The following is a 56,151-nucleotide window of genomic DNA, read 5'->3' as shown; positions in this document are numbered from 1 at the left end:
CGGCAGATTGTGCAACCACGAATTGTTGCTCCGCAGATGCCGCCGCCCGATCAACCGCAGATCGAACCCGTCCGCCGGCGCCGTCACCGCCGCACCCCGCCCCGCCTCCGCGATCAACTCCCGCACACCATCCAGCAGCATCTCCGGCGCCAGATGCACCTTCCGATCCTTCGTCGCGATCAACTCCCGCAACCGCGGCCGCAACGGCCCCAGATCGATCCCGCCCGCCGTCTTCCGCAGCTTCGACACCGTCACCCCGCCCAGCCCCTTGCGCAGCACCCCGTACGGACCGACCGCGATCCCCGCCGACGCCAGCCGCAACGGACTCAGCCGATCCAGCACCGCCGTCACCGCGCGCCCGGTCACCCGCCGCACCGGCAGCGGCAGAATCTCCACCGCCAGCCGCGCCATGATCTCCCAATCCTCCAGACCACCCGCGGGCGGCTCGAACACCCGCGGATTGAACCGCAGATTGTTCCGCACACTGAACACCGACAACACGATGTCCATGTCCTCGCGCTCCAGCGGCGAGATCGGCGGCAGGATCAAATCCGCATGCCGGGTCGTCTCCGTGATGTACATATCCACCGCGACATAGAAATCCAGCCCCGCCAGCGCCTCGTCCAACCGCCCGCCCTGCGGCGTCGACAGCACCGGATTCCCGGCATAGGTCACCATCGCCCGGATCTGCCCCGGCCCCTCGTCCAGCATCTCGTCCGCCAGCACCCCCACCGGCAACTCCGCCCGGAACGACTTGAACCGCCCCGACCGATCCGTCCACCTCCCGTACCCCGCCAGCGGAACCCGGCGCGCCATCCGCGCCGCATCCACCGCGGGCGTGGCGAACATCTGCCCACCCGCCCGATCCAGATTCCCCGTCACCGCGTTGATCACATTGATCAGCCAGTGCGTCAGCGTGCCCGTCACCTGATGGCACACCCCGATCCGCCCGTACATCACCGCCGACGGCGCCGCCGCGTGCTCCCGGGCCAACCGCCGGATCACCTCGGCCTCCACCCCCGCCAGGGGAGCCGCCCACTCCGGCGTCGCCTCGGCCACCAGCACCCGCAGCTCCTCGAACCCGGTGGTCCGCGACCGCACCGCGGCCCCGTCCACCAGCCCCTCGGCCACCAGCACGTGCAACATCCCCAGCAGCAGGTACGCGTCACCGCCCGGCGCCACCGCCACGTGCTCGTCCGCCAGCTTCACCGTCTCCGTACGCCGCGGATCGATCACCACCACCGTGCCGCCCCGCTTACGGACCGCCTTGATCCGATCCCGCGCGCCCGGCATCGTCGTGATCGACCCGTTCGACACCGCCGGATTCGCACCGAGGATCACCAGCCGATGCGTCCGATCGATATCGGCCACCGGCATCAGCACATTCGACCCGAACATCTGCCACGCCGCGAACTCCTGCGGGAACTGATCGATCGACGACGCCGTGAAGAAATTGTTCGTTCCCAGCGCCGCCCGCAGCATCCCGCCGTAGATCACCGACGAACTGTGCGCCGCCGGATTCCCCAGGTACATGCCGACCGCGTGCGCGCCGTGCTCCGCGCGCACCTGCCGCAGCCTGCGCCCCGCCTCGGCGATCGCCTCGTCCCAGCCGATCGGCACGAACTCCGTGCCGACCCGCTTCATCGGCGTCCGCAGCCGATCCGGATCGTGGTGCAGCCCGCCCATGGCCGTCGCCTTCGGGCAGATGTAGCCCTTCGACAGGACATCGTCGGGATTACCCTCGATCCGGGTCACCTGCAGATCCTCGACGGTCACCAGGATTCCACAATGGGCCTCGCACAGCGTGCACTGCCGGGCAATGGTGGTCGCGTTCATCAAGCTCCGTCACCTTCTGCCGAACTTTTCGACCAGGTTACCCGCGTCACACCCCGCAGCCGAAGCGCAATGAACGGTCAGGGCCGCACGAACATGCCGAGCCCCTCCTGCTCGTAGTACGACAGGATCAGCCGATTCCCCTCGAACCGCGCCACCGACACCGATCCCGGATTCGCCCCCTCGCCCTGCGGCGAGAACACGAACTTGTCCCCGTCCCAGTGCCGCATCGGCATCCGCACCGCCGCGGGCCCCATCGTCAACACCAGCGCGCCGTTGTCCACCGACACCACCGCGGGCCCGAAATAGGCATTGTCATAGCTGCCCGCATACTCCTGCAGCGGCCGCGCCGGCTTCGCGTTCGACGGCGGCTCCTTACCCGCCAGATCCCCGGACGGCGCGTTCAACTGCTCGAACGCCCCCGCATACAGCTCCCGCCAGTCCTCCCGCACCGATCCGAACTGCACCAGATCCGCGAACTCCGCGTTCAGCGTCTCCGGAATCCCGATCGGCGCCGCGTTCGTCAGCGTCACGATCCCCACATCCGCCGACGGGATCAGCGTGAACGCCGTCCCCGCACCCCGGTTGAACGCCCCCGAATGCCCCAGCGTCACCCGCCCGGCCGGCGAGGTCCCCACATTGAAACCGAACCCGTAGAACCCCGCCCGCGAATCCGGCGACGCCGGGGGAGCCGACATCGCCTGCGGCGACACCGCGGGCAGCAGCGCGCCCGGCGGCACGATCTCCTTGCCCTCGAACGTCCCGTCCGCCAGCAGCATCGTCATCCAGCGCGCCATGTCGTCCACCGACGAGCTCACCCCGCCCGCGGGCGCCTGCGGGTCCGGCTGCCTGGGGGGATCGGCGGGCTTGTACGCCCCGTCCACCAGCACGTGCCCCACCGCGCGATCAGGGCGGCTCACGAAATCGCTGTACCGCGAGCTGGTCGACGCCATCCCGAGCGGTTCGTAGATCTCCCGCTGCGACAGCTCCTCCCACGAGGTGCCCGCCGCCTCGGCCACCGCCACCGCGGCCGCAGTCAGCCCGTAATTGGTGTAGGCGTAGGAATCACGGAACGTGTCCAGCGGCAGCTGCCGCAGCCGCTCCAGCACCTGCCCGCGGTCGTATCCCAGATCCTCCAGCAGATCACCCGCGTGATCCGGCAACCCCGACCGGTGCGAGTACAGATCACCGATCGTCACGTTCTCCGTCACGTACGGATCGTTCAGCGCGAACCCCGGCGACAACCGCTTCACCGGCGTATCCCAGGCCACCCGGCCCGCCGCCACCTCGCGCGCCACCACCGTCGAACCGAGCGGCTTCGACACCGACGCCAGCTGGAACACCGTCGCCGCGTCCACCGGCTGCCCCGTCGTCACATCCCGCACCCCGAAACCCTTGCTGTACACGACCTTGCCGCCGTGCACCACCGCGATCGCCATGCCCGGAATCCTCGACGAGGCCATCAGCTCCTCGGCGATCCGATCCAGCTGGCCGACCGCGCGATCGACCTGCCCGTCCGGGATGGCCACCCCGGCCACCTGGCCCGGCGACTCCTGCGCCGTGCCGCTCGGCGGAGCCGGGCTCGAGGAGGCCGCCCCTCCGCCGGAGTCCTCCTGCGCGCAGGACCCGATGACGAGCACCGCCGCCACCGCCAGCCCGATCACCACTCGGCTCCGATCCCGCACGGCCACCACCTCCTTGGTGTGATGCACAGCACAACGCGATGAGCCTAGCGCTCAGCAATCGACCGGCAACGGGTTTTGCCGCGTTCCCGCGTGGCGCGGACAAAACGTCACTGTGACGGAAAAGGGGTGATGCGTCGCCGTCACTGTGACACATTGGAGGAGGGCGGTCGGCCGCGGGGCAAGCCGGCGGCAATCGCGGCACCCGAGGCTTTACCGCCGACGGAGGAGCGACGTGCAGCATGTGCGATCCGCGCGCTGAGCAGATGCACAGCGAACGCCGATGAAGCGCTCGAACGCCAGGTCGTAAAAACGCCGATAATCTACATTATGTCAATTAGCCGCCCTCTCCCCGGTGAACCGCACGTGAACCAAGATCGATAACGTGGACGGGTGCTCGGACATTCTCACGCGACCAGCGGCGCGCTCGGCTGGTCGGCGGCCGCGGCGGCCCTCCCGGTGTCGGTACTGACGTACCCCGTGATCGACGTCGTCGGCGACCACCACCTCGGAACCGTCGATCTGCTGCTCGGCGTCTTCCTCACCGCGGGCGCCGCGCTGCTGCCCGACATGGACCACCCCGACGGTACGATCGCCAACACCCTCGGCCCGGTCTCCGAGCTCTTCTGCAGGATCGTCTCCTGGATCGCGGGCGGCCACCGCAAAGCCACGCATTCGTTCTTCTTCGTCGCCCTCGCCGGCGTCGGCACCTGGGCAGGCATGACCTACCTCGGCAGGCCTTTCACCCTCGGCCTGGTCTTCGTCCTGCTTGCCCTCGCGGTCCGCGCCCTGCACCTCTGCCCGCCCGGCAAGGGCATCCGCGCCTGGGGCACGGTCCTGGCGCTCGCCCTCGGCGGCACCTTCGCCATGACCCACTGGATCTCCGACGCTCCCCCGTGGCTGCCGTTCTGCGTCGCGCTCGGCTGCCTGGTACACATCCTCGGCGACTGCCTCACCGACCGCGGATGTCCCCTGCTCTGGCCGTACCGGAGACGGCTCGGGATCGAGATCATCAGCCGGACCGGCAACAAGGTCGAGACCTGGGTGCTCGCGCCCCTCTTCATGGCGGGAACGCTTGCGCTGCTGTGGTACACGATCACCCAACTTCCCTGAGCACCCCCCTCGTCCTTGCTTGTTGTTTCCTCAGGCGAGTTGGAACTGATTTGTTTGATGCGCATAGTCGCATACATGCAATACAGATACCATAGCCAGCTGGTGCACACCTGTACACTGAGCCGCATGAACGAGGACCAGCGACGCGCGGAGGTCCGCGCCCTCGCCCGCCTCGCCGGTGACGAGCTCGGCGGTGCCGTCGCAGGCATCGCCACTGTCCACCGGGCTGTTGCCGACCGCGTCTTCACGGTGGTGCGCTGGGGCGTCGGCCCTGCCGCCGTCCCCGTCCAGGTCGCCCACGATGCCATCGCCGACGGCGTCTACGCGATCGTCGGCACCGTCGCCGAGACCGCGGGCCGGGTCGCCGAGCGCACCGCTGACCTGCCGAACCGCGAGCCACCCTCCCGCACGGTCTTCGGCGCGGCGCTGCTCGGCGTGCTGTCCGGGTTGATCGGCGACCGGCTGGCCGAGCAGAACCCCGTCCTGGCCGGCCCCATGTCCTTCCGCGTCGACGGGCAGCCGGTGGCCCCGGAGGAGCTCGGTTCGCCGCACGACACCCTCGTGGTCTTCGTGCACGGCCTGGTCGAGACCGAGCACTCCTGGCGCCGCGGCGGCACCCCCTGCTATGCCGAGCGGCTGGCCGAGGAGCTGCCCTGCGCGACGGCGGAGGTACGGTTCAACAGCGGGCTGCACATCTCGGAGAACGCGCGCGAACTCGCCGATCTGCTGGAGCGGACGCAGCGCGCCTGGCCGGTGCCGCTACGCCGGATCGCGCTGGTCGGGCACTCGATGGGCGGGCTGGTTGCCCGTTCGGCCTGCCATCTCGCGGCCGCGGAGGGCGCCGAGTGGGCGAAGCTGGTCCGGCAGATCGTCTGCCTGGGTTCGCCGCACCTGGGCGCGCCGCTCGAGCAGTTCGTGCACGTGGTGTCGGCGGGGCTGGTGAAGCTGCCGGAGACCAGGCCCTTCGGGCGGCTGCTGCGCAGGCGCAGCGCGGGGATCCGCGACCTGCGGCAGGGCTCGCTGGTGGACGAGGACTGGACCGATCTCGATATCGACGCGCTGACCCGCCGGGTACAGCAGGAGGTGCCGCTGCTGCCCGGTGTGGAGCACTATTTCGTGACGGCATCGATCATGCGCAATCCGAAGAACCCGATCGGCCGCATCGTCGGCGACGGCCTCGTGCTCACGCCGAGCGGCTCCGGGCGCGGCCGTGCCCGCCGGATCGCGTTCGAACCGGAGAACGGCCTGCACCTGCCGGGCGCGAATCACTTCACGCTGCTCAACGACGAGGCGGTGCACGAGGCGCTGCGCCGCTGGCTCGCCGTCGCCCCTCCCCTCCCCCGGGCCTGAAACGCCGAACCGCCCGCGAGCCGGGGCTCGCGGGCGGTTCGATCGGCCGGGTCAGGCGTCGGCGACCTGGGCCTGCCACATCCAGTGCATCTGCTCCAGCCGCCCGGCGATCTCGATGATGAGATCCTGGGTGACCGGATCGGCCTTCTCGGTGGCGTCGATGCGCTCGCGGAGGCCACGGATGACGGAGGTCAGGTTGGTGACGACGCCGTTGATGACGTCGGTGTCCTTCTGCCAGCCGTCCGGGAAGCCTTCCGTCACGCTGTCGCGGGCGACCGTGGAGGCGCGGCCGTCCGGGCTGACCCCGATGGCGGTGGCGCGCTCGGCGGCGGCGTCGGTGAACTCGCGGGCGGCGACCACCAGCTCGTCGAGGGCGAGGTGCACCGATCGGAAGTTGCGGCCAACGACGTTCCAGTGCGCCTGCTTGGCGATCAGGGACAGGTCGATGAGGTCGACGACGGTGGCGCGCAGGGCCTCACCGGCGATGCGCTGCTGCTCGGCCTCGAGGGTGCTGGTGATGGGTTGCGACATTGCTGTACCTCTCTCTCGTCGTCGGTCCCGATGTTCCTTCGGTTGGCTACCCGGGATCGACCCGTTCACGCAGCCGAACTGCGTGAACGTCGTCTCAGTCCTCCGGCCAGGTGCCGGTGACAGCCTGGAATCCGGTGGCTCCGGCCCGGTCGATGGCGGTTTTCACCAGGCCGAAGACGGCGCCCTGGATGGCGGCGGCGAGCAGTACTTCGCGCCAGCCGTAGTCCTCGGAGGTGGCGTGCGGCGCTTCGTCCTCGCCGCTGACGGCCTGCCAGATCTTGCCGAACACGAGGTTGGCGAGCAGGCCGCCGATGACGCTGACGGCGAGGCCGAGCGGTTTGTAGGCGAGCTTCATCGCCTGCCCCGCTTCCGCAGCGCCTGCCAGAGCACGACGCCGCTCACGATGCCGATGGCGACCGGGACCGGGTTGGCGCGGACGAAGTCGACGGCCTGACGTCCGCCGCGGGCGACCGGCTCTGGCGTCGCCTCGGCGACCTTGGCCGTGGCGGCCGCGGTGCTCTCCTTGGCCTTGGTGGCCACGTCCTGCGTGCGCTCCCTGGCCACGGCGGCGGTCGCGGCCGCCTTCTCCTTGGCCACGGCGGCGGTCTCCGCGGTGCGCTCCCTGGCTGCGGTCGCGGAGTCGGTGGCGCGCTCCTTGGCGACGGCGGCCGTCTCGACGGCGCGTTCCTTCGCCTGCTGGGCGCTGTCGGCGACCTTGTCCTTCGCGCCTGCCGCGGCGGCCGCGGCGTTCTCCTTGACCTCCTGCGCCTTCTCCGAGGCGCGGGCGGGGACGTCGAGCTTGTGGGTCAGCTCCTCGACGGCCTGGCCGAGCTCCTCGCGGGCGCGGTCGCGGTCTGCGGCGACGAGTTCCTTCTCGGTCTCCGGGCTGAGTTCTGGGTCCGGGCTCACTGCCTGCGGCTCCTTTCCTTGATGGTGGCCACGTCCTCCTGCACGCCGTGGACGGCGGCTTCGGGAAGCGGCGGGGTTGCGCTCTGGACGTTCTTCTTGCCCGCGAGGGCGAGGATGCCTGCGACGACGAGCAGGACGACGCCGACGATGAGCGCGGCGGCCCAGGCGGGCAGCGGCTCGGCGAGGCCGATGATCGCGGCGGCGACGAGCGCGCCGACGCCGTAGAGCGCGAGGACGGTGCCCGCGCCCGCCAGCCCGGCGCCCTTGCCGATCCGTTTGCCCTTCTCCTGCATCTCCAGGGTGGCGAGCCGGATCTCGTCGCGGACGAGGCGGCTGAGCTGTTCGCTGGCGGTACCGACGAGTTCGGAGACCGTGCGGGCGTCGGCGGGCCCGTCCCGGTCGTGTGCGGCGTGCGTCATGGTTCGCATCCCTCCTCCGGTCGGGAGGCGGGTACCCGGCGCCTCGTGGGGCAAACGCCGGGCTCGGGGGGCCGGAATCGGGGTGAGCGCAACGGTGTTCGGGGGTGGTGGCAAGCCCTTGCCGTCGGGGTGTCGAGCGGGCGGGAGCGGACCGATGGGTGATGTCCGGCAGACCGAGACGGATGTTCTCGTGATCGGCGGTGGCCCGGCCGCGGCGTGGGCGGCGGGGGCCGGAGTACATGCGGCGGGGGCGGATTCTGGATCACTCCCCCGCGCTGGAATTGCTCGTCGGCGCGGACAGCATGGTTCGCGGGGCGGCGGGTTTGCAGCGGCAGCCGGGCCGGGATTATCGAATTGCGGCGGGGGCGATGGTGTTGACGATGGCCGCGGAGGTGCGTGCGCGGTTCTCCGGGATGGAATTCTCGAATGCGCACGCGACCGTGGCGAAGGGGTCGACGATCACGAAGACTGCCTATTACGGGTATGCCACGTTCTTCCATGAGGACGGGTCGGTGCCGGCGGGTGCGGGGTCGCGGCCGTGGCGTCCGGTGATCGTTCGGGCGCTGCGCTCGGAGCGGGTTTCCGCGCAGCTGGATCGGGCGGACGCGGCGGTGGCGGGAGCGGATCTGCGGGGGTTTCACCGGTGGTGCTGGAAGCGGCGCGGGCGGAGCTGATTCCGTTCGAGAAGAACTGTCCGCGCCGGAGTGATCGGGTGCGCCCCGTGCTGGCGGCGCCGGACGGGGCGCGGCAGCGGGATTGCCGGACCTGTTTCGTGTGTGCGGCGTACTGCCCGGCGGATGCGCTGACCGTACACCCGGATTCGGTGTCGCGGCCGGTGGGTGCGGCGAGGCTCGCGGACGCACGCCGGGCGGCCGGGTCGCGGTGGGGCCGGAGTTGCCGTGCGGCAGGCCGCCGCCGAGATTGCCATGAAGGGTTCGCCGAATTCCGGGTGTACTCCCCTGGCGCTACAGTGTGTTTCTGTCGCGTTTTCGGTGCACTGGAAGAGGGAGAGCTTCATGGCACGCAAAGTCGTTGTCACGGTTGTGGACGATTACGACGGCATTTCGGCCGCCGATGAAATGGTGGCTTTCGGGGTGGACGGCGTGTCCTACGAGATCGACCTCTCCGCGGAGAATGCGCGTTCGCTGCGGAAATTCCTGGAGCAGTGGACGCCGTACGCGCGCCGGACCGGGAAGGCGGCGCGCAGCAAGAACGCCGGGGGCGGGCGTTCGTCGGCAAGCCGGGAGGATGTGGCGGCGATCCGGGCGTGGGCGAAGGAGAACGGGCACGAGATCTCCAGCCGGGGCCGGATTCCGTCGGAGATCGTGGCGGCGTACCGGGAGGCGCAGCCTTCCTGAGCCGCCTCAGTCCTTGCCCGGCTGGACGCGTTCGTGGCCGGTCAGCAGCAGGTGGTCGAAGACGGTGAGGACGTCCGGCCGGGGCGGCGGCACCTGGGGCAGGTCGGCGATGAGCTGGGCGGCGATGGCGCGCAGTTTGGTGTTGGTCTCCTGGGAGCGCCAGGAGAGCACCTTGAAGGCCTGCTCGGCGCTGATCCCGTACATCCGCATGAGGATGCCCTTGGCCTGTTCGATGACGGCGCGGGCTTCGACGATCTCGGGGACGACCTCGCTGACGGCGGCCTGGCCCGCGGCGTCGATGGTGTCGGTGAGGTCGATGTAGCAGCCGCTGGTGCCGACGGGTTCGCCGTCGGCGTCGAGGATGCGGTTGGCGACGACGAGCACGGTGTGCTCGCAGCCGTCGGTGTCGACGATGCGGTGCCTGCCGGAGAAGGGTTCGCGGTCGGTGAGGGCGCGTTCGATCAGCTGGGCGACCAGGTCGCGGTCGTCGGGGTGGTTGTGCGCGAGGACCAGTTCGGTGCTCGGTTCGACGGCGCCGGGTTCATATCCGTGCAGCCGGTACACCTGCGGGGACCATTCCCAGCGGCGGTCGGCGAACCACAGCGTGAAGCCGCCTGCCACCTGGGGGTCGACCGACTCGGGCAGATCGGCGAGCGGGTCTTCCCGGCACTCGGGCACAGCGGACTCTGACACCCTGGAACAATAGCGCGACCTGCGGGGACGACACGCCGGTCACGGGTGTGGCCGGGGCAACTTCACCACCCGGACGAAGAAGCCGTCGATCTGCTGGATGGCGGCCATGAAGGCGTCGAGGTCGACGGGTTTGGTGACGAAGGCGTTGGCGCGGGCGCGGTAGCTGCTCTCCACGTCCTCGGTGGCCGACGAGGTGGTGAGCACGACGACGGGGATGGCGGCCAGTTCGGGGTCGGCCTTGATCTGCTCGAGGACCTGGCGGCCGTCGTAGCGGGGCAGGTTGAGGTCGAGCAGGATGAGGTCGGGGCGCACGGCGTCGGCGTGCGGGCCGCGGCGGTATAGGAAGTCGAGTGCCTCTTCGCCGTCGCGGACGACGTGCAGGGTGTTGCCGAGGGTGTAGGTGTCGAAGGCTTCGCGGGTGATGAGCTCGTCGCCGGGGTCGTCCTCGACCAGCAGGACGTCGATCGGGTGCGAGGAGTCGGGCACGGCGGCCTCCCAGGATTCACAGCTGCCCCGGCGCGGTGGCGGCCGGGGTGGGCTCGAGTCAACCAGATGCCGTGCGGCGCGGCCGGGTCAGGGCAGTACGCGGCCGAGGTGGGCGCCCTTGCGCGGGTTCTTGCTCCCGGTCTTGCAGGCGGCGATCTGCACGGTGCCGCTGCCCGGGTTGTAGTAGGCCATGCCGACGAGCGGGCCGTTGGTGGAGCCGGGCAGCCAGCTCCAGCCGGGTTCGTCGCCGGTGTAGGCGTCGAAGCGGTGGTCGCCGTTGGCATCGAAGGATTGCCGCTGCAGGACCAGGTATTCCGGGACGGTCAGCCCGGACCAGCCGTGTTCGGTGAGGGCCCGGCGCAGCCCGGGGGCGGTGTGGCCGCGGGTCCATGGCTGGATCCGGTCGGCGGGCAGGACGAGGAGGTAGGGGTGGTCGGGGCGGTCGATGCCGCCCTCGAGCAGGTCGCTCGCGACCTCGGCCGGGTGGTCGTAGGCGGCGAGGCCGAGCAGCGCGGGCAGGTGCGCGCGCTGCTCGGCAGCGGGCGGGAAGGCGAAGCCGATGGCGGCGTCGGCGGGCAGCGGCAGGTCGGGGGCGGGGCCGATGGCGGCGCCGAGCGGGGTGTGCTCGCGCCACCATGCCGCCGAGTGCCGCCAGATGTCGGCCGTGCTGTGTGCCTCCGGTCCGCCGATGCCCGCTCGCATGCGGCGGACTCTACTGCGCGGGGCCGACACCCTCGGCGGTGAGCCATTCGAGGGCGGATTCGGCGATCTCGGTCCAGCCGCTGTCCAGGGCGAGCGAGTGGCCGCGGTCGGGGAACCGGCGCAGGTCGGTGCAGGCGGGTGAGTTGCTGTAGAGCTTGTGCGCGGCGCGGGTGACGACGTCGGGGACGGTGTGGTCCTTGCCGCCGGAGATGAAGAGCAGCGGGCCGCGGGTGGGGTTGGCGGTGTCGACGGCGGCCGGGGAGTTGCCGGTGAAGTTGGCGAAGGCGGCTTCGAAGAGCGGGCGACCCGGGGAGGGGATGGTCCAGGCGTCGAAGAGCGTGTCGGATTCGTCGGCGGGGATGGCGTTGCCGAAGCCGTAGCGGAACTGGCTCTTGGTGAGCGCGACGGAGCGTTTGCGGTTGGCGGGGTTGCCGAGCACGGGGAAGCCGGAGCGCAGCTGCGCGAAGGGTAGCGGTTTGACGCCCTTGATCTGGGCGGGGTCGATGGCCACACCGGCGCTGCCGAGTCCGGCGGCGAGGAGCTTCTGCACGAACAGCCCGCCGAAGGAGTGGCCGACGAGCACCGGCGGGGTGTCCAGGGCGCGGATGATCGCGGTGTAGTGCGCGGTGACGTCGTCGATGCCGATTCCGGCGACGGCTTCGGGATGTCGGCGGGCGGCGGCGACGGTATCCGGCTCGCCGGGCCAGCCCGGGGTGTGCGGTTCGTAGCCGCGGGCGGCGAAGAGCTCCGCCCATGCCTGCCACGAGGTGGCGTGCAGCCACAGCCCGTGGATGAAGACGACGGGGGTGCGGGTGGCTGCCATGGTGATCTCTCCTCGGGTGCGCGGAACGCTCGGAACTGTAGACCGATCCGGCCTCGCGCGCCTGCCGAGCTGCGCGTTTCCGGTCGGGTCGCTCGGGTAGGCCCGGAATATTCGCTGATTCCCCGACGGTGAGGAGCCGCGCATGAGCGACGACGACACGTTCCGCAAGGGCGACAAGGTGGAGTGGAAGAGCCACGGCAGCACGGCCGAGGGCAGGGTCGAGGAGAAGATCACCGCCGATACCGAGGCGGCCGGGCGCACGGTCCGGGCATCGGAGGAGGATCCGCAGTACCGGGTGCGCAGCGAGAAGAGCGGCCGGGACGCGGTGCACAAGCCGTCGGCGCTGAAGCCGGCGAGCGATGACTGACGACGACGCGACCAGGAAGGAGTTCGGCGAGGCGGTCAATATGACCGGCGCCGAGCTGCGCCGCTGGCTCGACACCGACGAGTCGAAGGCGGTGGGTCAGAAGCCGGACGGCGGCGGTGAGTCCACCGGCCACCACAGCGGCCGCCGGATCCTGGACATCCTCGCCGCCGACGAGCTCACCGACGCCGATTACGCGCACATGCGCAAGGTGGTCGGCTACGTGCACCGGCACGCGAAGCAGCGCCCCTCCGGGGATGTCGAGGACACGAAGTGGCGCTACTCGCTGATGAACTGGGGGCACGACCCGCTGAAGCGGGGCTAGTAGCCCACGCGGGCCACCTTCTCCGGGTGCAGGACGAGCCGGACCAGTTCGCCCGCGCGCATGGCGGCGAGGTCGGCGGCGCGGCCCGGGTCGTCGAGGTCCCAGTAGCGGGCGGCGAGCCGGTCGCAGAGCTCGCGGGCGCCGTCGGGTTCGACGGTGACCGGGCCGGCGACCGAGATCCAGCGTTCGCGCTCCCCCACCGGTGCGGCGACGACGAGCGAGGCGCGCGGGTCCTTCGCGAGCCGCCGGAGCTTGGCGGCGCCGAGTTCGGTGAAGACCTGGACGGTTCCGTCGTCGGCGAGTTCGAACCAGACGGGGCGTGGCTGCGGCGGCACGGGGCCTGCGGCGACGGTGAGGAAGCCGTGCAGCGGGCGGCGCAGGAAGGCGATGTCGTCGGGGGTGAGGGTGCTCATGCCCGTCCTTTCTGCCAGATGCCGGTGACGGCGGTGCGGGCGACGTAGTCCTCGAAGGGGCGTGGCGCGCGGCCGAGCAGGGTGGCGACGTCGTCGGTGGGGGTGGCGAAGAGGCCGCGGGCCATGAGCGCGAACATGGCGGTCACGTGCTCGGCGTCGCCGGGGTGCCAGCCCTGTTCGACCAGGGTGGTCACGTAGTCGGCGGGGGTGAGCTCGCGGTAGGTGATGGGCTGTCCGGCGGCGCGGGCGATGAGCTCGACGGCTTCGGCGAAGGTGAGGGCGCGCGGGCCGGTCAGCTCGTAGACGCGGCCCTCGTGCCTGCCCGGTTGGTTCAGGACGGTGGCCGCGGCGTCGGCGACGTCCTCGGCGTCGAGGAACGGTTCGGGGACCGCGCCGGCGGGGAGGGCGAGTTCGCCCGCGGTGAGCGGGGCGTGGAAGAGGTCCTCGTCGAAGTTCTGGTCGAAGTTGCTCGCCCGCAGGATCGTCCATTCCAGCGTGGAGCCGCGGACGGCGTCCTCGGCGGAGCGCATGTCGAGTCCGAAGTCGGAGTCGCCCCAGGTGTCGGCGCCGCGGCCGGAGAGCAGCACCACCCGCCGGACCCCGGCCGCGGCGGCCCTGGTGACGAAGTCGTGGACGGGGCCTGGCACCGGCGGGGCGATGAGGTAGACGGCGGTGGCGCCGGTGAGGGCGGCGTCCCAGCCGTCGGGGCGCGCCCAGTCGAAGGGGGTGGGGCTGGAGCGGGATGCGGTCCGGATCGGGGTGCCGCGCAGGCGCAGGCGGGCGGCGACCCGGCGGCCGGTCTTGCCGGTCGCGCCGAGGACGAGGGTGGTGTCGGTGCTCATGTGCATTGATTCAAGGGTGTCGAGCCGGACAGAGCCATAGGTGAGACACCGGTTCGCCTGTCCATTCGTCTAGTCTGGCGGGGTGGATGTCTTCGGTGACCTGATTCGCGGGGTGCGGGCGCAGGGTTCGTTGTTCGGCAGCTCGACGCTGACCCCGCCGTGGTCGCTGCACTTCGTGGACGGCGCGCCGCTCACGCTGTGCACGGTGCTGTCGGGGGCGGGCTGGATTGTGCCCGAGGACGGGCCGCCGGAGCGGGTGCGCGCCTACGAGACGGCCGTGGTGCGTGGCCCGGCGACCTTCACCTTCGTCGACGACCCCGGCACCGCGGCCGCGCCGGTGGCCTGCGGGGCGTTCTGCTCGGGGCCCGAGCAGGGCGGTACCAGGTACCGGCTGGGCTGGGCGGAGTGCGGTGAGCCGGGGCCGGGGGCGACCACTCTGATCGTGGGCGCCTACCCGGTGCGCGGGGAGATCAGCGGCAGGCTGCTCGAGTCGCTGCCCGCGGTGCTGCGGGTGGGGTCGGGCGGGACCGGGGACGCGGTGCTCGACCACCTCGCCGCCGAGGTCGGCGCCGACGTCCCCGGCCAGCAGGTGGTGCTCGACCGGCTACTGGACTGGATGCTGGTGTGCACCCTGCGCGAGTGGTTCGATCGGCCCGGTGGCGAACCGCCGGCGTGGTGGGCCGCGCAGCGCGACCCGGTCGTCGGTGCCGCGCTGCGGCTGCTGCACGCCGAGCCGGCCGCGCCCTGGACGGTCGCGGCGCTGGCCGGGCGCACCGGCGTCTCCCGCTCCACGCTGGCCAAACGCTTCGCCGAGCTGGTCGGCGAGCCCCCACTGACCTACCTCACCCGCTGGCGGATGACGCTGGCCGCGGATCTGCTGACCGAGCAGGACGGCAGCATCGCCGAGGTGGCGCGCATCGTCGGCTACTCGGATCCGTTCGGGTTCAGCGCCGCCTTCAAGCGGGTGCGCGGGGTGGCGCCGAGCGAATTCCGGCTGCGGCGGCGCGAACCCGCCTGATCAGCCCGCGGTCTTGCCGTTGTCGGCGGTGTAGATCGCGCCGTGGATCGCGGCCGCGTCGTCGCTCGCCAGGAAGGCGACGAGCTTGGCGACGGCCTCCGGCTCGCTGAGCCCGCGCGGCGAGGCCACCCGCATGACCAGGTTCGGGTCGGCGCCCTCGGGCAGGGTGAAGCCGGTGACCTGCGGGGTGAGCATCCCGCCCGGGCAGATCGCGTTGACCCGCAGCCGCTGCGCGGTGAACTCGACGGCGAGCGCGCGGGTCAGCCCGACCAGCCCGTGTTTGGCCGCGCAGTACCCGGCCGAGTAGGCCTGGCCCTCGATTCCGGCGATCGAGGCGACGTTGACGATGTTCCCGCCCGCCTCGAGCAGGTGCGGCAGGGCGGCGCGGGAGAGATAGAAGGGGCCGTTCAGGTTGACCGCCAGGTCGCGCTCCCATTCCTCGTCGGTGACCCGGGCGGTGTGCCGCATGGCGTGCTGTCCGGCCACGTTGACCAGGATGTCGAGGCAGCCCAGCTCGGCCGTGCACTGCTCGACCACCTCGCGGCAGCGTTGCGCCCCGGCGATGTCGGCCACCGCGTACCGCCCGCCCGGCACCTCGGCGAAGACCGCCGCCAGCCGCTGTTCATCGCGGCCCACGCCGAAGACGGTGGCTCCGCGCTGCCCGAACAGCCGGGCCACCGCCGCGCCCAGCCCCGACGACGCACCGGTGACCAGCGCGACCTTTCCCGACAACTCACTCATGCCGGTCACCCTAGGCGGCTACTTGTCCGGCTTGGCGGGCTTGTCCGGCTTCTCGGGTTTCACCCGGCCGTTGCCGTTGCCGTTCCCGTTTCCATCGCCGGAGCCGCCGTTCCCGGGGCCGGGCTCCGGCGGGGCGGCGACGGCAGGGCCGGGCTCGGCGACCGTGGCGCCGGGGCCCGCGACGATCGGTGGCGGTGGCGCCTCGACGGCCTCGGTGCAGTGCGCCGGGCCGCAGGTGTCGAGGACGAGAGGGCCGGGCGTCTGCGCGATCGGCGCGGCGGTGGGCACCGCGGCTGTGGGCTGGGACGTCGGGGCGACCTCGGTGCTCCCGGCCGGGCCGGGCCGGTCGAGCAGCAGCACGCCGCCGATCACGGCGGCGAGCCCGGCCAGCGCGGCGACCGCGATCCGGGGACGCCTGCTGCCCGCGCGGGGCGTCTCCGGCAGGGTGGGCGGAGTCCGATGCCGGTACGTGGAACCGGTCACGGTCGTGGGCGCGATGTCGGCCGTCGCGACAGCGGCCCCGCCAGCGGCGGCGCGGGCGGCCGCGACGAACTCCTCCACATCGGCGAACCGCGCCTGTGGCTCCTTCGCCATTCCGCGCGCGATCACCGCGTCCAGCTCGCGCGGCACGGCCGGGTTCAGCGTGCTCGCCGCCGGCGGCGCGGTCATGAGGTGGGCGAGCACCTGCTGCGGGGAGTCTCCGTCGCCGAACGGCCTGCGCCCGGTGAGCAGTTCGAAGAGCACGCAGGCCAGTGAGTACTGGTCCGAGCGGGCGTCGGCGGCGCCGGAGAAGCGCTCCGGCGCCACGTACCCCAGGGTGCCGACGAGGTTGCCGGTGGCGGTGATCGCCGGCTGCCCGTCGCGGGTGGCGGTGCCGAAGTCGATCAGGTAGACGAACTCCTGAGCGGTCACCATGAGGTTCGACGGCTTGACGTCGCGGTGCACGAGCCCGATCCGGTGCGCCGCCGCCAGTGCGGCGCCCGCCTGGGCGACGATCCCGGTGGCGCGGCCGGGCGCGAGCCGTCCCTCGCGGCGCAGCAGCGCGGCGCCGTCGATGCCGTCGACGAGCTCCATGTCGAGGTAGAGGTGGCCGTCGTGCTCGCCGAAGCCGTGGATGGCGACGGTGTGCGGGCCGCGCAGCTGCGCGGCGAGCCTGGCCTCGCGGGTGAACCGGCGCCGGAAGCCGGGGTCGGCGGCCAGGTCGGCGGCGAGCACCTTGAGCGCCACGTCCCGGTCGGTGGCGGTGTCGTGGGCGAGCCAGACCCGGCCCGAGCCGCCGCTGCCGAGCAGCCGATCGAGGCGGTAGTGGCCGAACCACGTCTCGCCCATGTGCAGAACCCTTTCGTACGCCGCTCCCCCGTCCCGGAATGACCGCTGCGCCGCGACGGAAACCACGGCGGCGTGCCGCCGCGGCCGATCCGATCCTCGCGCGGCGTCCGGCACCCGGTGCGGGATTCGGCCGGACGCGGGCCGGGGATCGATCCGGCCCACGGTAGCGATCCGTCGCCGGCGCTGCGCCGCCGGACCGGCGGTGGTGCGTGCGGCGAGCACACCGGGCAGGTCGGCGGCGGAGCACACGGCCACCATCCGCTGCGGCTGCGTGGTCTCCTGCGCGACCCGCGCGGCTCGAACCGGTGATTAGCGGAGAGATAGCCGGGTAGGGTTTCCTCAGGGTCCACAGCACCGCTACCGGGAGGAGTAGTGAGATGCGCACCGATCCGGGCACGGTGCTCGATCGCCCACCGGCCGGCGGACAGCTCCGATTCGGAATCAGCACGCCGGGCGGGCCAGCGGCGACGGCCGAACGCGCCGCGACCGCGACCGCGGTGGGCGCGGAGCCCGAACTCGTGCTGTGGTTCACCGATTTCGGTGCGGCCGCGCCGGACACCGAGCTCGCCGGGGCGACCCCGATCATCACCTGGGAACCGTGGCGGGCGCTGGGCGACGGCCGCTACGACCGCTCGGCGTTCCCGCTCACCGCCATCGCCGCCGGGGCCAACGACGACCACGTGCGCGACTGGGCCCGCGCGCTCGCCCCGCACCGCGCCGGGCTGCGCTTCGCCCACGAGTTCAACGGCGGCTGGTATCCGTGGTCCGGCGATCCGGCGTCCTACGTGCGCGCGTGGCGCCGCATCCATGACCTGATCGCCGCCGAAGCACCCGGAGTGCGCTGGATCTGGGCGCCGAACGCGCCCTTCGCGCAGGCTCCGGTGGAGTGGTACCCCGGCGACGACTACGTCGATGTGCTCGGGCTCGACGGCTACAACTGGGGCACCGCGCGCCCGGGCAGCCGCTGGGTGGAGCCGGCCGAGCTGTTCGGCCCCGCCCTGGCGGCGCTGCGCGAGCTCGGCAAACCGGTGCTGGTCACCGAGGTCGGCTGCGCGGAGGCGGGCGGATCGAAACCGGACTGGATCACCGAGCTGGTGGCCCTGCTCGCCGCCGACCCCGCCGTCATCGGGTTCGTGTGGTTCGACCACGACAAGGAGACCGACTGGCGGCTGTGCAGCAGCCCCGCCGCGGCGCGGGCGATGGCGGCCGCGCTCGACCCGGAGGCCCGATCATGACCGACACCGCCCAGTTCACACTGCCGCCCGAGGTGGAGGCCGCGCGGGTGCGCTCGCTGGAGCAGCTGCACCTGGCGGGCACCCCGCCGGAGGAGCGCTTCGCCCGGATCACCCGGATGGCGCGCGTGGTGTTCGGCGTGCCCGCCTCCTCGGTGAACCTGATGGACAGCGAACACCAGTGGTTCAAACAGCTCGACGGCCTCGACCTCGGCACGCACAATCCGCGCGGCGACGCCGTGTGCCAGGCGACCATCGTGCGCGCCTACACCGAGCCCGCCGAGCCCGCGCTGGTCCTCGAGGACGCCGCCGCGATTCCGGAGTTCGCGGCGCTCCCGACGGTCGGTGGCGCCGACGGCATCCGCTTCTACGCCGGCTATCCGCTCTTCGGCCCCGGCGGGCACGCGGTCGGCACCTTCTGCCTCTACGACTCGGTGCCGCGCTCGCTGGACGCGGCCCAGCTGGCAGCGTTCCGGGAGCTGGCGTCCTGGGCGCAGCGCGAACTCGAGAGCGCCGACGACCTGGAGCGCGCCGCCGCGGTGCAGCGCAGGCTGCTGCCGCCCCCGCTCGGCGACCTGCCCGGCTACCGGATGTGCGCGACCTGCCTGCCCGCCTACGCGGTCGGCGGCGACTTCTACGACCACTACCGCGATGACGGCGGGCTGATCCTCACCCTGGCCGACGTCATGGGCAAGGGGTTGGGCGCCGCGATCCTCACCGCGGGCGTGCGCTCGGCGCTGCGCGGTGCCTCCCGCGCGGTGCGCGGGGTGGGCGCGGGCCCCGATCCCGCCTCGGTGGTCGGCGCGGTCGACGCCCAGCTCACCGATGACCTCACCAGCACCGACACCTTCGTCACGCTGTTCCACGCCCGGCTGGAGCTCGACACCGGCGCCGTGCGCTACGTCGACGCGGGGCACGGGCTCTCCGTGCTGACCAGAGCCGATGGCGAGACGACGCCGCTGCCCGGCGGCGGGCTGCCGCTCGGCATCGTGCCCGGCGAGCCCTGGACGGCAGGCGCCCTTCGCCTCGAACCCGGCGACACCCTCACCATCGCCTCCGACGGCCTGCTCGAGCTGCTCGACCCGGCCGGCGACGCGGGCACCGTCGCGGAATTCGTGCGCGCGCACCCCGATCCGGGCGAGCTGTGCGCCGCGGTGCGCGAGCTCGCCGCCCGGTTCCCGCCGCTCGACGACGCCACGGTGCTCGCGATCCGCCGGGAGCCGGAGTGAGCGCGCACGCCGTCGCCACCACCACCACGACCGCGCGGGCGACGCCATCGCCGTGGCTGCGGTTGCTCATCGTGCTCACCGCCGCGCTCGGGGTGAACTATGTGGTGTGGCGCTGGCTGGCCGCGACGAACTGGTCGGCGTGGTGGATCGCGGTGCCGCTGGTGATCGCCGAGACCTACAGCCTGGTCGACTCGCTGCTGTTCGGGCTGACCATGTGGCAGTGGCACCGCCGCCGTACACCTCCGCCGCCCCCGGACGGCGCGACCGTCGACGTCTTCGTCACCACCTACAACGAGCCGGTCGAGATGGTGCTCACCACCGCGGAGGCCGCCCAGCGCATCCACTACCCGCACCGCACCTGGATCCTGGACGACGGCGACCGCGGCGAGCTGGCCGCGGCCGCCGCCGAGCGCGGCCTGGACTACCTGACCCGCAGCGCGCACTGGGACGACAAGCCGCGCCACGCCAAGGCGGGCAACCTGAACAACGCGCTCATGGAGACCGACGCCGAGTACATCCTGATCCTGGACGCCGACCAGATCCCGGAACCGGAGATCCTGGACCGCACCCTCGGCTACTTCCACGACCCGGCCATGGCCCTGGTGCAGACCCCGCAGTACTTCGTCAACGTCCCCGCCGCCGACCCGCTCGGCAGCCAGGCCCCGCTGTTCTACGGCCCGATCCAGCAGGGAAAGGACGGCTGGAACGCCGCCTACTTCTGCGGCTCGAACGCGGTGCTGCGCCGCGAGGCGCTCATGCGGCTCGGCATCGCCGGCTACGTCGAGGCCGTCGAGGAGGGGGTGCGCCGCACCCTCTACGCCGCCCGCAAGATCCTGCGCTCGGCGCGGCGCCGGGCCGACACCGCACAGGTGCGCGCCGCGCTGGACGCCGTCGCGGGCGCGGTCCGCGACGCCCGCCGCGACCTGCGCGCCCACGAGCCGCTGGCCGAGCTCACCTACACCTTCCAGCAGCGCGTCGACGCCGCCACCCGCAGCCTGGTCGACGCCGATGTCGCCGCCATGCGCGCCGACCTGGACGCCATCGAGGAGCTGCGCGCCCAGTCCGGCGGCGGCGGCGGGCCCGCCCCGGTGCTCTTCGACGACGAGGTACTCGCCACGCTGGCCGGGCGCGACTGGTCGCCGCTCGGCGCGCTGCGATCCATCGGCGCGCTGATCCGCGCGGTCGACGTCGGGCGCGACGACGAGGCCCAGCCGATCCTGCCGATGGCCACCATCTCGGTCACCGAGGACATGGCCACCTGCATGCGCATGCACGCCCAGGGCTGGCACACCGCCTACCACCACGAACCGCTGGCCTGGGGGCTCGCCCCCGACGACGTGGGCACCATGCTCACGCAGCGGCTGCGCTGGGCCCAGGGCACCGTGCAGGTGATGCTCAAGGAGAACCCGCTGGTGCAGCGCGGGCTCTCCTGGGGGCAGCGGCTCATGTACTTCGCGACCATGTGGAGCTACCTGGCCGGTTTCGCCGCGCTGGCCTACATCGCCGCCCCGATCATCTTCCTGGTTTTCGGGATCATGCCGGTGACCGCCTACAGCTGGGACTTCTTCGGCAGGCTGATCCCGTTCCTGCTGCTCAACCAGCTGCTGTTCCTGGTAGTGAGCCGCGGTACCCCGACCTGGCGCGGCCAGCAGTACAGCCTGGCGCTGTTCCCGGTGTGGATCCGCGCCTGCGTCACCGCCTTCCGCAACGTCTACTTCGACCGCCCGCTGGGTTTCGCCGTGACGCCGAAGACGAAGCAGCACCGCGACGCGCTGCCCTGGCACCTCGTGAAGTGGCAGCTGCTGGCCATGGTGCTGCTGACGGTCGCCGTCGTCGTCGGCGTGGTGCGGCTGTACTTCGGCGCCATCTCCCCGCTCGGGGTCACGGTGAACCTGGTGTGGGTGGTCTTCGACCTGCTGATCCTGAGCGTGGTGTTCCAGGCAGTGCGCTATCACGGCAACGAACCGGAGGCATGACGATGAGCCGATTCCCCACCCGCACCGCCGAATCCGGCGCCGTCGTGGTGCGCCCGGAGGGCCGCCTGGACATGATCGCGGCGCCCGAGCTGCGCAAGAAGCTGCACGCGCTGGCCGACGGGACCGGCGCCAGGGTGGTGGTCGACCTCGGCGGCACCGAGTTCATCGACTCCTCCGGGCTCGGCGCGCTCATCTCCGGGCTCAAGGCGGCCCGTCAGGCAGGCGGCGACCTGCGGATCGCCGCGCCGACCGCGCAGGTGGAGACGGTGCTCGCGCTCACCAACCTGAACCGGGTGCTGCGCAGCTACCCCTCGGCCGACACGGCCTTCGGGGCCGAGGGCTGACGTGCCCGGCCCCGCCGCGCACGTGCTGCGGACCAGCACCGGCCCCGGCACCCTCGCGGCCGTCCACGACACGCTCGAACAGGTCTGGGCCGCGCATCCGGTGCCCGAGACCGTCCGGCTGCACCTGGATCTGGCCACCGGGGAGATCGCGGCCAACATCGTCGAGCACGGCGGGTCGGCGACGCTGCGCTTCGAGGTCTCGGTGCGCCCGGACCGGGTCGAGGCCAGCTTCACCGACGACGGCCCGCCCGCCGAGGTCGACCTGACCGCGGTCACCATGCCGGACCCGCTCGCCGACCGCGGCCGCGGCCTGGCCCTGGCCAGCCAGGTCCTCGACGAACTCACCTACCGCCGGGAGGGCCCGCGCAACCACTGGACCCTCACTCATCTGCTCGACTGACGCCCCGGCAGGGCGATCGGTACGTATTCGGAAAAATTCTTCCAGCGAGAAGTGCACGCGGGTATTGATGTCCCTCTTTCCGCTGACAGGTCGGTATCCGGGAAATCCCCTGCGGGTCGAGCTAACATCGTTGGTGCGCAGCATAATTGAGCGAACAGGGGTGGATTCTTCCTTCGGTGGTTCATGAAAACATTGGACCACCGCTATTCGGCGCGCAATTCGTTCTCGATACAACACTGCGGCGAACAGTAATTCGCTGGAACACACCTGCACGAAAGTAGGTTCATCATGGCATTGTCGGCAACCGACCTCTCGGCCCTCGGGGAGACGCCGGTGACCATCCGGTCGACGGCGTTCTCGAATGTCCATCTGCGTCTGGACGCCACCGGGGTGACCGCCCCGGCCGACGAGGGCGGCGGCACGGTCAACTGCCGGTACGGGGCGGGGCTCACCGAGCGGTTCCGGGTCCGGCCCCAGACCGACGGCTCCTTCGCCTTCGAGTCGGTGTCGTTCCCGAAGGTCTACCTGCGCCTGGACGGCCGCGGGGTGACCGCGCAGACCGGTACCGGCGGCGGCAAGGTCAACGCCCAGTTCAACGCCACCGCCCCCGGCCCGTGGGAGAAGTTCCACGCCAGGGACCAGGCGGACGGATCGTTCTCGCTCGAGTCGGTGTCGTTCCCGGAGGTCTACCTGCGCATGAACGGCAGCGGGGTGACGGCGGCGACCGGCAGCGGTGGCGGGACGGTCAACGCCCAGTTCGGCGCCGCGGGCGGCATCCACGAGACCTTCGTCCTGGCCATGGCCGATCAGCGCCTCGACTTCCGTATGCAGCGCCAGGAGCAGACCCTGTGGTGCTGGAACGCGGCCACGGTCAGCACCGCGGTCTACTACGACCCGGCGTCACCCTGGACCCAGGGCAGACTGGCCAACGCCGAGCTGGAACGCGACGACTGCATCGTCGGCGCGGGCGCGGTATCGCCCTGTAACCAGGGCCGGTGGCCCGATACCGCGCTCACCCGGATCGGGCGGCTCAACGTGCGCTCGAACGCCGCCCTGACCACCGTGCAGATCGGTGCCGAGATGGCCAGGAACGCACCGGTCATCGTCAACATCTCCTGGCGGGGCGGCGGGGGCCACATCGTCGCCGTGCGGGGGCGTTCGGTGATCGACGGTGTCGACTACGTCAGCGTCGCCGATCCGTGGGAGGGCGACTCCGATATCACCTACGACGCCTTCCGCAACAGATACCAGGGCACCGGAACCTGGACCGTCAGCTACAAGACCCAGCGCTGAGGAGAACCGATCATGCCACTGCACCTGCCCGACCCGCCCGCCGACGTCCCCGACAAGGTCAAGGGAAAACTGCGCGCGTTCGCCGACGGCGCGAAATTCTCGACCGCGGCACTGCGCGGGGCCCGCAAGGACCAGCTCGACCTGTCCACGCCCCACCAGATCTTCACCCTCGGTCTCGACGACATCACCGCGGGCGCCGGTCTCGAAGCCGCACAGCCGGTGGGCTGGCGCTACCTGGTCGTCGACGGCTCGCAGATCATCGCCAGCGCCGAAACCACACTGGCCCCCGACGGCACCGAGGAGATGTCGCAGTTCACCGAGGGGCCATTCGTCCTTGCCACCGACAGGGCCCTGAAGGTCGTCCGGAAACTGCCCCAGCTCGCGGCCGCCGGCTTCGAGCTCCGGCTGCTGCGCATCCCCGCCCTGTACGTGATGGCACTGTGGCTGCACTCCCCGATCTCCGACATCCTCGCCCCGCTGGACCCCACGCCGATCGGGAAGGAGGGCAAACCCGTCCTCGCCGCGCAATTCCTCAGCGAGCTCGCCGAACTCGCCCGCACGGTGAGCCCGCCGCCCTGAGCGCGGCCCCGGGCCTGCCCGGCTGACAGCCGTCGTCGCGCCGGGACACGACGTACCGCGCTGACGCCGGCGCGCCCCACCCGCGTCCGGTCATCGCAGAACCTGGGGTGACCGGGCTCGGGCACTGCCGTTTCCGGCGCGACGGCGCGCGGCGCGGCTGCCAGAATCAGCACATGCGGACCGAATCGGTGGCGGTGACCGAGGTAGGTCTCGGGGATGTGGTGGCCGATCCCGCGGGCACCGGGCTGTGGCGGCGGGTGCGGGAGCTGCGGTTCGGCCGCGCCCCGCGGCGGGACGGCAGCGGGCGGGAGTGGACCTACTACGCCTTCGTCGGCCCGCTGGTCGATCCCGCCGCCACGGCCGAGGTGATCGGCAACCAGCCGCGCATCGACCGATTCGTGTTCCGCGAGGACGAGTGCGTCACCCGCGCGGTGACCGACGTGGCGTGATCGGCGATTCGCGAGGACACTCGAGGACACAGTGAATCGACTCGTCCCCCAGGAGCACATGCGATGGCAACCAACGGGCCCTTCGGCCTCGACCCGGAAGACCTCGAGCGCGCGCTGCGTGAGGCGGGAATCGAGCTGCGCGATCTGATCGGCAAGGCGGGCGGGTACCTGGAGCGCGTTGACGGTGCGAGCGTCGGCTCGCTGGCGGCGCTGCTCGGCCAGTTCGCGCCGCAGCCGGAGAAGCCGCGCACGACACCGAAGCCCGAGGGCGAGACCACCGGCGAGTCCGGCAGCGGCGTCTGGGTGATCTACACCGTCGACGAGGGCGGAGCGGCCAGGGTCGACCAGGTCTTCCCCAGCGAACTCGAAGCGCTGCGCGCGCACCGCGACAACACCGACGACCGCCGCCGGGTGCGGTTCCTGCCCTACGGCGTCCCCGCGGGCGTGCTGGACGCGCCCTGATCGGCGCCCGACAGCGCGAATCGGCTCGCCCCGCAGGCCCGCAACCGCGATGATGGTGCGGTGACCGAACAGGTGAGCGCATGCGCGCGCTGGTAGTACTGATCGTGGTCGCGGCGATCGCGCTGATCGCGGGCGACCGGATCGCGGTGGTGGTGGCGCAGAACGAGATCGGGCGCCGGATCGCCGCCGAGTACGCGCTGGACCGCGATCCGGCGGTGGACATCGGCGGCTTCCCGTTCCTCACCCAGGCCGCCGACGGCCGGTACGAGACCATCGACGTCCGGGCCGGCGAGTGGAGCGCGCAGGACGTCACCGTGCGCGACCTGCGGCTCACCCTCACCGACGTCACCGCCCCGCTCGCCGACCTGATCGCGGGCGACACCTCGACCCTGGTCGCCGCCGGCGCGACGGCCGAGGCCGTGGTCCCCTACGACACCGTGCGGCGCTTCGCCGACGACGGCGTCCGCGACCTCTCCGAGAGCCCCGACGGGCTGCGGGTGACCGGTACCTTCCCGGTGGAGGGGCTGCCGTTCCCGGTACCGGCGACCATCGTCTTCGCGATGGCGCCCACCGCCGACGGCATCGAACTCACCCCGACCTCGGTGCAGGCCGCGATCGGCGGCCCCGCGGTGCCGATCTCGGTGCTCAGCAGCACCCTTGCCTTCACCATCCCGCTGCAGGACCTGCCGCTCGGCGCCGAGATCACCGCCATCCGCGCGGCCGCCGACGGGCTGCACGTCAGCGCAGCGGCCGCGGACGTCCACTTCGCCGATCTGCCCTGAGCACCGGGAGTTACGGGACGTAGAGGTACCACTCGGCGAACGGGCCCTGGATCGGCCAGCTGCTCGACATGATCTTGGCCGGGCCCATCCCCACCCACAGGTCGACGGTCACGGTCTTGCCGCGCTGGGCCCCGGTGCGCACGTAGACGTCCTGGTGCCGGAAGCCGGCCGAGCCGACCCAGCCGATCATGACGTGGTTGCCGCACGGCCCGCTCAGGTACCCCTGCGGCGTCACCCGCGCCCGCACGAACCCGGGCCGCTTCGGCGCCGCCTCCAGATCCACGGAGATCGCTCCGGCGCAGAAGTTCGCGTCACCGAAGGTGTAGAGCGTGGTGCCGATCGGCGCGAACTGCGGCAGCGGATCCGCGTGCGCCGGAACAGCTGTCGCGCCGCCGAGCACCCCGATCCCCAGCGATGCCGCCAGCCCCGCGCCCAGTCGTCGAATGTTCATGGTTCGAGCCCTCCCCCGTCGAGCATTCGGATCCCCGCTCGCCCCGGCCGGATGACTCCGTCGGCATCGACGGCCCGCGGCGGAAATCGTTCGCCCACCGAGCATATCGGGTGAATCAGCGCGCCGGGAAACGTTCCGAGCGGTCTGGGTAGCGGGCCGCGAACCGGGTCGGGGGCTCGCCCATCAGGCGGGTGAAGTCGCGGACGAAATGTGCCTGGTCGGCATAGCCGAGGTCGGCGGCGAGCACCGGCCAGTCGATCTCCGCGCCCGCCTCGAGCCGGCGCGCGACCTCGTGCACCCGGTAGCGGCGCAGCACCCACTTGGGGCTCACCCCGACGTGCTCGGCGAAGAGCCGCTGCAGGGTCCGGACCGGGGAGCCGAGCTCGGTGGCGAGCTGATCGACCCGGGTGAGGTCGGGGCGGGCGGCGATCAGCGCGACCGCCTCGACGGCCGCGCGGCCGGCCGGGCCCGGCTCGGGCAGCCGCGGATGCAGGAACTCCTCGATCGCCGCCACCTCCGGGCATACCGGCGGCTCGGCGCCGAAGACAGCGACGGCGTCGACAACCCGGTCGGTGAGCCCCGATACCGGCGCGCCCAGGATCGGGCGGAACGCGCCGGGCCGGAAGGCAACCCCGAATACCCGGCCGCGACCGGTCAACGTCTGACAACGGTGCCCCCGGGCGACCCCGCGCACCGTCGCGCCCACCTGGCTGCTGATCGTCAGGTGCACACGCGGCAGCGCCGTGATGAGCTGGCGGTAGGGCTCGGCGTAGTCCCAGTGCACGGTCCAGTAGTGCTCGATGTACCCGGCGAGTTCCGGCGACGGCGCGGCGGTCCGGTGCCGCTGGAACCGCCGCCAGGCCCCGCCCAGCTCACGGGCATCCCTCATGGCGCGAGTGTAGGTGTCGCGTTCGTTCAAGACAGCCCGGCCCGCGGCTGGTTGGCTGGCGGCCATGAGCACTCCGGAGACGATGGCAGCGGCCGCCGCGCCCCTGCTGCGGATCGCCGCGGCGATCACCCCCGCGGACCTGGACCGCCCCACCCCGTGCACCGACTACGACGTGGCCGCCCTGGTGAACCACCTGCTGTACTGGGCGCCCGGGCTGGCCGCCGCGGGCCGCCGGGAGCAGGCGCCGCCCCCGCCCGAGTCCCTGCCGCTCGACGCCGAATTCGCCGAAACCCTGCGCCCGCGAGTCGACGAGATCGTCGCCGCCTGGAGCGAGCCGCGGGCCTGGCAGGGCACCGCCGAGTTCGCCGGAGCCGTCCTGCCCGCCCCGATGCTGGGCGGCATGGTGGTCGGTGAGCTGGTTGTGCACGGCTGGGACCTCGCCCGCGCGCTGGGTCTCGATGCCGGATGGGACGACGCGCTACTCGGCTTCCTCTTCGAGCAGGTGAGCGCGACCGCCGAGCAGGGTAGGGAGATGGGCGCCTACGGCCCCGCCGTGCCGATCCCGGACTCGGCGCCGACGCTGGACCGTGTTCTCGCCACGACCGGCCGGGCACCGCACTGGCGTCCGAGCACGGTCTGATCCCCCATCCCCCTTTCACTGTATACACGATTCCGCGCCCTCATGAGCTGCCGAAATGTGGTCCATACTCGCTCCCGTTCTACGGAAACCCCAGGTGAGGAGTGGCGGTATGGCCTATGTGCTCGGCTTCGCGGAGATCGATCGGACGCAGGTCGCGGTGGTCGGCGGCAAGGGCGCGAACCTCGGTGAGCTGTCCCGCGTGGACGGCGTGCGGGTGCCGGACGGCTTCTGCGTGACGACGGCGGCCTACACCCGCGCGGTGGCGGGGCTGGACGCGCTGTTCGCCGAACTGTCCGGGATCGAGCCGGGTGACCGGGAGGCGACCCGGGTGCTCAGCGCGCGGGTCCGAGCGGCGGTCGAGGAGCTGGAGATCCCCGGCGGGGTCGCGGCGGAGATCGTCGCGGCGCACGCCCGGCTCGGCACCGACGGCGCCTACGCGGTCCGCTCCAGCGCGACGGCGGAGGATCTGCCGACGGCGTCCTTCGCCGGGCAGCAGGACAGCTACCTGAACATCGTTGGCGCGCCGGAGCTCCTCGCGCACGTGCGGCGCTGCTGGGGTTCGCTGTTCACCGAGCGCGCCGTGGCCTACCGGCAGCGGAACGGTTTCGGGCACAGCGGGATCCGGATGGCCGTGGTGGTGCAGGCCATGGTCTTCCCGCGCGCCGCCGGGGTGCTGGTCACCGCCGATCCGGTCACCTCGGATCGGACCGTGACCTCGATCGACGCCGGTTTCGGGCTCGGCGAGGCGCTGGTCTCGGGGCTGGTGAACGCCGACAATGTCCGGGTGCGCGGCGGCGTGATCGTCGAGCGATCGACCGCGACCAAGAAGCTCGCCGTGGAGCCGGAGCCCGCCGGTGGCACGCGGGTGCGCGAGCTCGCCCCCGAGCGTCGGGACGAACCGGTGCTCTCCGACGCCGAGGTGCTCGACCTCGAGCGGCTCGGCCGCCGGATCGAAGCGCACTTCGGCAGACCGCAGGACATCGAGTGGTGCCTCGGCGACGACGGGATCCGCATCGTGCAGAGCAGACCGATCACCACGCTGTTCCCGATCCCGGAGGCCGCCGACGGCGGCGAGCACGTCTACGTCTCGGTCGGCCACCAGCAGATGATGACCGACGCCATGAAACCGCTCGGGATCTCGCTCTGGCAGCTCACCAGCGGCGCACCCATGCGCGACGCGGGCGGGCGGCTGTTCGTCGACGTCACCGCCATGCTCGCGGCGCCGGCATCGCGCGCCGCGCTGGTCACCGCACTCGGCAAATCCGATCCGCTGCTCGGCGACGCCCTGCGCACCCTGATCGAACGCCGCGGGTACGACACCGAACCGGATCACCCGGCACCGGCCACCGCGCCCGCACCGACCGAGCTCGACCCGGCGCTCGTCGGCGAGCTCATCGCCGCGAGCGAGGCATCGCTCGCGGTGCTGAAGCGCGACATCCGCGCCCACACCGGGGCCGCGCTGCTCGACTTCGTCCGTGCCGACATCACGGAGCTGCGCCGCGTCCTGTTCGACCCGCGCGGGCTGCAGCTGATCACCGCCGCCATGGACGCCTCCGAGTGGCTCAACGACCGGCTGCTCGACTGGCTGGGCGAGCGCAACGCCGCCGACGCGCTCACCCGCTCGGTGCCCGGCAACATCACCTCGGAGATGGGGCTCGCGCTGCTCGACGTCGCCGACGCCGTCCGCCCGCACCCGGAGGTCGTGGCCTGTCTGCACGCCGCCCCGCCCGACTTCCTGGACCGGCTCCCCGGCCATCCCGGCGGCGAGCAGGCCCGCACCGCGATCGAAGACTTCCTCGAGCGCTACGGCATGCGCTGCGCCGGCGAGATCGACATCACCCGGCCGCGCTGGCGCGAGCAGCCCGCCACCCTGCTGCCCGCGATCCTCGGCAATGTCGCCGGATTCGAGCCCGGGGCGGCCGCGCGGCAGTTCGCCGACGGCCTGCGCGCAGCCGAGCGGGCGAAAGGGCAGATCCTGGAACGGGTCCGGGCGCTCCCGGACGGTGCGGCGAAGGCGGCGCAGACCGAGCGCATGATCGACCGGGTCCGCACCTTCTCCGGCTACCGCGAGTACCCGAAGTACGGGATGGTGTGCCGCTACTTCGTCTACCGGCAGGCCCTGCTGCGCGAAGCCGAACGCCTGGTCGAAGCCGGTGCCCTGCGGGCCACGGACGACATCGACCACCTACGCTTCGACGAACTGCGCGACGTCGCGGCCACCCACCGAGCCGACCAGGAGCTGATCACCGCGCGCCGGGCCGCGTTCCGCGCGCACGAGGCGCTCACCCCGCCGCGGGTGCTCACCTCCGACGGCGAGGTCGTCACCGGCGCCTACCGGCGCACCGACCTGCCGGACGGCGCGCTGCCCGGCACCCCGGTCTCCGCCGGGACCGTCGAGGGCCGCGCCCGGGTCGTCACCGACATCGCCCTGGCCGACCTCGAAGCGGGTGACATCCTGGTCACCGCCTACACCGACCCGAGCTGGACCCCGCTGTTCGTCGCCGTCGCCGGGTTGGTCACCGAGGCGGGCGGGCTCATGACGCACGGCGCCGTGATCGCCCGCGAATACGGCCTGCCCGCCGTGGTCGGCGTCGAGCACGCCACCACGCTCATCCGCGACGGGCAGCGCATCCGCGTGCACGGCGCCGACGGCTACGTCGAGCTGCTGGCGGACCGGTGATCGAGCCGGATCAGCGCAGCGCCACCTTCGGGAAGTCGACCGGAATCCCGAGCGCCACGTTGATGTAGTTGGTGAACAGGTTGAGCGCGACCTGCCCGATCGCCTCGACGATCTGCTCGTCGCTCCATCCCAGGTCGCGCAGCGCGCCCACCTCCCCGGGGGCGACCCGGCCGCGCTCCTCGACCAGCTTCAGCGCGAAGCCGAGCAGGGCGGCGGTGCGCGGGTCCGGGGACTCGCCGAGCTGCGCGGCCTGCATGTCGGCGCCGCTCACCCCGGCCCTGCGGCCCAGCGCGGTGTGCGCGGCGAGGCAGTACTCGCAGGCATTGCGGTTGGCGACGGCCACCGCGATCTGCTCGCCGACCGCCGGGCCGAGCGCCCCACCGCCGAAGGCGCCGAAGGCGGCCCACATGCTGGTCAGCGCGGCGGGCGAGTTGGCGACCGCGCGGAACATGGCGGGCACCGTGCCGAAGGCGGCGTGGATGCTGTCGAGCTGGTCGCGGACGGTGCCGGTGGCGGTCTCGCGCTCGACGAGGGGGACGAGTGTCATGGGAGGTTCCTTCGCTGTCGTGTTTCGGACAGTCCCCAGCCTGCCGTGCCGAGTCGGATGATTTGCGCTCTATCGTCTCGATTTCTTACCTATTCGTCTGTCACCATGGGTGCATGATCTCCGTGGACCGGATCTCCCCGCTGCTCGAACGGTTCCGCGTGCGGACCAGGCTCTTCCACACCGGCCCGCTCTGCGGGGTGACCACCTACGACGCCGGGCTCGGACGGGGCTTCCTGCACGTGCTGCGGGCCGGGTCGATGGAGGTCACGCACCGCGGCGCCGGAAACCGGCTCGCGACCCGCCGTGTCGACCGGCCCAGCCTGCTCTTCTACCCCAGGCCGCTCGACCACTCCTTCCACAACGCGCCCACCGCGGACTCCGACTTCGCCTGTGCCAGCGTCGACTTCGAGGGCGGGCCGAACCACCCGCTGGTACGCACGCTGCCCGCGGTGACGGTGCTGCCGCTCGACGCCGTCGCCACCCTCGAACCCGCGCTCGCCCTGCTCTTCGCCGAGATCGACACCGCGAAGTGCGGGCACCGGGTGCTGGTGGACCGGCTCTTCGAGGTCGTGCTCATCCAGCTCTTCCGCTGGATCCTCGAGCACGCCGACGAACTCGACTTGCCCACCGGGCTGCTCACCGGGCTCGCCGACGAACGGCTGGCCCCGGCACTGGTCGCCGTGCACGAGGAGCCGGGGCGGGCGTGGACGCTCGAGGGCATGGCGCGGGAGGCGCGGATGTCGCGCAGCGCCTTCGCCGCGCGGTTCAAGGAGGCGGTCGGACAGTCGCCCGCCGACTATCTCGGTGGGTGGCGGATCACCGTGGCCAAGGAGCGGTTGCTGGCGGGCGTTCCGGTGGCGCGCACCGCGACCGAGCTCGGGTATGCCACCGCGCCCGCATTCTCCCGGGCCTTCACCCAGCGGGTGGGGTGCTCGCCGCGAGCTTGGGCGGCGCAGCTGTAGTCGCCCGCGGGCCGGACTCCACGCGGCCGGGCACGCTTTTCGCCGGCCGCAGCATCGAGAGTCACCGCAGGACGGTGCTTGTCCATGCCTTTTTCGTCCGACGTAGACACCGTTTGGCCGAATGGTGACCTCCCGGTTTGATGCGCATATCGCAATGCCACGATTCTGGATTCGAATCTGTGTCGAGGTCGCCCACCGGACCGCTGGCATTCGGGGCGGCGAGTTCGGCTCCTAGTCCGGGGACCGGAGGAAGCTGCGCACGACCGCGGCGGCGCGCAGCTGCCACAGCGACTCGAGCCGGGTGAGGTCGAGGCCGAGGAGCCGACCGGCCTTGTCCAGCCGGTTGCGCACCGTGTTCGGGTGGACGCCGAGTGCCCCGCCCGTGGCCGAGCGGCCGTGCTCCTGCCGCAGGTACTCGAGCACGGTGTCGAGCAGCTCGGGGTGCCCGTCGAGCGGGGTCAGCAGGCGGGCGAGGTGATCCCGGCCGGGGCCGGGGCGGGTGAGCTGGTATTCGAGGGCGAGGTCGTCGGCGCCGAACACGCCCGGTCCGGCGCGCACCCGCACCGCGAGTTCGAGCAGTTCGTGGGCCAGTTCGGCGCGGGCGGGGATGGTGTGGAAGGTGGCGGGCACCCAGGTGGCCAGGAGCGGGCCGGTGATCAGGTCGGGCCGGGCCCCCGGGATCAGAATCGTGCCGCCGCGGCGGGTGAGGACGGCGGGGACCGGCTGCTCGCACGCCGCGACGATGCGGTCGTGCGCGGCGCGGATCGGATCGTCGCCCGGCTCGGTGTCCGCGGTGGTCGCGAGGGCGCAGACGAGGTAGTGCTCGGTGACGGGCTCGCCGTGCTCGCGCAGCACGCGGAGCGAGAAGCGGTCCCAGCGGCGGGCACTCACGGGCTGGTCGCCGCCGCGAGGCAGGCGTCCCGGATCGCGGCGGGATCGTCCGCGTCGGAGGTCGATATCCGGGCGAATCGCAGGCCGGGGCTGCGGTCGCCGAGTTCCCGGTACCCGGCGCGCAGGGTCTCCAGGTGGGCGATGTTCTCGTGGGTCTCCCGTTGGCCGCCGCGCAGGGCGAGGCGCCGCGCCGCCTCGGCGGGGGGCGTGTCCAGCCACAGCACCCGGTCCGGGAGCGTGGTGCGGTAGGTCTGCGCGAGGCGGGCGACGGCCGCTTCGGTTCCGGTGCCGAGGATCGCGACGAGCTCGTCGAGCACGGTCGTGAGGTCGCCGCCGATGCCGACGCGGTCCTGTTCGAGGGTTTGCCAGCGGCGCAGCGCGGCCGTCGCGCCGGGGAGCCGCTGCTCGGCGCGGTCCAGCACGGCGGTGCTGCCGGGGGCCGCGCGGCGGGCGAGGCGGGCGTAGAGCGGGGCGTAGACGAGGGTCTCGATGATCGGGTGCCGTTCGCAGACCAGGACCTCGGGCCGGTAGGTGCGCAGCAGGAAGTCCTCCACCGGGCCGTAGAGGGTCATCCGCAGGTACAGCGTGGCGGCTTTCACGACGGGGTTGCCGAGCGCGTCGGCGGCCTCCCCGACGGCGGCGAGTTTGCGGGAGAGGTCGTGCAGCGGGCCGTCGCCGTTGTGGTGCAGGTCCGGGCAGCTGACGGTGAGCAGGCGGTCGTCGCTGAACTCGTGCCGCAGCCGGGCGATGAGCGAGGATTTGCCGCAGCCGTCGATGCCGACCACGGCGATGCGGGCGGTCACCGGCCGGCCGCCGCGGTGATGGCGTCGAGCATGGTCCGGGTGAGCACCTCCGGGGCGGTGGTGGCGTCGAGCTCGATCCAGCCGAGTTCGGTGCCGAGCCGGTCCAGTTCGGCGTGGCTGCGCCGCTGGAATTCGAGGAAGCGGGCGGCGTCGCCGTAGCCGCTCTCGTAGTCGCTGCGGTCGGCGCGGCGGGCGAGCGCGACCTCCGGGGTGACGCGCAGGTGGAAGGTGAGCGCGGGCGGTGGGAAGGCGGCGGTCGCGGCGCGCAGGGTGGCCGGGTCACCGCCGTGCGCGATCTCGGTGGCGAAGTACTTGTACCAGTAGGCGTTCAGCAGCAAGATGCGCGGTTCGCGCGCCAGCGCCAGGTCGAGCCCGGCGTGCAGGGCGTGGAAGAGGAAGTGCGCGCGGGCGTTCGGGCCGAGCACGCTCAGGTAGGCGAGGACGGCGGCGCGGTCGGCGAAGGGCAGCCGCGCGCCGAGCACCGGGTCGGCGAGGGCGTCCCAGATTCCGGCGGCGGCGGTGTCGAAGCCGTCGGCGGTCAGGGCCGCGGTGAGGGCGTCGAGCTGGGTGCTCTTGCCGGAGGCGTCGCCGCCGGCGACGCAGACCAGCAGCGGGGGCTCAGGCGGGGTCATCGAGCCGCTCCACCAGGCCGGAGCCGCCGTCCAGCCGGACGGTCTCGCCGTCGCGGATGGTCGACATCAGCCCGGGCACGCCGACCACGGCCGGGATGCCGAGTTCGCGGGCGAGCACCGCGGAGTGCGACAGGGTGCTGCCGCGTTCGATGAGCAGCCCCTTCACACTCGGGAACAACGGCCCCCAGCCGGGATCGGTGCGCAGCGCGGCCATGATGGTGCCGCGCACGTCGAGGTCGTCGTCGGGGCTGCGCACCACGCGGATCGGGCCCTGCACGATGCCGGGCCAGCAGCCGGTGCCGCGCAGGGTGCGGCCGTCGCCGACGGGCTCGGCGGCGGCCGCGGTCGGGGTCAGGACGTCGGGCGGGCCGGTGGTCTCGAACTGGTTCGGTGGCTCGGTGTGTTCGTAGCGGGCGAACTCGGCGATCCGGGTGCGGGCCAGCGCGGCCAGGTCGGTGGTCATGGAGCGGCCCTCGGCGAAGCCCTGGATCTCCTCCATGGTCAGGTAGAAGACGTGGCGCGGCTCGTCGAGGCGGCCCGCGGCGCAGAGCACCTCGCCGACCCGCAGGTAGACCGAGCGGCCGACGCCGACGATGCGGGTGCGGGTGAGCCGCATGCGTTCCCGGTCGCGGACCGCGGTGCGGGCCTTGCGCAGCACCCCGGCCAGCTTGTCGCGGCGGCCGCGGGGCAGCGCGTCCAGGATCTCGCGCTCGAAGGCCGCCCGGCGCAGGCTGTGGTCGCGTTCGAGTGCGTCGGCGTCGATGGCGTCGTCGCGGACGTAGTTGCGCAGGACGGTGCCGATGAAGGAGGGGTCCTGGCGCAGCGAGACCGTCTCCAGCTTCTGTTCGCCCATGCAGCGGTCGCCGTAGCGGTCGAGGTAGGCGTCGAGCTCCGCGGCGACGGCGGGGGCGGCACCGCGCACGGCGTCCAGGCCGGTGCGGGGGTCGCCGGTGTAGAGCGCGGCGCGCAACTCGGGGGCGCGGCGGATGGCGGCGGCCAGCCGCATCAGGATCAGCGTCGGCTGCAGTGATTCCACCGCCTCCTCGGAGGCGAGCAGCCCGGCCACCGTCTCCTCCGAGCCGCCCGCGGCGGCCAGGATGCGCCTGGCCCGGCCCGCCTGGTTGCTCAGGTAGAGGTCGTTGAGGATCTGCACGGCCCAGCGGTCGAACAGGTTCAGGCCGCGTTCGGCGAGGTCCAGGAGCTGGTCCAGCTCGGTGGCGGTGTCCAGGTCGCGGCGGATGCGCTCGACCTCGGCGCCGACCTCGCGCTGGAACCGCTCGACCAGCCTGCCCCGGTTCAGCATCCGCCAGCCGAGCACCACGAACACCGGGGCCAGCTGCGGGATGGCGGCGAGCCGCTCGGCGGGGCCCGCGTGGATGCCCTCGATGAAGTCGACCGGGTGCTCGACACCGATCATGCGCTCGACGTCGTCCTTGTTGCGGTCGAAGAACGGGGCGAGGCGCAGCACCCGGTACCAGTTGTTGATGTTGTAGTAGACCCGGCCGGAGACCAGCCCGACCATGTTGCGCAGCACCTTGTCGTTGGCGGCGATGGTCCGGTCGCCGACGCCGATCAGGTGCAGCGTCTCGCGGAAGATCACCTCGTAGACCTTGGCCGCCCAGGAGAAGGTGAGCGGGGTGGTGACGCCGTTGAAGCTCTCCTGGATATTGCTGTTGTCCCACACCGTGCGCCAGGAGCCGAGCGCGGCCACCGCGGTGATCGGGCGGGTCTGCAGGACGACGAGCTCGCCGGCGCGGAAGGTCCACTCGATGTCCTGCGGGCCGCCGAGGGCGTCGGCGATCCTGACCCCCTCGCGCACCAGGTCGGCGGTCTGCTCCGGGCTCAGGCAGCGGATCCGGCGCCGCGGCTCGGCGACCACGCGCTGCTCGGCACCGCCGGCATCGGCGCGGCCGTACTCGATGTCCTTGTCGGCGACGGTCACCGACACCTCGGTGCCGTCGTGGCCGACGGTGAACTCGTCGGTGGCGCAGGCCCCGCTCACCACGCCCTCGCCGGTCCCCCAGCAGGCGCTGATCACCGCCCGGTCGGTGGCGCCGGTGACGGGGTCGGTGGTGAACAGGACGCCGGAGACCTCGCCGTCGACCATGTCCTGGATGATCACCGCGACCGCGGACGCGGCGTCGGTGCCGGTGTAGTGCAGGGCGCGCGGGCTGAAGGCGGAGGCCCAGCAGCGGCGCACGGCGTCGAGCACCTGGTCGGTGCCGGTGAGGTAGAGGAAGGATTCGTAGATGCCCGCGTAGGAGCGGTCGGCGCCGTCCTCGCCGACGGCCGAGCTGCGCACCGCGACGCGCCCGCGCCCGCGCACGGCCTCCTCGATCTCGGCCGCGAGCGCGGGATCGACCGGAGTGGCACGGATCTCGGCGCGCAGGCGTTCGGCCGCTTCGGCGCGGGCGGGGCCGTCCGCGGAGTCGAGGAGCTGCCGGTGCAGCTCGGGCAGCTCGCCGCGGGTCAGGTGGGCGGTGAAGCCCTCGGTGCCGAGCACCACCCAGGCGGGCACCTGGGCGCCGACGCGGGCCAGCCGGGCCAGCCCGGCCGCCTTGCCGCCCGCCCAGCCGGTGTCGCCGTCGGTGACAGATGTGCCGGCACGCAGCACGGATACGTCGGTTCGCTGATTCATTCGACCCTCATCGCTTCGATGATGTTGACGGTGGAGACGTGCCACGCGGCGGGCAGCGCGCCGAGCAGGCAGAGCAGGAGCGCGCCGAGCGCCAGCGCGTAGGCGCCGGGGACCGGCGCGAAGGCGACGTCGACGTTCCACGCGCGGGAGGAGGCGAGGTCGGCGACGACCTGCTGCACCGAGCCGAACGCCAGCCCGAGCACCCCGCCCACCACGGCGAGCCCGGCCGCCTCGGCGAGCACCGTCGCGACGGCGAACCGGCGGGCGGCGCCGATGGCGCGCAGCACGCCGATCTCGCGGCGCCGCTCGAGCACCGAGAGCAGCAGCGTGTTCAGCAGCGCGACCGCGGCGATGATCGTGACGATGATCCAGATGAGGTGGTTCAGGCTGGTGGCCTGGTCGAGCGCGGCGGCGAAGCCGCGCACCGCCGCGTCGCCGCTGTGGACGTGGACGCCGGGCGGGACCGCACCGCGGACCTGGTCGAGTGCGGCGCCGGGGTCGGCGCCGGGCGCGAGTCCCAGTTGCAGGGCGGCGGTGCCGGTGTCGCCGAACCACTGCTGCACGAGCGGGAGGCCGAGTGCCAGTGCGCCGTTCAGGGCGGAGAAGAAGGCGACCTCGGCGAGGATCGGGACCGCGTGGGCGCCGGTGGGGCTCGGGACCGTGAGGGTGTCGCCCACCTCGAGCGACAGTGCGTCGGCGAGGTCGCGGGAGACGACGGCGCCCGCACCGTCCAGGACGCGGCGCGCCACCTCGGGGCCCGCGGCGTCCAGCAGGGCGTTCGCCGAGCCCGGGGCGACGCCGTAGGCGAGGGCGCGCTGTTCGCCCAGGTCGACGTAGGTCGCCTGGTCGGCGACGACCGTGGAGATCGAGGGCAGCGCGCGCAGCCGGTCGGCGGTGTCCGCGGGGAGCCGGGGGCCGGTGGGGAAGGTTCCGGCCGGGGTGGTCGAGACCCAGATGTCGGCGCCGCGCAGCACCTCGAAGGACTTCTCGGTCGAGGTCACCGCGTTGCTGTTGCCCGCGCTGATCGCGAAGCTGGCCGCGACCGCGACGGCGACCGTCATCAGCGTCGCCCAGGAGCGTTTCGGCGAGCGGCGGATGGTCTCGGCGGCGAGCGCGCCCGCGCCGCCGCACCGGTTCGCGACGGCGGCCGCCGCGCGCACCAGCGCCGCGCCGACGGCGAAGCCCGCCGCGATCTCGGCGGCGAACATGGTCGAGATGCCGCCGTTGGCGAGGATGCCGGGCTGTCCGGTCGCGACCAGCACCGCCGCCACGGCCAGCACCGCGGCGAGCACGGCCGCGCCGATCCGCGCCGCGGGCCGAACGCGGTCGGCCGGGGAGACCCCGACCGGGGCCAGCGCCTCCACCGGCGACACCCGGTAGACCTGCCGCGCCGCCAGTGCCGCTGCGGCCACGCAGACGGCGACCGCCGCGACCACGGCGAGCGGGATCGTCCACCACGGCACCGCGAATTCGATGCGGGCGGAGACGGATTGCAGGAATATGTCCGGAAGTCGACCAACCGCGGCGCGGCCGAGCAGCAGCCCGAGCGCGGCACCCGCCAGCGCGCCGAACAGCGCGGAGACGGCGGTTTCGGCGAGCAGGTCGGCGACGATGCTCCGGCGGGTCGCGCCGAGCGCGCGGAGCATGGCGATCCGCTGCCGCCGACCGGCGATCGCCAGCCCCATCGCGGTGTAGATGAGGAAGGCGGCGACCAGGAACGACATTCCGGCGGCGGAGACGGAGACGAAGCGGATGAGCTGGACGCCGTTGCTCGCCGCGGCGCGGTGGGCCGCGGGCTCGCCCACGCCGGCTCGGCCGGCGACCGCGGCGGTGACGTCGCGGCGCAGGGCGGCGGGGTCGGTGCCCGGCTCGGCCACGATCAGGACGGAGTCGATGCGATCGCCGCGGCCTGCGGCGCGCTGCGCCAGCGGGAGCGGCGCGAGCAGGAACCGGCCGCCGTCGAAGCGCTCGACGCCGTCGAGCACGGCGGCGACGGTGACCCCGGTGTCCTGCAGGGCGATGCTCTCCCCCGCCGCGAAACCGGTGTTCGGGCCCGCCAGTACCCCGTCCGGGGTGGCGGGCAGGATCCGCAGGTGGTCCTGCAGCGGGCTGTGCAGCGCGGTCGCGGTGGCGTCGGTGCCGATCAGCAGGGCGGTGCCGCGCGCGGTGGTGACCGGGGTCTGCACCAGCGGGACCGCCGCCGCGACACCGGGGACCGCGGCGACCTCGGTGCGCAGCGCCGCGGGGATCCCGGCGCCGGAGAATGCCGAGACCTCCAGCGCGGCGTCGCCGGTGGTGCCGCCGGCGAAGTCGTCGAGGGAGCGGTCGATCGAGCCGATGATCGAGAGCACGGTGACCAGCAGCGCGGTCGAGACCGCGACCACCGCGCCGGAGGTGAGCGCGCGGGCGCGGTGCGCGGACCACTCCCGGACGCCGAAGACCCACCAGCGGTTCAGCGCCGACCTCACGGCGCCTCGCGGCCGGTGTCGTCGGCGACCCGGCCGTCCCGCAGCGTCACCACGCGGTCGGTGCCCGCGGCGGCCTGCTGGTCGTGGGTGACCATGACGACCGCGCGCTGCCGGTCGCCGTCGTGGGCGAGCCGGGCCAGCAGCGCCATGAGCTCGTCGCCCGCGTGGGTGTCGAGGTTGCCGCTCGGCTCGTCGGCCAGCACGATCGGCGGGTCGAGCATGAGCGCGCGGGCCACCGCGACCCGCTGCATCTGGCCGCCGGAGAGCTGGGCGGGGCGGTGCTCGGCGCGGTCGGCCAGCCCGACGGTGTCGAGCAGGTCGACCGCGCGGGCGCGGGCGCCGCGCAGGGTGCCGCCGTCGAGCAGCGACGGCAGCGCGACGTTCTCCCAGGCGCTCAGCGTGGGGAGCAGGTTGAAGAACTGGAAGACGAAGCCGATCGTGTGGCGCCGGAACGCGGCCTGCCGCTGTTCGCCGAGCCCGTCGACCGGCTCCCCCCGGAAGACGACGCTGCCGCTGTCCGGGGCGTCCAGCGTGCCGAGCAGGTGCAGCAGCGTGCTCTTGCCGGAGCCGGACGGCCCGACGACCGCGGTGAAGGTGCCCGCGTCGAAGCGCAGGCTGACCCGGTCCAGTGCGCGCACCTCCCTGCCGCCGACGGTGTAGGACTTGCTCACCTCGCTCAGCTCGAGCACCGCACCACCTCGTCGACGGAGGCCAGCGGCGCGCCGAGATAGCCGCTCTCGGTGCAGAAGTCGAGCAGGGTGCGCAGGTAGGCGGGGCCGGTGTCGGGTGGTGGGGTGCCGAGCAGCGCGGCGGTGTTCGCGGTGTCGAAGCTGCGTCGGGCGTCGAAGTAGCCGGTGTACTGGGCGCCGATGCGCAGGTAGTACTCGCGCTCGAGGTCGCCGAGGTCGGCGAGCACGAAGGCCGACCTGGGGACGAAGCGGGCCACCTCGAAGGACGGGTACTCGGCGAGCACCTCCGACATGCCGCGCAGTGACAGCGGGTCGGCGCCGACCGCGTGGAAGGTGCGGCGCTCGGCGAAGCCGGTGACGGCGGCGACCACGGTGTCGGCGACGAAGTCGACCGGGGCCAGCGAGAGCGTGGCGTCGTAGCGGCCGGGCAGGGTGCGCAGCTTGCCCTCCACGATCAGCTTCACCACGGTGTAGAGGTTCTTGTAGTCGCGGATGGCGCCGCTGCCGGTGTAGCCGGTGACGATGCCGGGGCGCACGATCGACCAGCGCAGCCCCTCGGTGTTCCGGACGTGGGTCTCGGCGTCGAACTTGCTGCGCTCGTAGCCGTTTCCGAACCCGTACGCGTCGCTGAGGTCGTCCTCGGCGATCGTGCCCTCGCGGCGGCCGCAGACGTAGGCGGTGCTCACGTACACCAGCGGGACGTCCAGCTCGCGGGCCAGCGCGCAGGCGTTGGCGGTGCCCGCGACATTCAGTTCGTCGTAGTCGCGCTGCGGCGCGGTGAAATCGGTGGTGGCGGCGCAGTGCACGATCGCCCCGACCCGGCCGGACAGGGCGCTCGCGTCCAGGCCGAACCCCGGCGCGCGCACGTCACCCCGCACGGCGGTGACCGGCGCGCCCGGGTCGTCGGCGAAGGCGGTCGCGGGCAGCCGGTTCCCGGCGCAGTCCACGATGCCGGGGGTGCGGTGGGTGAGCGCGACGACGTGCCGTTCGCGCCGGTGCAGCCGGGCGGCCACCTCGGCGCCGACCAGCCCGCCCGCGCCGGTGAGCAGCACGGCGGTCATCGGCGCTCCCCCGCCGCCGCGCCGCGGACCAGCCCGACGACGTCACCGACCCGCAGGATGTCGGCCAGATCCTCGGGGTTCTGCCTGGGCAGGGCGAAGACGCGCTCCAGGGCGACGGTCAGCTCCATGAGCCGGATGGAGTCGAAGCCGAGGTCGTCGATCAGGCGTTCGTCGTCGCGCACGTGCTGCGGGGTGTCGGGGGCCATGCGGGCGATGAGGGCGCGGACGGGTTCCGCGATGGCGTCGTCGGTCATCGGTCGATCTCTCCGTTCGGGTCGGTGCCGCGCTGGTGCGGCTGGGCGCCACCGGAGGCGAGCAGGTCCTGGACCTCGTCGATCGGCAGCTCGGTGTCCAGGTAGGCCGCGAGCCGCAGCCAGTCGTAGGTGATCCGCAGGGTGGCGCGCCACTGCTCGTGTGAATCGAAGGAGGCGGGGAAGGCCAGGTCGGCGGTGGAGCGGACGGTGTCGACGAGGTCGTCGAGGACGGCGAGCCCGACATTCTGCGGCGCGGCGGACGGTCCGGCGAAGCCGACCCGCGCCGCGGCGTCCACCCGGGCGAGCAGCCGGTCGCGGTCGGGCAGACCGGCGGGCACGAGCCGCTCGAGGGTGGCCAGCGGGGCCACGTCCGGGGGCAGCGGGCTGATGCCGAGGGTGCACAGCAGCAGCCGCACCGCGCCCTTGAGCAGCCGGTCCGCGGCGGCCTCCGCCACCCGGGCCTGGCCCTGGCCGAGCGCGCCGACCAGGTCCTCGCGGGCGTTCTCCACGATCACGTTGGACCAGACCAGTGCCGAGGCGCACTCGGTGAAGCGGGTGGCGGGCAGCGGGCTCAGCGTCACCGGCCTGCCGTCGGCCCTGGTGCCGCCGCCGATGCCGAGCACCGGGCTGGTCGGGCACGGGGCGAGGGTGGAGGGGCCGAGTGGTTTCACCATCGCGACGGCGGGCCGGATCGCGGACCCGCGGCCCCAGCGCATTCCGACCAGGCCGAGGCGGACGAATTCGGCGAGTTCGGCGTGCAGTGGCTCCGGGCCGCGCGCGAGCACCTCGGGTACCGAGCGGCCGAAGACCACGCCGCGCCAGGCTCTGGCGGCGCGGTCGGAGAGGACCAGCACGTCGGAGCGGCCGCGCACGACGTGGATGCGGCCGTCGATGGGCCAGGTCGTCACGCCGTCGACGCGGGTGAGCACCACCTGCGCGGGGTCGTCGGCAACCGCGACTCCCAGTTCGGCGGCGAACGCCAGCGCGGGGGCGAGCGCAGGAGCGGGGGCGAGCTCGGGGCCGAGCTCCGACGCCGACGCGGGAGCGTGCTCGCCGCCCGTGCGCAGGGCGCGGAGCTGCTCGAAGTAACGCTCGGCGAGCGCGTCCGCGCCGAGCCGGTCGAGCTGCGGGCCCAGCCACTTGCTCTCCAGGTAGGTCTCGCCACGCTCGGCGAGGTACCCCTTGACCGCCTGCAGCAGCCCGTCGGCCGCCCAGCCCGCGGCGGTGCCGTGGTCGCGCAGCGCGGCCATGGCCACCGCCTGGCGCAGCGACTGGGTCGCGCGCGCCGACCACCAGCGGGCCAGCACCCGGCTCAGCTCGGGGAAGGGCAGCGCCTGCCGCAGTCCGGCGATGTCGGCCGCGCCGGGGCGCACGACCGCCGCCCTGGCGAAACGCTGGCAGCGGTTGAGCAGGTCCTGGTCCAGGTCGAGCAGGGCGGCGCCGGTGACGTCCTCGTCCAGGGCCGCCTTGCGGACGAGGTCGAGCTGCGCGCGCAGCTCGACCTCCGAGCGGGTGCGCACCTCGACCCGGCGCCCGCCGAGGAACAGCACCGACGGCATCACCGGGGTCGGCTCCGCGCCGGGCGAGACCGCGAGGAAGTCGATATCGGAGCCCTCGTTGCCGAACCCCTCCGCGATCGAGCCCTCCAGCAGGACCGTCGCCGCCGCGGGCACCTCGACCGCCGCGAGCGCCTGCTCCAGCAGCCGGGTCAGTTCGGCGTCGCCGAGCCGGGACAGGGAGGCGCGCCGCTCGTCGAACACCGGGGCGGAATCGGTCTCGGCCGCGTCGGTTCCGTTGTCGCGGTACAGCTCCCACATGAGCCTGCGCCGCGGCTTGCCGCTGGAGGTGCGCCGGATCAACCCGCGCTCCCCGGTGACGACGACGCAGTCGCGGGCGGGGCCGAGTTCGGCGCGCAGCGCCTTGCGGGCGGCGTCCGTCCAGTCGCCGGGGGCGTGCTCGGCGAAGAGCACGACACCCTGGTTCGCGCCCGCCTCCGGCATCGCGACCGCGGCGAAGGTGTGCTTGGGCAGCCCGGTCTCGCGGGCGATCCTGGCGTCGAGGTCCTCCATGAAGACCGAGCGGCCGCGCACCTTGAGGCTGGAGCCCATCCGGCCGAGTACGTAGAGCTGGCCGCCGCGCAGGAATCCCGCGTCGCCGGTCCACAGCTCGCCGCCGGTGAAGCGGGTGCCTGCGGCCGACTCCTGGTCGGTGCCGTGGTAGCCGGTGGCGACCGAGGCGCCGCTGAGCACCACCTCGCCGAGCACGCCCGGGGGCAGGTCGCCGCCGTCGGTGCCCGCGATGCGCACCGCGACCGCGGCGGCCGGGCCGCCGAGCCCGACCAGCCAGCCGCCCCCCGACAGCGGCTGGCCCCGGTACGGGGTCTCGGCGACGACCGCGACGGCCTCGCCGAAACGGGTTGCGGCGCTGTCGATCCGTACCGCGATCGGGGTGTCGCCGGAGCGGGTGATGGTGGCCATGAGCGTGGATTCGGCCAGCCCGTAGGCGGGGCGCAGCGCGGCCGGGTCGTAACCGGCCCCGGCCAGCAGGGCGGTGAAGGCGCCGACGTGCTCGACGTCGACCGGTTCGGCGCCGGTGATCAGCGAGCGCAGGCCGGACAGGTCCAGGTCGGCGAGCTCATCGGGCCGGACCCGGCGCGCGGTGTGACCGAGGCCGAACGACGGCGCGACGGCGTGCTGGGCCCGCGCCATGGCCCGCACCCAGCGCAGCGGCTCGCGGATGAACTGGTCGGGGCGCATCAGGTAGAGCTCGCCCTGGCCCGCGATGGTGGCGATGACCGCCCCGACCAGCCCCATGTCGTGGTAGAGCGGGAGCCAGGAGACGGTGGCGTCGCCGGGGCGCCAGCCGATCGAGTCGGTGATGTAGGCGACGTTCGCGGCGAGGTTCCGCCAGCTGATCGGCACCCCCCTCGGCGCACCCGACGAGCCGGAGGTGAACTGGACCAGCGCGCGATCGGTACTCGCCGGCCCGTGGGCGCGGGCAGCAGCCGCGACGGGGTCCGCCGGGTTCTCCGGCAGGCTTGCCGGGGAGCCCGCCGTGGCCGCGCCGTCACCCGCCGGGTTCTCCGGAGAGCCCGCTGGGTCCGCACCGTCACTCGAGGTGTCCTTCGGCAGGGTCACCGGGGTGCCCGCCACCCCGGAGTCCGCCATGGCCGCGCCGATCGGCCCGCGCAACTGCTCGGTGGTGACGACCAGCCGCGGGGCGGCCCGGGTGAACTGCGCGCGCAGGTGCTCGCCGTACTCCCCGCCCGCACCGAAGACCGGCGGCGCCACCATGGTCACCGTCGCCCCGCTCGACCACACCGCGAACATGGTGGCGATGCAGCGCATCTCGGTCGGCAGCACCACGCACACCCCGTCGCCCGCGCGCAGCCCGGCGGCGGCGAGCAGGGCGGCGACGGCGCGCACGTCGGCGGCGAGCTCGGGGTAGGCCCGCCTGGTCCAGTCGCCGTCGTCGCCGGCGAGCCGCACCCCGCCCGCCGGATCCGGGTCGTCGAGCCAGCCGCAGATGGCCTGGTAGTCGTCGGAGGGCACGAGTTCTCGCTTCCTGTCGTCGGGGTTCGCGGGCACGGGCGTCACACCCGCTCGGCCAGGAACTCGGTCAGCGTGTCGGGGGTGCAGTGCTCGAACAGGTCGACCACGCTCAGCTCGGGCAGGCCGAGCCGGGCGCGCAGCCGCTCGCCGACCTGCAGCACCATGGCCGAGGTGCCGCCCGCGTCGAAGAAGCGGGTGGAGCCGTCGAATTCGGTGCTGCCGAGCACTTCGCTCCACACCTCGGCCACCACGGCGTCCAGCCCGGCATCGCCGCGGTCGTCCGGCCGGGCGGCGGGCGCGGTGTCGCGGTCGGCGGCGTGCAGCCGGGTCAGCGCCGCGGCGTCGAGTTTGCCGTTGGCGTTCACCGGCAGCACCGGGACGACCAGGTAGCGGTCGGGGTGGAAGGCGCGGGGCAGCAGCGGATGCAGCCGTTCACGGACGGTCGCGAGATCGCCGTCCCGGTTCAGGACGAGGAAGCACACGAGTTCGGCGGTGAGCCCGTCCCCGGCCACCAGCACGTGCGCGTTCGCGACCAGCCCCGTCCGGTGCAGGGCGCGCTCGACCTCGCCGGGCTCGAGGCGGTGGCCGCGGATCTTGACCTGGGCGTCCATCCGGCCGGCGACGACGAACTGCCCGTCCGCGCCGAGCGTGCCGCGGTCGCCGGAGAGATAACCGGGCACCCCGTCGATCTCGACGATCCGCGCGCGGGTCGGCCCGTCGTCCCCGAGATACCCCCGCATGAGCCCGGGACCGCTGATCACGAGCTGGCCGGGGACGCCGCGGGGCAGCACCCGGTGCGCGGCGTCGACAACGGCCATCCCGGTATCGGCGAAAGGCCTGCCGATGACCGACTGCTCCGGCGGCCGGGCCGGAACGCGGAACGCGGTGTGATACATGGTGGTCTCGGTGATGCCGTAGCAGTTCATGACCGCCACGTCGGGACGGGCGGCGACGAACCCGGCGACGCTGCCGTACTCCAGCCGCTCCCCGCACAGCAGCACGTGGCGCAGGCAGGCGAGCTCCCGCAGCCGGGGCCCGTGCATGGCGAACGCCGACGGCGTCTGCGACACCACCGCCACCCGGTGCCGCTCCAGGAACGCGCCGAGCGCGGCCGGGTCGCGCTTGACCTCGGCGCCCGGAACACACACCGCGCCACCGGAGAACAGCGCGCCGAAGGTCTCGACGATGGAGATGTCGAACGACATCGAGTGGAACAGCAGCCAGCGCGCCGCCCCGATGCCGGTGGCCTGCCGCAGGCCGTCGAAGAAGCGGACCGCGGCGTCGTGGCCGATCCGCACGCCCTTCGGGGTGCCGGTCGTGCCGGAGGTGAAGATGATGTAGGCGAGATCGTCCGGACCGGGGCCTGCGCCCGATGCGGGCGCGGGCGGCAGCCGCTCGGGCATCGCCACGGTGCGCACACCGACTTCCGGCAGGGGGTCGCCACCCGGTGCGCGGCGGCTCACGCCGACCTGTTCGGCCGGGCTGGGCTCCGGGCCGGTGACGAAGGTGATTCCGGGGCAGGCCGCCGCGATCTGGGCGACCCGGGCCGGTGCGGCCGCCACGTCGATCGGCACGTAGACCTTGCCCGCCTTGAATACCCCGAGCATGGTGGCCACCAGCCGCACCGACGGCGCGATCGTGACGCCGACCAGCGCGCCGGGGACGTGCGCGCGCAGCCAGGCGGCGACGGCGTCGGAGAGCGCGTCCAGCTCGGCGTAGCTCAGCCGGTCGTCGTCGGTGCGGACTGCCGTCGCCTCGGGATCGCGGGCCACCGCGGTCGCGAACTCCTCGGCCATGCTGCGCCTCGGGAAGGCGGTGGCCGGGTCGACCCGGGCGACGAGATCGCCTTCGGCCCAGCTGATCTCACCGAGCCGCAGCTGCTCCGGATCGGCGACGGCCTGGTGCAGTACGTGCCGGTAGAGCGCTCCGACATCGGCCTCGGGCAGCTGGTCGGCGCGCTGGACGAGCAGCGCGGGCTCGTCCGCGCCGACCTCGACGGTCACCGAGAGCGGGTGCTGCAGGTAGCGGCGGTCCACGTGCAGCGCGGCTCCCGCCACGCCGTCCACGACCGCGGCCAGCGGGCGCGGGTACAGGGTGAAGGCGACCGAGGGCTGGGTGGCGTCCATGGCCTCGGAGCCGATCAGGCTGCGGGAGAACTCCGAGAACGGCAGCTGCTCGAACTCGAGCAGCCCGCGCAGCTGGACCTCGGTGCGCGCGCAGAGCTCGGCGAAGCCGATCTCCGGGCGCAGGTCGAATCGGATCGGCAGGGCGTTGACCCGCACGCCGCGGGTGCTCGCCGAGCCCGCCCCCGAGCGGCGATTGGACATCGGGGTGGAGACGACGACGGTGTCGGTCCCCGCCAGACAGCCTGCGGTGAGCGCCAGCGCCGCCAGCAGCACCGTGTAGCGGCGCACGCCCAGCGCGGCCCCGGCCGACCCGGCGCGGTCGTAATCCGCGCGCGGCAGCGGCTCGCGCCGGATGCCGCCGGTGATCCGGCCGTGGGGGTCGCGGTCGCGCCAGCCCTCGACGCGCAGGTCGTCGAGCCCGGCGAGCACGGCACCGAAGTGCCGCACGGCGTCGGCGCGGCTCGGGGCCTGCGGCTCGGCGGCATCGGCGGGTGAGCCGGGGTCGGGGCTGGTGTAGCCGGGGTCGGCGTAGCGGGCGGCGAAGTCGGCGAGGAGGTTGTAGAAGCCGAAGCCGTCGGAGAGCACGTGCGCACCGGCGAAGAGGAAGTAGGCGTCGTCGCAGGTGGTGGCGATCTCCGCGCGGTAGAGCGGGGCGATCGCCGGGTCGAAGACACTGTCGCCGAGCCGCCCCGCCTCGGCCTGGATGGCGGCGAGGTCGGGATAGCGGGTGACCGGGACCGGTGCCCGCACATCGGCCGGGGTCACGACGACATCGCCGCTGCCGGTGAGTGTGAAGGTCTCGGTGAAGGCGCGATTGCCGTGCAGGATCGCCGCGACGGCGGCGGCGAACCGGACCGGGTCGGTCCCGGCGGGCAGCCGGGAGAGCAGCGCCCAGTTCTGCGCCGGGTCGGCGGGGCGCAGCGCGGCGGCGAGCACCAGGTGCCGCTGGATCGGGGATGCGGGTCTCATGCAATGGTCCTTCTCGTGCGCAGCGCCCGCTCGAGCAGCTCGGCCGCCGCCGCGCGACAGGGCTGCTCGGTGAAGACGGTGTAGTGGTCGCCGGGAGTGTCGAAGGTCTGCACATCCGCACAGGTCCAGCGGGACCAGTCGATGCCGGCGGCGGGGTCGATGCCGACGGCACGGGCCCGGGCCGCGGTGAGCGGGATCTCGGCGCGGAGCACGGTGATCGGCACCGAGATCGGGGCCGCGGGCCGGTAGGCGCGCAGCGCCTTCGTGTTGGTCAGCCACAGCGATTCGAAGGCGGCGAGGACGCCGGCCGGGTCGGTGCCGGGCAGCTCCGCGGCGGCGGTGCGCGCGATCGCGCCGACCTCGCGGCTCAGCGCCTCCGGGTCGACCGGCTCCGCCCCGAAGGCCTGCGGCGGGAAGGAATCGATGAGCACCAGCCGGGCCGGTGGCGTGCCGTCGGCCTCGAGCTGCCTCGCCACCTCGAAGGCGACATTGCCGCCGAAGGAGTACCCGCCGAGCACCAGCTCCGGGGTGACGGCGCCGCGGGCGCGCAGGGTGCGCACGCAGGCCGCCGCGATCTCCTCGACGGTGTGCGCACCGCGCACCGCGCGGAACGCCGCCATGGTCAGCCGCGGCGCCGCGCGCTGGAGCGCGGTGTAGCCGAAGTTGGTGCCGCCCGCAGGCGGGTACAGGTAGATCTGCGGCTCGCCCGTGCCGAGGACGAGCAGGTCGTTGCCGGGGGGCGGCGTCTGCTGGGCGCGCGCCTGCCCGGCCAGGATGGCGGCCAGCTCACCGATCCGGGAGACGCCGTCCAGCGCGTCGAAGTCGACCCGGAAGCCGATGCTGTCGGTGAGCGTGCCGACCAGCGCGACCAGCGTCATGGACTCCCCGCCCGCGGCGAAGAAGTCGGTGTCCTCGTCCGCCGCGCCGCCCATCTCGGCCACGGCCAGCCGCACGAACAGGGCGTGCGCGTCGTCCGTGCGGGCGGGTGTGGGCGGCGCCAGCAGCGGCAGGCTGTGACGATCCGGGTTCAGCGGGCTCGGCGGGAGCCAGATGCGCTGTCCGGCAGCGGGTTCGGGGTCGGCGGTGCCGGCCTCCAGCGCAGACCGGGCGGCCACCGACCCGGTCGCGCCGGAGACTGCCGGCTCGAGCGCGAGCTGCTCGGCCAGTTCGGCGGCGGAGACCGCCGACCCCGACCAGACGTGCTCGTGACGGACCCGGCGATCCAGCGTGGCGGCGATGTCGCGCACCGCCGGCTCCGGGTTCGCCCGCAGGTACTCGGCCAGCCGCTGCCGGTACTCGCGCAGCCCGTCCGCCGAGCGGGCCGAGACGACCACCGGGACCGGCCCCCCTTCGGCCGGTCCCGGCGCGGTCGCCTCGGCCCGCCGCAATACGACGTGCCCATTGGTGCCGCCCATGCCGAACGAGCTGACGGCGGCGTACTCGAGATCGGGCGCCCGCACCGGCTCGGTGGCGAAGGCGAACCGCGAATCGGCCAGCGGGACGGCCGGATTGGGCGCGGTGAACGCGGGCTGCGGGAAGATCGTTCCCCCGCGCAGCACCAGCACCGCCTTCAGCAGCCCGATCATGCCCGCGGCGACGTCGAGGTGGCCGTACCCGGCCTTCGCCGCGCCGAGGTAGCAGCGCCGCGCCGCAGGATCCGCGTACGCGCGGGAAAGCGCGCGGAACTCGATCGGATCACCGAGCGGCGTTCCCGTGCCATGCGTTTCGAGGTAGCCGACCTCACCGGGGGTGATCCCCGCCCGGTCCAGCGCGGCCGCGAGCACGTCCTGCTGCCCGCCGGCCGCGGGCGCGCTGTACGCCATCCGCTGCGCGCCGTCGTTGTTGATCGCCGAACCCGCGATCACCGCGAGCACGGGATCGCCGTCCGCCCGCGCGTCGGCGAGCCGCCGCACCACCACGACCCCGCCGCCGCTCCCGCGCACGGTGCCGTCGGCGGCCGCGTCGAAGGGCCGTGAGCGCCCGGTGGCCGAGAGGATCCCGCCCGCCTCGTGCAGGTACCCCTGCCCCTGCGGGAAGGCCAGCGATGCCGCTCCCACGATCGCGGTGTCGGCGTCGCCGAAGGCCAGCCCCAGGCACGCCTGGTGCAGCGCGACCAGCGAACTCGAACACGCGCTCTGCACGGTGAGCGCCGGGCCGGTGCAGCCGAGCCGGTAGGCGATGCGGCTGGCCAGGAAGTCGCGGTCGTTGCCGAGCAGCGCGCGGTAGTCGACCCGGGCCGGGCCCGGCTCCGCCGCGGCCACCCGGCCGTGCAGCCAGGTCGACGTCGATGCCGTCGCGTAGACCCCGACGCGGGTGCCGGCGCGCGCGATCCCGGTGGAATCCATGGCTTCGTGGGCCAGCCGGAGCAGCAACCGCTGCTGCGGGTCGGTCCAGCGCGCCTCGGTGGCGGTCATTCCGAAGAACTCGCGGTCGAACAGCTCCGCCCCGGGCAGCACCGAGGCGACCGGCACCTCGTTGTCGTCGGCGAGCACGCGCGGCACCGGGCCGAAATGCGTGGCGCCCGCGAGCAGATCGGCGCGGAAGCGATCCAGGTCGGCGACGCCGGGCAGCGCGAGCGCCGCCCCGACGATGGCGAAGGGCTCCACTGCCTCAGATCACCGCCAGCAGCGCGGCGACCGAGACGATCTGCCCGATCAGCCACATTCCCGCCGACATCTCCGCGACGTCCTTGACCCGGAACCGGTCCGGCTTCAGCAGGAACCGCACCGCCGCCCCGATCGGGAGTAGCGCGGTGGCACCGAGCGCGACGACCGCCCACCGGCTGTCCGCACCCGCGGTGTGCAGCACGACGACCTCGAGCACGGTGGCCAGCACGGCGAGCACCACCAGCACCGCGACCGTGCCCGCCAGGCCGAGCGACCTGGTCCACGACCCCGCGGCCTTCGTGTAGTCGACCACGGTCGGCCGGTCGTCCTCGGGCGTGCGGGACTTGCGCGCGATCTCCAGCAGCAGCGCCGCCACGCACCAGAGCGCCACCAGCCACCACACCGCGGCGGGCACCAGCCGGTCGCCGCCGCCCATCTGCGCGATCCACACCGAGCCGAAGCCCCAGAACGGCACGACGCTCAGCGCGAGCAGCACCCGCCGCGACTCCAGCCACGCCCCGATGGCCGCCCACTTCACCTGCACGAACTGCACCAGGTTGTTGGTCACGAAGATGACGACCCACCACAGCGTCACCCGGCCGAGCCCGCCGTCGATCCAGATCGAGACCGCCACCGAGACCACCAGGCAGAGCACCGCGATCACCCGCAGCTGGGTGAAGGTCACCAGCCCGCGCTGCAGCACCCGCTCCGGGTAGTGCTCGGCGTCGTGCGCGGCGTCCTTGTTGTCGTCGATGCAGCGCACCATGAGCGTGTAGGCGACGAAGGCCGCGAAACCGGCCCAGGTCGCGGCGCGCAACGCGGGCTCCTGGTCGGTGATCGCCTGGCCGAAGAGGAAGGCGGCCAGGAACATGGGCAGCTGCGCCGCCACCTGCCAGGCGGGGAAGCGCTCGTTGGAGTAGGCGAGCAGCCGCAGCGCGAACGGGGACTCGGTGGTGATGGCGGTGCTGGTCACGAGGGGGTTCCTTGTCGCTGTCCGGCGGTGGTGAAGGCGCCGGAGATCTGGTCCGTTGCGCCGGGGACGGGTTGCGCGGGGTCGGCCCCGACCGCGACGATCCGGTTGGCGGCGTCGACGTGCACCACCCGCGGCCGGTGCGCGGCGAGCTCGGCGGGGTCGAACTGGCCGTAGGCGATCACGATCACCAGGTCGCCCGGGTGCACCAGGTGGGCGGCCGCGCCGTTGATCCCGATCACCCCCGACCCGGGCTCGCCGCTGATCACGTACGTGGTGAGCCGGGCGCCGTTGGTGATGTCGACGATGTCGACCTGTTCGCCCTCGAGGATGTCGGCGGCGCGCAGCAGCTCGGCGTCGATGGTGACCGAGCCGACGTAGTGCAGGTCGGCTTGGGTGACGGTGGCGCGGTGCACCTTGGCGTGCATCACAGTCCGGCGCACGACGGCTCTCCTTCCGGTTGGTTCGCCAGTCGGGCGAAGGTGATCGGGTCGTGCGCGGCGAACACGGTGACCGGCCCGCCCGGCAGGCGGGTGAGCTCGGCCAGCCGGTGCAGCGTGCGCACCCGGGCGGCGGCGAGCCGCGGTTCGGGCACCCCGAACGCGGCGCCGGCCACCAGCAGCCCCGGCAGCAGCCGATGGAGCTGGAGTTCGGAGACGAAGGCGTCGCCCGCGTGCAGCAGCCACCGGTCTCCGGTGTCGATCGCGACGCCGACGTGCCCCGCGGTGTGCCCGTAGAGCGGGACAACCCGCAGCTCGGGGGGCAGCCCGCTCGGCGCCACGGTGCCGGGGAAGCCGAACCACTCGGCCCCGCCGCGCTCGTGGATCGACCACCGCGGGCCGTGCGCCCACTGCGCGGTGCGGTAGCGCCACCGGTCGCTGCCGGTCGGCGCGGCGGCCGCGCGCAGCTCGGGGCCGTGCACGTGGATCCGGGCCGAGGGGAAGTCGCCGATTCCGCCGGCGTGGTCGTAGTCCAGGTGGGTCAGCACGATGTGGTCGACGTCGCGCGGGTCGTACCCCAGCGCCTCGACCTGCCGCAGCGCGGTGTGCTCCGGGTCGAGCCGCGGCGCCAGCACCCGCCGGGTCCAGCCGAGCCTGCGGTCCGGCTCCGCGAGATCGGCGGTGCCGAAGCCGCTGTCCACCAGCACCAGCGCGTCGGCGGTCTCGACCAGCAGGCAGTGCGTGACGATCCCGCTCGCGAGCGGGCCACAGTCCAGGTGGTGCACCTTCATCCGCGGCCCCGCTCGATCTCGCCGAGCCGCGCCACCGTGGCGACCACCCGCTCCAGGAACGAGAGCCGGTGCGCGGTGTGCACCATCAGGTACAGCGAGAGCCTGCGCACGGTGAAATCGGCCAGCGCCAGCCGGTACCCGCGGCGCCACCGCACCGGGTCGAGCGCGACGCCCGCGGCCCGCTGCACCGCGAGCCTGTGGTGCTCGAGGTGGCCGTCGACCTCCTCGGCGGTGGCCGCGGGGGTCAGCACGTAGGCGAGCAGCTCGGCCAGGTCGCGCTGCGGCACGTGCACCGAGGCCAGCTCCCAGTCGTAGGCCACCAGTTCGAACCGCTCCGCGACCGGGCGCAGCCCGATATTGCGGGAGTTGAAGTCGTTGTGCACCAGCGTGCGCGGCATGGCCTCCAGCTCCGGCCACCACTCCGCGACCGTCTCGATCCACTCGATGGTCTCGGCGAGCCACTCGCCGGCGACCAGGTGCGGGTACTCGCGGTGGTGGTGCTCGTAGAGCCCGCGCCACAGCTCGGCCATCTCGACCATGCGGCCGGTCTCGGTCGCCGGGCCGAACCAGGGCTTCGCGACGAGCTCGCCGGTGCGGTTCAGCCAGTGCCCGTGCACCGGCGCGATGCCGTCGAGCGCGGCGCGGATGTGGGCCGGGCGCCAATCCTGCGGGCGGTCGGCGGAGTCCTTGAGCAGCACGTCGTCGCCGAGCCGCTCCAGCAGCAGCAGGTACGCCTCGCGGTCCGGCGCCTGGTGGATGCCGTGGCAGCGCGGCATGATCGCCGCCAGCGGGCCCGGGTCCCGGTACAGCTCCAGCTCGCGCATATGGGTGCCGAGGAAGCCGCTGGCATCGCTGCCCCGCGACCACGCCTCGGCCAGCCTGCCGCCCGCCAGCGAGACCAGCCGGTGCGCGGCCAGCACCACCTCGCCGTCCAGCGGCTTGGCCTTGACCACGAGCTCGAGCGGGGCCGCGTCGTCGGCGAAGTGCACGTCCACCGGCAGCACCCCGACCAGTTTCTGGGTGCTCACCCGGTGCGTCAGCTCGCTGATCACGCTGGACGCGGTGTTGTCGCCGATCACCTTGACCGTCTGCACCGGGCCGTCTCCGGTCAGGGTGCGCTCGAAGAACTCCGGGGTCAGGTCGAGCGCGGTGAACCAGCGGACCGGGCGGTTGCGGCCGAGCCGCTCGTGCGCGGTCGCGAACTGGCCGCCGATCACCGCCGACAGCGTCGAGAGGTCGAGCGCGAGCGCGAACCCGGCGATGATCTCGGCCAGCCTGCCCGCGGTGCCGGTGCCGACGCAGCCGAGCATCTCCAGGTAGTCGGCCTGCTGCGGCAGGCCGGTGCCGCCGCCGACGGTGCCGATCGCCAGCGCGGGCAACAGCAGCGAGGCGTAGACGCCGTCGCCGTCGGGCTCGATATTGAGGATCCCGGCGCCGGACTCGTGCACACAGGCGATGTCCTGGCCGGTCGCGGCGAAGAGCGCCGCGATCGCATTCGCCACATTGATGTTCGGCGCGATGCCGCCGCCGAGCGCGGTGCCGATGACATTGATCGAATACGCCCGGCACAGCGCCGCCTGATCGACCTTCAGCACCTGCGCGAGCGTGGCGCCGTCGATCCGGCACTCCGCGGTCACCCTGGTGCCGCGACCGTTGATCAGCGAGCGCTGGCTGAGCTTCTTGTCCCCCGCGGTGTTGCCCTCGACGCAGAACGAGCGCAGCGCGATCTCCGGGTCGTCGGCCAGCTGCTTCTCGATCCACAGGCAGGCCCGCCAGGTGCACGCGGTCGTCATGTTCTGCCCGGAGGCGTCGCCGGTCTCGTACTCGAAGACCAGGTCGACGCTGCGCCCGATCTGCATGGGGCGCAGCCCGACCAGCCGCGCGTGCCGGGAGACCTCCGCGACCTGGGCGCCCAGCTCGTCCTGCCTGGCCTGCGCCCACGCCGCGAAGCGGTGCGCGCTCACCACGTCGTCCAGGTCGAACCGCGGCGAGCGAACCATGCGCTGACCGAGCACCCTGGTGCTGACCCCACCCGCGCGGGACACCGCGTGCGCGCCCCGCGTCGCCGACGCGACCAGCGCGCCCTCGGTGGTGGCGAAGGGCGCGGTGATCCACCCGGTCGCGTGCTCGCCGTGGAAGCGCAGCGGCCCGGCCAGCCCGACCGGGATGGTCACGCTGCCGACCAGGTTCTCGATATTGCCGACCAGCCGGGCCGGGTCCAGGTCGAAGGTGTCCAGTGCGCGCAGGCTGCCGCCGGTCTGCGCGCGAATCCACTCCAGCCGCCTGCGCCTCGCGCTCTCGCTCTCGTGCCCACGGTCGGGCACGCGGGGCATCGAAGCCGTCTGGTCGCGCACGTGCAGCCTCCTTGGTCGCCCACCGCGCCGCTCCGCCATCCGGACGCGGCAGCACGCTCGGGAGCGAAAAGGCAATGGGGACAGTCGAATCGAAGAAGGCGCCGATGCCTTCGGGTACTCGTCTCGCGTCGGCGCTTCCGCAACGTAACAAAGAGAGCGAGCGGTTGCTACTTGTGTCCCAGCCGCATACGACGGGCAAACGGGGCACGAATTCCGGGCGACCTGCGCGGACGCCACCCGCTCGGGACGGGGTGAGCGGAAATCGGATAGATGCGAGTCACACTGCGAGGGTCGCGCTATAAAACCGACGGGTACGGTAAGCCGGTCACCGATCGCCCTTCGAGGCGTTTCCACTCCGGCTCGACACCGATCCTCCTTCTTGTGAGTCCTGACGTTTTCAGAATGTGCCGCAGCGCCGGAGAGCGTTCGGCGCGCAGGCGCCCATCCCGCCGCACTCGGCGTTCCCTGCGCGAAATTGTGATGTAGACCACTTACTCGCCAGTACAGAATCACTGGGATTCATTGCGGCGCACGCCACTCTGTGCCATAGTCGGCGGGCATTTGATCCCGGATGGTTTCACTAGCTCACGTCGTCGGACACCGCGTTTCGCGCGGCGTGATCGTGTGACCCCGGTCATCCCATCGGTGTGATGTGAGGACGTGTATGAGAACTCGAGCGGTCGCACGGGCGGCGGGCATCGCCGTCGCGGCATTGTCGACGGCGGTGGCGACGGCGCTGACGCCGTCGGTCGCGCAGGCCGGCGACACCTTCTATTCCTACAGCGGCCCAACGGATCTCGCAGCGCTGGCGCCGGGAACCGTCCTCGACGTCCGGACGGTGCCGTTCCACCTCACCGAGGTGCCGACGCCGCTGACCGCCATCCAGGTGCTGTACCGCTCGACCGACGCCCTCGGCAACGCCGTCGCCAATGTGACCTCGGTGATCAGGGCAGCCGGGGCGGGCCCGGCCAGGGGTGTCGTCTCGTACCAGTCCGCCTACGATTCGCTCAATCCCGAGGACAGCCCGTCGCGCGCGGTCGCCGGTGACATCCAGATCGGTGG

52 protein-coding genes and 3 pseudogenes (2 of these 55 only partly in view) are annotated in these 56,151 nt (G+C 72.9%); 21 read left to right on the top strand and 34 right to left on the bottom strand.

What is annotated here, in order from left to right; genetic code table 11:
* Both ACFO0B_RS25790 and ACFO0B_RS25785 read right to left on the bottom strand, forming a co-directional pair.
* Window positions 1-1,836, bottom strand: the 5' portion of a protein-coding gene (locus ACFO0B_RS25790) for a molybdopterin oxidoreductase family protein (RefSeq protein ID WP_378615168.1). The gene continues 375 nt to the left of window position 1, outside the view; only the first 1,836 of its 2,211 coding nucleotides appear in the window; it begins with the start codon at window positions 1,834-1,836; the stop codon falls past the left edge of the window.
* 77 nt (window positions 1,837-1,913) lie between these two features.
* On the bottom strand, window positions 1,914-3,545 hold the full coding sequence (locus ACFO0B_RS25785) for a serine hydrolase (RefSeq protein WP_378615166.1): 1,632 nt from the start codon (window positions 3,543-3,545) through the stop codon (window positions 1,914-1,916).
* A gap of 363 nt (window positions 3,546-3,908) precedes the next feature.
* Here ACFO0B_RS25785 and ACFO0B_RS25780 point away from each other — a divergent pair, with 363 nt between their 5' ends.
* Both ACFO0B_RS25780 and ACFO0B_RS25775 read left to right on the top strand, forming a co-directional pair.
* Window positions 3,909-4,628, top strand: a complete 720-nt coding sequence (locus ACFO0B_RS25780) for a metal-dependent hydrolase (RefSeq protein WP_378615164.1) — start codon at window positions 3,909-3,911, stop codon at window positions 4,626-4,628.
* A 126-nt stretch (window positions 4,629-4,754) separates the two neighbouring features.
* Window positions 4,755-5,978 (top strand): lipase family alpha/beta hydrolase, encoded by a 1,224-nt coding sequence (locus tag ACFO0B_RS25775; protein WP_378615162.1) that lies wholly within the window; start codon window positions 4,755-4,757, stop codon window positions 5,976-5,978.
* Between the two features lie 51 nt (window positions 5,979-6,029).
* On the opposite strand, the gene ACFO0B_RS25770 is transcribed toward ACFO0B_RS25775, so the two are convergent.
* The 4 genes from ACFO0B_RS25770 to ACFO0B_RS25755 form a co-directional block, all read right to left on the bottom strand.
* The gene (locus ACFO0B_RS25770) at window positions 6,030-6,509 is read right to left on the bottom strand and encodes a Dps family protein (protein WP_378615160.1); all 480 of its coding nucleotides are present in this window, start codon (window positions 6,507-6,509) and stop codon (window positions 6,030-6,032) included.
* 94 nt (window positions 6,510-6,603) lie between these two features.
* Window positions 6,604-6,864, bottom strand: a complete 261-nt coding sequence (locus tag ACFO0B_RS25765; RefSeq protein WP_378615158.1) for a DUF4235 domain-containing protein — start codon at window positions 6,862-6,864, stop codon at window positions 6,604-6,606.
* A complete protein-coding gene (locus ACFO0B_RS25760; protein ID WP_378615156.1) occupies window positions 6,861-7,418 on the bottom strand; it encodes a DUF3618 domain-containing protein in 558 nt (185 codons plus the stop codon). The genes ACFO0B_RS25765 and ACFO0B_RS25760 overlap by 4 nt, the downstream gene beginning before the upstream one ends.
* On the bottom strand, window positions 7,415-7,837 hold the full coding sequence (locus ACFO0B_RS25755) for a phage holin family protein (protein ID WP_378615154.1): 423 nt from the start codon (window positions 7,835-7,837) through the stop codon (window positions 7,415-7,417). The genes ACFO0B_RS25760 and ACFO0B_RS25755 overlap by 4 nt, the downstream gene beginning before the upstream one ends.
* A gap of 212 nt (window positions 7,838-8,049) precedes the next feature.
* On the opposite strand from ACFO0B_RS25755, the pseudogene ACFO0B_RS25750 reads away from it, so the two are divergent.
* Window positions 8,050-8,442, top strand: a pseudogene (locus ACFO0B_RS25750) (pyridine nucleotide-disulfide oxidoreductase); the annotation flags it as partial.
* A 411-nt stretch (window positions 8,443-8,853) separates the two neighbouring features.
* Window positions 8,854-9,195 carry a histone-like nucleoid-structuring protein Lsr2 gene (locus tag ACFO0B_RS25745; RefSeq protein WP_378615153.1) on the top strand — a complete coding sequence of 114 codons (342 nt, stop codon included), beginning with the start codon at window positions 8,854-8,856 and terminating at the stop codon, window positions 9,193-9,195.
* Window positions 9,196-9,201: 6 nt separating this feature from the next.
* On the opposite strand, the gene ACFO0B_RS25740 is transcribed toward ACFO0B_RS25745, so the two are convergent.
* From ACFO0B_RS25740 to ACFO0B_RS25725, 4 genes are all read right to left on the bottom strand, one after another.
* Window positions 9,202-9,888 (bottom strand): PAS and ANTAR domain-containing protein, encoded by a 687-nt coding sequence (locus ACFO0B_RS25740; RefSeq protein ID WP_378615152.1) that lies wholly within the window; start codon window positions 9,886-9,888, stop codon window positions 9,202-9,204.
* A 39-nt stretch (window positions 9,889-9,927) separates the two neighbouring features.
* Window positions 9,928-10,374 carry a response regulator gene (locus ACFO0B_RS25735; RefSeq protein ID WP_378615151.1) on the bottom strand — a complete coding sequence of 149 codons (447 nt, stop codon included), beginning with the start codon at window positions 10,372-10,374 and terminating at the stop codon, window positions 9,928-9,930.
* Between the two features lie 87 nt (window positions 10,375-10,461).
* Window positions 10,462-11,076 carry a hypothetical protein gene (locus ACFO0B_RS25730; RefSeq protein WP_378615150.1) on the bottom strand — a complete coding sequence of 205 codons (615 nt, stop codon included), beginning with the start codon at window positions 11,074-11,076 and terminating at the stop codon, window positions 10,462-10,464.
* Between the two features lie 10 nt (window positions 11,077-11,086).
* Complete coding sequence (locus tag ACFO0B_RS25725) at window positions 11,087-11,899, bottom strand: alpha/beta hydrolase (protein ID WP_378615149.1); 813 nt, start codon at window positions 11,897-11,899, stop codon at window positions 11,087-11,089.
* Between the two features lie 142 nt (window positions 11,900-12,041).
* Between ACFO0B_RS25725 and ACFO0B_RS25720 the strand changes: the two genes are divergently transcribed.
* Window positions 12,042-12,266: a hypervirulence associated TUDOR domain-containing protein gene (locus ACFO0B_RS25720; protein WP_378615148.1), complete on the top strand. Its 225-nt coding sequence runs from the start codon at window positions 12,042-12,044 to the stop codon at window positions 12,264-12,266.
* Window positions 12,259-12,588 (top strand): DUF3140 domain-containing protein, encoded by a 330-nt coding sequence (locus ACFO0B_RS25715; RefSeq protein ID WP_378615147.1) that lies wholly within the window; start codon window positions 12,259-12,261, stop codon window positions 12,586-12,588. Before ACFO0B_RS25720 ends, ACFO0B_RS25715 begins: the two co-directional genes overlap by 8 nt.
* Here the strand turns inward: ACFO0B_RS25715 and ACFO0B_RS25710 are convergent.
* Together ACFO0B_RS25710 and ACFO0B_RS25705 are read right to left on the bottom strand one after the other, a co-directional pair.
* Entirely contained in the window at window positions 12,585-13,001 is a 417-nt protein-coding gene (locus tag ACFO0B_RS25710) for a pyridoxamine 5'-phosphate oxidase family protein (protein WP_378615146.1), read from the bottom strand. The genes ACFO0B_RS25715 and ACFO0B_RS25710 overlap by 4 nt on opposite strands.
* Window positions 12,998-13,843: an NAD(P)H-binding protein gene (locus tag ACFO0B_RS25705; protein ID WP_378615145.1), complete on the bottom strand. Its 846-nt coding sequence runs from the start codon at window positions 13,841-13,843 to the stop codon at window positions 12,998-13,000. The genes ACFO0B_RS25710 and ACFO0B_RS25705 overlap by 4 nt, the downstream gene beginning before the upstream one ends.
* Window positions 13,844-13,925: 82 nt before the next feature.
* Here ACFO0B_RS25705 and ACFO0B_RS25700 point away from each other — a divergent pair, with 82 nt between their 5' ends.
* Complete coding sequence (locus ACFO0B_RS25700; protein WP_378615144.1) at window positions 13,926-14,861, top strand: AraC family transcriptional regulator; 936 nt, start codon at window positions 13,926-13,928, stop codon at window positions 14,859-14,861.
* Here ACFO0B_RS25700 and ACFO0B_RS25695 read toward each other — a convergent pair whose 3' ends face one another.
* Window positions 14,862-15,602 (bottom strand): SDR family NAD(P)-dependent oxidoreductase, encoded by a 741-nt coding sequence (locus ACFO0B_RS25695; protein WP_378615143.1) that lies wholly within the window; start codon window positions 15,600-15,602, stop codon window positions 14,862-14,864.
* An 18-nt stretch (window positions 15,603-15,620) separates the two neighbouring features.
* The gene (locus tag ACFO0B_RS25690) at window positions 15,621-16,931 is read right to left on the bottom strand and encodes a serine/threonine-protein kinase (RefSeq protein ID WP_378615142.1); all 1,311 of its coding nucleotides are present in this window, start codon (window positions 16,929-16,931) and stop codon (window positions 15,621-15,623) included.
* Between the two features lie 377 nt (window positions 16,932-17,308).
* Between ACFO0B_RS25690 and ACFO0B_RS25685 the strand changes: the two genes are divergently transcribed.
* The 10 genes from ACFO0B_RS25685 (at window position 17,309) to ACFO0B_RS25640 (ending at window position 25,677) form a co-directional block, all read left to right on the top strand.
* Window positions 17,309-18,166, top strand: coding sequence for a glycoside hydrolase family 26 protein (locus tag ACFO0B_RS25685; protein WP_378615141.1), 858 nt, complete (start codon window positions 17,309-17,311; stop codon window positions 18,164-18,166).
* The gene (locus ACFO0B_RS25680; RefSeq protein WP_378615140.1) at window positions 18,163-19,392 is read left to right on the top strand and encodes a PP2C family protein-serine/threonine phosphatase; all 1,230 of its coding nucleotides are present in this window, start codon (window positions 18,163-18,165) and stop codon (window positions 19,390-19,392) included. The genes ACFO0B_RS25685 and ACFO0B_RS25680 overlap by 4 nt, the downstream gene beginning before the upstream one ends.
* Window positions 19,389-21,368 carry a glycosyltransferase gene (locus ACFO0B_RS25675; protein ID WP_378615139.1) on the top strand — a complete coding sequence of 660 codons (1,980 nt, stop codon included), beginning with the start codon at window positions 19,389-19,391 and terminating at the stop codon, window positions 21,366-21,368. Before ACFO0B_RS25680 ends, ACFO0B_RS25675 begins: the two co-directional genes overlap by 4 nt.
* A 2-nt stretch (window positions 21,369-21,370) precedes the next feature.
* Window positions 21,371-21,712: an STAS domain-containing protein gene (locus ACFO0B_RS25670; RefSeq protein ID WP_378615316.1), complete on the top strand. Its 342-nt coding sequence runs from the start codon at window positions 21,371-21,373 to the stop codon at window positions 21,710-21,712.
* 1 nt (window position 21,713) lies between these two features.
* Entirely contained in the window at window positions 21,714-22,112 is a 399-nt protein-coding gene (locus tag ACFO0B_RS25665; RefSeq protein ID WP_378615138.1) for an ATP-binding protein, read from the top strand.
* A gap of 288 nt (window positions 22,113-22,400) precedes the next feature.
* Window positions 22,401-23,405, top strand: a complete 1,005-nt coding sequence (locus tag ACFO0B_RS25660) for a papain-like cysteine protease family protein (RefSeq protein WP_378615137.1) — start codon at window positions 22,401-22,403, stop codon at window positions 23,403-23,405.
* 12 nt (window positions 23,406-23,417) lie between these two features.
* The gene (locus ACFO0B_RS25655; RefSeq protein WP_378615136.1) at window positions 23,418-23,984 is read left to right on the top strand and encodes a hypothetical protein; all 567 of its coding nucleotides are present in this window, start codon (window positions 23,418-23,420) and stop codon (window positions 23,982-23,984) included.
* Between the two features lie 173 nt (window positions 23,985-24,157).
* Window positions 24,158-24,433, top strand: coding sequence for a hypothetical protein (locus ACFO0B_RS25650; RefSeq protein ID WP_378615135.1), 276 nt, complete (start codon window positions 24,158-24,160; stop codon window positions 24,431-24,433).
* A 63-nt stretch (window positions 24,434-24,496) separates the two neighbouring features.
* Window positions 24,497-24,895 (top strand): hypothetical protein, encoded by a 399-nt coding sequence (locus tag ACFO0B_RS25645; RefSeq protein ID WP_378615134.1) that lies wholly within the window; start codon window positions 24,497-24,499, stop codon window positions 24,893-24,895.
* A gap of 80 nt (window positions 24,896-24,975) precedes the next feature.
* Complete coding sequence (locus ACFO0B_RS25640; protein ID WP_378615133.1) at window positions 24,976-25,677, top strand: LmeA family phospholipid-binding protein; 702 nt, start codon at window positions 24,976-24,978, stop codon at window positions 25,675-25,677.
* A 10-nt stretch (window positions 25,678-25,687) separates the two neighbouring features.
* Here ACFO0B_RS25640 and ACFO0B_RS25635 read toward each other — a convergent pair whose 3' ends face one another.
* The gene (locus ACFO0B_RS25635) at window positions 25,688-26,128 is read right to left on the bottom strand and encodes a hypothetical protein (protein WP_378615132.1); all 441 of its coding nucleotides are present in this window, start codon (window positions 26,126-26,128) and stop codon (window positions 25,688-25,690) included.
* 115 nt (window positions 26,129-26,243) lie between these two features.
* Entirely contained in the window at window positions 26,244-27,017 is a 774-nt protein-coding gene (locus tag ACFO0B_RS25630) for a DUF6597 domain-containing transcriptional factor (protein WP_378615131.1), read from the bottom strand.
* Window positions 27,018-27,081: 64 nt separating this feature from the next.
* On the opposite strand from ACFO0B_RS25630, the gene ACFO0B_RS25625 reads away from it, so the two are divergent.
* Window positions 27,082-27,657 (top strand): TIGR03086 family metal-binding protein, encoded by a 576-nt coding sequence (locus ACFO0B_RS25625; RefSeq protein WP_378615130.1) that lies wholly within the window; start codon window positions 27,082-27,084, stop codon window positions 27,655-27,657.
* A 109-nt stretch (window positions 27,658-27,766) separates the two neighbouring features.
* Window positions 27,767-30,337, top strand: a complete 2,571-nt coding sequence (rph, locus tag ACFO0B_RS25620; protein WP_378615129.1) for a rifamycin-inactivating phosphotransferase — start codon at window positions 27,767-27,769, stop codon at window positions 30,335-30,337.
* 10 nt (window positions 30,338-30,347) lie between these two features.
* On the opposite strand, the gene ACFO0B_RS25615 is transcribed toward rph, so the two are convergent.
* Entirely contained in the window at window positions 30,348-30,884 is a 537-nt protein-coding gene (locus tag ACFO0B_RS25615; RefSeq protein ID WP_378615128.1) for a carboxymuconolactone decarboxylase family protein, read from the bottom strand.
* A 113-nt stretch (window positions 30,885-30,997) separates the two neighbouring features.
* Between ACFO0B_RS25615 and ACFO0B_RS25610 the strand changes: the two genes are divergently transcribed.
* Window positions 30,998-31,846: a helix-turn-helix transcriptional regulator gene (locus ACFO0B_RS25610; RefSeq protein ID WP_378615127.1), complete on the top strand. Its 849-nt coding sequence runs from the start codon at window positions 30,998-31,000 to the stop codon at window positions 31,844-31,846.
* A 231-nt stretch (window positions 31,847-32,077) separates the two neighbouring features.
* Here ACFO0B_RS25610 and ACFO0B_RS25605 read toward each other — a convergent pair whose 3' ends face one another.
* The 17 genes and pseudogenes from ACFO0B_RS25605 to ACFO0B_RS25535 form a co-directional block, all read right to left on the bottom strand.
* Window positions 32,078-32,737 (bottom strand): PucR family transcriptional regulator, encoded by a 660-nt coding sequence (locus tag ACFO0B_RS25605; protein ID WP_378615126.1) that lies wholly within the window; start codon window positions 32,735-32,737, stop codon window positions 32,078-32,080.
* The gene (locus ACFO0B_RS25600; protein ID WP_378615125.1) at window positions 32,734-33,540 is read right to left on the bottom strand and encodes a hypothetical protein; all 807 of its coding nucleotides are present in this window, start codon (window positions 33,538-33,540) and stop codon (window positions 32,734-32,736) included. Before ACFO0B_RS25600 ends, ACFO0B_RS25605 begins: the two co-directional genes overlap by 4 nt.
* Window positions 33,537-34,172, bottom strand: coding sequence for a hypothetical protein (locus ACFO0B_RS25595; protein ID WP_378615124.1), 636 nt, complete (start codon window positions 34,170-34,172; stop codon window positions 33,537-33,539). The genes ACFO0B_RS25600 and ACFO0B_RS25595 overlap by 4 nt, the downstream gene beginning before the upstream one ends.
* Window positions 34,159-36,810 (bottom strand): phosphoenolpyruvate synthase, encoded by a 2,652-nt coding sequence (locus ACFO0B_RS25590; RefSeq protein ID WP_378615123.1) that lies wholly within the window; start codon window positions 36,808-36,810, stop codon window positions 34,159-34,161. Before ACFO0B_RS25590 ends, ACFO0B_RS25595 begins: the two co-directional genes overlap by 14 nt.
* On the bottom strand, window positions 36,807-39,278 hold the full coding sequence (locus ACFO0B_RS25585) for an ABC transporter permease (RefSeq protein WP_378615122.1): 2,472 nt from the start codon (window positions 39,276-39,278) through the stop codon (window positions 36,807-36,809). Before ACFO0B_RS25585 ends, ACFO0B_RS25590 begins: the two co-directional genes overlap by 4 nt.
* Complete coding sequence (locus ACFO0B_RS25580; RefSeq protein ID WP_378615121.1) at window positions 39,275-39,967, bottom strand: ABC transporter ATP-binding protein; 693 nt, start codon at window positions 39,965-39,967, stop codon at window positions 39,275-39,277. The genes ACFO0B_RS25585 and ACFO0B_RS25580 overlap by 4 nt, the downstream gene beginning before the upstream one ends.
* The gene (locus ACFO0B_RS25575; protein WP_378615120.1) at window positions 39,955-41,028 is read right to left on the bottom strand and encodes an SDR family oxidoreductase; all 1,074 of its coding nucleotides are present in this window, start codon (window positions 41,026-41,028) and stop codon (window positions 39,955-39,957) included. Before ACFO0B_RS25575 ends, ACFO0B_RS25580 begins: the two co-directional genes overlap by 13 nt.
* The gene (locus ACFO0B_RS25570) at window positions 41,025-41,282 is read right to left on the bottom strand and encodes an acyl carrier protein (RefSeq protein WP_233018091.1); all 258 of its coding nucleotides are present in this window, start codon (window positions 41,280-41,282) and stop codon (window positions 41,025-41,027) included. The genes ACFO0B_RS25575 and ACFO0B_RS25570 overlap by 4 nt, the downstream gene beginning before the upstream one ends.
* Window positions 41,279-44,833: a DUF6001 family protein gene (locus ACFO0B_RS25565; RefSeq protein ID WP_378615119.1), complete on the bottom strand. Its 3,555-nt coding sequence runs from the start codon at window positions 44,831-44,833 to the stop codon at window positions 41,279-41,281. The genes ACFO0B_RS25570 and ACFO0B_RS25565 overlap by 4 nt, the downstream gene beginning before the upstream one ends.
* A gap of 41 nt (window positions 44,834-44,874) precedes the next feature.
* Complete coding sequence (locus ACFO0B_RS31560) at window positions 44,875-45,072, bottom strand: acyl carrier protein (RefSeq protein WP_449289805.1); 198 nt, start codon at window positions 45,070-45,072, stop codon at window positions 44,875-44,877.
* A 336-nt stretch (window positions 45,073-45,408) separates the two neighbouring features.
* Window positions 45,409-46,557: pseudogene (locus ACFO0B_RS31555) on the bottom strand (AMP-binding protein); the annotation flags it as partial.
* A 417-nt stretch (window positions 46,558-46,974) separates the two neighbouring features.
* Window positions 46,975-47,928 (bottom strand): annotated as a pseudogene (locus tag ACFO0B_RS31550) (condensation domain-containing protein); the annotation flags it as partial.
* Window positions 47,925-50,534 carry a beta-ketoacyl synthase N-terminal-like domain-containing protein gene (locus tag ACFO0B_RS25555; RefSeq protein WP_378615117.1) on the bottom strand — a complete coding sequence of 870 codons (2,610 nt, stop codon included), beginning with the start codon at window positions 50,532-50,534 and terminating at the stop codon, window positions 47,925-47,927. The gene ACFO0B_RS25555 and the pseudogene ACFO0B_RS31550, both read right to left, overlap by 4 nt.
* Before the next feature lie 4 nt (window positions 50,535-50,538).
* Window positions 50,539-51,507, bottom strand: coding sequence for a hypothetical protein (locus tag ACFO0B_RS25550; protein ID WP_378615116.1), 969 nt, complete (start codon window positions 51,505-51,507; stop codon window positions 50,539-50,541).
* Entirely contained in the window at window positions 51,504-51,932 is a 429-nt protein-coding gene (gene panD, locus ACFO0B_RS25545; RefSeq protein ID WP_378615314.1) for an aspartate 1-decarboxylase, read from the bottom strand. The genes ACFO0B_RS25550 and panD overlap by 4 nt, the downstream gene beginning before the upstream one ends.
* On the bottom strand, window positions 51,932-52,735 hold the full coding sequence (locus ACFO0B_RS25540; RefSeq protein WP_378615115.1) for an MBL fold metallo-hydrolase: 804 nt from the start codon (window positions 52,733-52,735) through the stop codon (window positions 51,932-51,934). Before ACFO0B_RS25540 ends, panD begins: the two co-directional genes overlap by 1 nt.
* Entirely contained in the window at window positions 52,732-55,059 is a 2,328-nt protein-coding gene (locus ACFO0B_RS25535) for a hypothetical protein (RefSeq protein WP_378615114.1), read from the bottom strand. Before ACFO0B_RS25535 ends, ACFO0B_RS25540 begins: the two co-directional genes overlap by 4 nt.
* Window positions 55,060-55,753: 694 nt before the next feature.
* On the opposite strand from ACFO0B_RS25535, the gene ACFO0B_RS25530 reads away from it, so the two are divergent.
* Window positions 55,754-56,151 carry the 5' portion of a lipase family protein gene (locus tag ACFO0B_RS25530; RefSeq protein ID WP_378615113.1) on the top strand. It continues 958 nt past the right edge of the window, so the window shows 398 of its 1,356 coding nt (coding positions 1-398); its start codon is at window positions 55,754-55,756; its stop codon lies off the right edge, out of view.

Origin of the sequence: Nocardia jiangsuensis (genome assembly GCF_042650385.1) — a bacterium.
Classification (GTDB): domain Bacteria; phylum Actinomycetota; class Actinomycetes; order Mycobacteriales; family Mycobacteriaceae; genus Nocardia; species Nocardia jiangsuensis.
This window is presented reverse-complemented; position numbering and strand designations above follow the sequence as displayed.

Coding starts and splice junctions, on each gene's coding strand:
- rph (WP_378615129.1), top strand. CDS start 27,767: ATGGCCTATGTGCTCGGCTTCGCGGAGATCGATCGGACGCAGGTCGCG.
- ACFO0B_RS25575 (WP_378615120.1), bottom strand. CDS start 41,028: ATGACCGCCGTGCTGCTCACCGGCGCGGGCGGGCTGGTCGGCGCCGAG.
- ACFO0B_RS25670 (WP_378615316.1), top strand. CDS start 21,371: ATGAGCCGATTCCCCACCCGCACCGCCGAATCCGGCGCCGTCGTGGTG.
- ACFO0B_RS25610 (WP_378615127.1), top strand. CDS start 30,998: ATGATCTCCGTGGACCGGATCTCCCCGCTGCTCGAACGGTTCCGCGTG.
- ACFO0B_RS25660 (WP_378615137.1), top strand. CDS start 22,401: ATGGCATTGTCGGCAACCGACCTCTCGGCCCTCGGGGAGACGCCGGTG.
- ACFO0B_RS25755 (WP_378615154.1), bottom strand. CDS start 7,837: ATGACGCACGCCGCACACGACCGGGACGGGCCCGCCGACGCCCGCACG.
- ACFO0B_RS25685 (WP_378615141.1), top strand. CDS start 17,309: ATGCGCACCGATCCGGGCACGGTGCTCGATCGCCCACCGGCCGGCGGA.
- ACFO0B_RS25645 (WP_378615134.1), top strand. CDS start 24,497: ATGGCAACCAACGGGCCCTTCGGCCTCGACCCGGAAGACCTCGAGCGC.
- ACFO0B_RS25590 (WP_378615123.1), bottom strand. CDS start 36,810: ATGAATCAGCGAACCGACGTATCCGTGCTGCGTGCCGGCACATCTGTC.
- ACFO0B_RS25745 (WP_378615153.1), top strand. CDS start 8,854: ATGGCACGCAAAGTCGTTGTCACGGTTGTGGACGATTACGACGGCATT.
- ACFO0B_RS25765 (WP_378615158.1), bottom strand. CDS start 6,864: ATGAAGCTCGCCTACAAACCGCTCGGCCTCGCCGTCAGCGTCATCGGC.
- ACFO0B_RS25595 (WP_378615124.1), bottom strand. CDS start 34,172: ATGACCCCGCCTGAGCCCCCGCTGCTGGTCTGCGTCGCCGGCGGCGAC.
- ACFO0B_RS25770 (WP_378615160.1), bottom strand. CDS start 6,509: ATGTCGCAACCCATCACCAGCACCCTCGAGGCCGAGCAGCAGCGCATC.
- ACFO0B_RS25655 (WP_378615136.1), top strand. CDS start 23,418: ATGCCACTGCACCTGCCCGACCCGCCCGCCGACGTCCCCGACAAGGTC.
- ACFO0B_RS25705 (WP_378615145.1), bottom strand. CDS start 13,843: ATGAGCACCGACACCACCCTCGTCCTCGGCGCGACCGGCAAGACCGGC.
- ACFO0B_RS25775 (WP_378615162.1), top strand. CDS start 4,755: ATGAACGAGGACCAGCGACGCGCGGAGGTCCGCGCCCTCGCCCGCCTC.
- ACFO0B_RS25725 (WP_378615149.1), bottom strand. CDS start 11,899: ATGGCAGCCACCCGCACCCCCGTCGTCTTCATCCACGGGCTGTGGCTG.
- ACFO0B_RS25710 (WP_378615146.1), bottom strand. CDS start 13,001: ATGAGCACCCTCACCCCCGACGACATCGCCTTCCTGCGCCGCCCGCTG.
- ACFO0B_RS25650 (WP_378615135.1), top strand. CDS start 24,158: ATGCGGACCGAATCGGTGGCGGTGACCGAGGTAGGTCTCGGGGATGTG.
- ACFO0B_RS25570 (WP_233018091.1), bottom strand. CDS start 41,282: ATGACCGACGACGCCATCGCGGAACCCGTCCGCGCCCTCATCGCCCGC.
- ACFO0B_RS25625 (WP_378615130.1), top strand. CDS start 27,082: ATGAGCACTCCGGAGACGATGGCAGCGGCCGCCGCGCCCCTGCTGCGG.
- ACFO0B_RS25720 (WP_378615148.1), top strand. CDS start 12,042: ATGAGCGACGACGACACGTTCCGCAAGGGCGACAAGGTGGAGTGGAAG.
- ACFO0B_RS25680 (WP_378615140.1), top strand. CDS start 18,163: ATGACCGACACCGCCCAGTTCACACTGCCGCCCGAGGTGGAGGCCGCG.
- ACFO0B_RS25690 (WP_378615142.1), bottom strand. CDS start 16,931: ATGGGCGAGACGTGGTTCGGCCACTACCGCCTCGATCGGCTGCTCGGC.
- ACFO0B_RS25630 (WP_378615131.1), bottom strand. CDS start 27,017: ATGAGGGATGCCCGTGAGCTGGGCGGGGCCTGGCGGCGGTTCCAGCGG.
- ACFO0B_RS25715 (WP_378615147.1), top strand. CDS start 12,259: ATGACTGACGACGACGCGACCAGGAAGGAGTTCGGCGAGGCGGTCAAT.
- ACFO0B_RS25695 (WP_378615143.1), bottom strand. CDS start 15,602: ATGAGTGAGTTGTCGGGAAAGGTCGCGCTGGTCACCGGTGCGTCGTCG.
- ACFO0B_RS25730 (WP_378615150.1), bottom strand. CDS start 11,076: ATGCGAGCGGGCATCGGCGGACCGGAGGCACACAGCACGGCCGACATC.
- ACFO0B_RS25615 (WP_378615128.1), bottom strand. CDS start 30,884: ATGACACTCGTCCCCCTCGTCGAGCGCGAGACCGCCACCGGCACCGTC.
- ACFO0B_RS25640 (WP_378615133.1), top strand. CDS start 24,976: ATGCGCGCGCTGGTAGTACTGATCGTGGTCGCGGCGATCGCGCTGATC.
- ACFO0B_RS25635 (WP_378615132.1), bottom strand. CDS start 26,128: ATGAACATTCGACGACTGGGCGCGGGGCTGGCGGCATCGCTGGGGATC.
- panD (WP_378615314.1), bottom strand. CDS start 51,932: ATGCACGCCAAGGTGCACCGCGCCACCGTCACCCAAGCCGACCTGCAC.
- ACFO0B_RS25540 (WP_378615115.1), bottom strand. CDS start 52,735: ATGAAGGTGCACCACCTGGACTGTGGCCCGCTCGCGAGCGGGATCGTC.